At 61.9% G+C, this 57,671-nt stretch carries 48 protein-coding genes and 1 pseudogene (2 of these 49 only partly in view); 19 read left to right on the top strand and 30 right to left on the bottom strand.

Annotated features, from left to right (window positions below; genetic code table 11):
* Positions 1–14: the beginning of a 16S rRNA (uracil(1498)-N(3))-methyltransferase gene (locus J3456_RS00570; protein WP_349579117.1), read on the bottom strand. The gene continues 706 nt to the left of window position 1, outside the view; the window shows 14 of its 720 coding nt (coding positions 1–14); its start codon is at positions 12–14; its stop codon lies beyond the left edge, outside the window.
* 12 nt (positions 15–26) lie between these two features.
* On the opposite strand from J3456_RS00570, the gene ubiA reads away from it, so the two are divergent.
* From ubiA to J3456_RS00550, 4 genes are read left to right on the top strand one after another with little or no spacing between them, the layout of a single operon-like run.
* Positions 27–1,001 (top strand): 4-hydroxybenzoate octaprenyltransferase, encoded by a 975-nt coding sequence (ubiA, locus tag J3456_RS00565; protein ID WP_349578453.1) that lies wholly within the window; start codon positions 27–29, stop codon positions 999–1,001.
* Between the two features lie 59 nt (positions 1,002–1,060).
* Entirely contained in the window at positions 1,061–2,986 is a 1,926-nt protein-coding gene (locus tag J3456_RS00560; protein ID WP_349578452.1) for an OmpA family protein, read from the top strand.
* Positions 2,973–3,296, top strand: a complete 324-nt coding sequence (locus J3456_RS00555; protein ID WP_007118939.1) for a hypothetical protein — start codon at positions 2,973–2,975, stop codon at positions 3,294–3,296. The genes J3456_RS00560 and J3456_RS00555 overlap by 14 nt, the downstream gene beginning before the upstream one ends.
* Before the next feature lie 24 nt (positions 3,297–3,320).
* Positions 3,321–3,716: a VOC family protein gene (locus tag J3456_RS00550; protein WP_349578451.1), complete on the top strand. Its 396-nt coding sequence runs from the start codon at positions 3,321–3,323 to the stop codon at positions 3,714–3,716.
* A 9-nt stretch (positions 3,717–3,725) separates the two neighbouring features.
* Here J3456_RS00550 and J3456_RS00545 read toward each other — a convergent pair whose 3' ends face one another.
* The 10 genes from J3456_RS00545 to J3456_RS00500 form a co-directional block, all read right to left on the bottom strand.
* The gene (locus J3456_RS00545) at positions 3,726–4,169 is read right to left on the bottom strand and encodes a molybdenum cofactor biosynthesis protein MoaE (RefSeq protein WP_349578449.1); all 444 of its coding nucleotides are present in this window, start codon (positions 4,167–4,169) and stop codon (positions 3,726–3,728) included.
* Between the two features lie 3 nt (positions 4,170–4,172).
* Positions 4,173–4,418, bottom strand: coding sequence for a molybdopterin converting factor subunit 1 (gene moaD / locus J3456_RS00540; RefSeq protein WP_349578448.1), 246 nt, complete (start codon positions 4,416–4,418; stop codon positions 4,173–4,175).
* The gene (pgsA, locus tag J3456_RS00535) at positions 4,418–5,083 is read right to left on the bottom strand and encodes a CDP-diacylglycerol--glycerol-3-phosphate 3-phosphatidyltransferase (protein ID WP_349578447.1); all 666 of its coding nucleotides are present in this window, start codon (positions 5,081–5,083) and stop codon (positions 4,418–4,420) included. The genes moaD and pgsA overlap by 1 nt, the downstream gene beginning before the upstream one ends.
* A 78-nt stretch (positions 5,084–5,161) precedes the next feature.
* The gene (gene uvrC / locus J3456_RS00530; protein WP_349578446.1) at positions 5,162–7,030 is read right to left on the bottom strand and encodes an excinuclease ABC subunit UvrC; all 1,869 of its coding nucleotides are present in this window, start codon (positions 7,028–7,030) and stop codon (positions 5,162–5,164) included.
* A gap of 285 nt (positions 7,031–7,315) precedes the next feature.
* The gene (locus J3456_RS00525) at positions 7,316–8,095 is read right to left on the bottom strand and encodes an SDR family oxidoreductase (RefSeq protein WP_349578445.1); all 780 of its coding nucleotides are present in this window, start codon (positions 8,093–8,095) and stop codon (positions 7,316–7,318) included.
* 12 nt (positions 8,096–8,107) lie between these two features.
* Complete coding sequence (locus J3456_RS00520) at positions 8,108–9,067, bottom strand: calcium/sodium antiporter (RefSeq protein WP_349578444.1); 960 nt, start codon at positions 9,065–9,067, stop codon at positions 8,108–8,110.
* A gap of 167 nt (positions 9,068–9,234) precedes the next feature.
* Positions 9,235–10,032 (bottom strand): S49 family peptidase, encoded by a 798-nt coding sequence (locus J3456_RS00515; protein WP_349578443.1) that lies wholly within the window; start codon positions 10,030–10,032, stop codon positions 9,235–9,237.
* 60 nt (positions 10,033–10,092) lie between these two features.
* Complete coding sequence (locus tag J3456_RS00510) at positions 10,093–10,854, bottom strand: ABC transporter permease (protein ID WP_342852236.1); 762 nt, start codon at positions 10,852–10,854, stop codon at positions 10,093–10,095.
* A complete protein-coding gene (locus J3456_RS00505) occupies positions 10,851–11,780 on the bottom strand; it encodes an ABC transporter ATP-binding protein (RefSeq protein ID WP_349578442.1) in 930 nt (309 codons plus the stop codon). Before J3456_RS00505 ends, J3456_RS00510 begins: the two co-directional genes overlap by 4 nt.
* Positions 11,781–11,843: 63 nt before the next feature.
* Complete coding sequence (locus J3456_RS00500) at positions 11,844–12,365, bottom strand: SRPBCC family protein (protein ID WP_349578441.1); 522 nt, start codon at positions 12,363–12,365, stop codon at positions 11,844–11,846.
* Between the two features lie 103 nt (positions 12,366–12,468).
* Between J3456_RS00500 and J3456_RS00495 the strand changes: the two genes are divergently transcribed.
* A complete protein-coding gene (locus tag J3456_RS00495; protein WP_349578440.1) occupies positions 12,469–13,449 on the top strand; it encodes a DMT family transporter in 981 nt (326 codons plus the stop codon).
* Here J3456_RS00495 and J3456_RS00490 read toward each other — a convergent pair.
* The 6 genes from J3456_RS00490 to J3456_RS00465 all read right to left on the bottom strand — a co-directional run bounded on the left by J3456_RS00490 (position 13,446) and on the right by J3456_RS00465 (position 19,155).
* Positions 13,446–14,411, bottom strand: coding sequence for an NADPH:quinone oxidoreductase family protein (locus J3456_RS00490; RefSeq protein ID WP_349578439.1), 966 nt, complete (start codon positions 14,409–14,411; stop codon positions 13,446–13,448). The genes J3456_RS00495 and J3456_RS00490 overlap by 4 nt on opposite strands.
* Before the next feature lie 83 nt (positions 14,412–14,494).
* Positions 14,495–14,605: a DUF2474 family protein gene (locus tag J3456_RS00485; RefSeq protein WP_007118924.1), complete on the bottom strand. Its 111-nt coding sequence runs from the start codon at positions 14,603–14,605 to the stop codon at positions 14,495–14,497.
* Positions 14,605–15,612 (bottom strand): cytochrome d ubiquinol oxidase subunit II, encoded by a 1,008-nt coding sequence (cydB, locus tag J3456_RS00480; RefSeq protein ID WP_349578438.1) that lies wholly within the window; start codon positions 15,610–15,612, stop codon positions 14,605–14,607. The genes J3456_RS00485 and cydB overlap by 1 nt, the downstream gene beginning before the upstream one ends.
* A gap of 1 nt (position 15,613) precedes the next feature.
* A complete protein-coding gene (locus J3456_RS00475) occupies positions 15,614–17,047 on the bottom strand; it encodes a cytochrome ubiquinol oxidase subunit I (RefSeq protein WP_349578437.1) in 1,434 nt (477 codons plus the stop codon).
* A gap of 90 nt (positions 17,048–17,137) precedes the next feature.
* Positions 17,138–18,487 (bottom strand): HAMP domain-containing sensor histidine kinase, encoded by a 1,350-nt coding sequence (locus J3456_RS00470; RefSeq protein WP_259984269.1) that lies wholly within the window; start codon positions 18,485–18,487, stop codon positions 17,138–17,140.
* Complete coding sequence (locus J3456_RS00465; RefSeq protein ID WP_269346974.1) at positions 18,484–19,155, bottom strand: response regulator; 672 nt, start codon at positions 19,153–19,155, stop codon at positions 18,484–18,486. The genes J3456_RS00470 and J3456_RS00465 overlap by 4 nt, the downstream gene beginning before the upstream one ends.
* Before the next feature lie 162 nt (positions 19,156–19,317).
* Here J3456_RS00465 and J3456_RS00460 point away from each other — a divergent pair, with 162 nt between their 5' ends.
* Positions 19,318–20,439, top strand: coding sequence for a Do family serine endopeptidase (locus tag J3456_RS00460; RefSeq protein WP_349578436.1), 1,122 nt, complete (start codon positions 19,318–19,320; stop codon positions 20,437–20,439).
* A 103-nt stretch (positions 20,440–20,542) separates the two neighbouring features.
* On the opposite strand, the gene J3456_RS00455 is transcribed toward J3456_RS00460, so the two are convergent.
* Together J3456_RS00455 and J3456_RS00450 are read right to left on the bottom strand one after the other, a co-directional pair.
* Complete coding sequence (locus tag J3456_RS00455) at positions 20,543–21,181, bottom strand: response regulator transcription factor (protein WP_349578435.1); 639 nt, start codon at positions 21,179–21,181, stop codon at positions 20,543–20,545.
* Position 21,182: 1 nt separating this feature from the next.
* A complete protein-coding gene (locus J3456_RS00450; RefSeq protein ID WP_349578434.1) occupies positions 21,183–23,699 on the bottom strand; it encodes a PAS domain-containing protein in 2,517 nt (838 codons plus the stop codon).
* Between the two features lie 365 nt (positions 23,700–24,064).
* Between J3456_RS00450 and J3456_RS00445 the strand changes: the two genes are divergently transcribed.
* Entirely contained in the window at positions 24,065–24,214 is a 150-nt protein-coding gene (locus J3456_RS00445) for a hypothetical protein (RefSeq protein ID WP_259946170.1), read from the top strand.
* A 10-nt stretch (positions 24,215–24,224) separates the two neighbouring features.
* Here J3456_RS00445 and J3456_RS00440 read toward each other — a convergent pair whose 3' ends face one another.
* Positions 24,225–24,830, bottom strand: coding sequence for a LuxR C-terminal-related transcriptional regulator (locus J3456_RS00440; protein ID WP_259946172.1), 606 nt, complete (start codon positions 24,828–24,830; stop codon positions 24,225–24,227).
* 245 nt (positions 24,831–25,075) lie between these two features.
* Between J3456_RS00440 and J3456_RS00435 the strand changes: the two genes are divergently transcribed.
* Together J3456_RS00435 and J3456_RS00430 are read left to right on the top strand one after the other, a co-directional pair.
* Complete coding sequence (locus J3456_RS00435) at positions 25,076–25,939, top strand: alpha/beta fold hydrolase (RefSeq protein ID WP_349578433.1); 864 nt, start codon at positions 25,076–25,078, stop codon at positions 25,937–25,939.
* A gap of 162 nt (positions 25,940–26,101) precedes the next feature.
* Entirely contained in the window at positions 26,102–28,174 is a 2,073-nt protein-coding gene (locus J3456_RS00430) for a sensor histidine kinase (RefSeq protein ID WP_349578432.1), read from the top strand.
* Between the two features lie 60 nt (positions 28,175–28,234).
* Here the strand turns inward: J3456_RS00430 and J3456_RS00425 are convergent, their stop codons facing one another.
* A complete protein-coding gene (locus tag J3456_RS00425; protein WP_349578431.1) occupies positions 28,235–29,089 on the bottom strand; it encodes a fumarylacetoacetate hydrolase family protein in 855 nt (284 codons plus the stop codon).
* A 293-nt stretch (positions 29,090–29,382) separates the two neighbouring features.
* Between J3456_RS00425 and J3456_RS00420 the strand changes: the two genes are divergently transcribed.
* Positions 29,383–30,972, top strand: coding sequence for a GAF domain-containing sensor histidine kinase (locus J3456_RS00420; protein ID WP_349578430.1), 1,590 nt, complete (start codon positions 29,383–29,385; stop codon positions 30,970–30,972).
* Between the two features lie 477 nt (positions 30,973–31,449).
* On the opposite strand, the gene J3456_RS00415 is transcribed toward J3456_RS00420, so the two are convergent.
* The gene (locus J3456_RS00415; protein WP_349578429.1) at positions 31,450–32,337 is read right to left on the bottom strand and encodes a LysR substrate-binding domain-containing protein; all 888 of its coding nucleotides are present in this window, start codon (positions 32,335–32,337) and stop codon (positions 31,450–31,452) included.
* 118 nt (positions 32,338–32,455) lie between these two features.
* Between J3456_RS00415 and J3456_RS00410 the strand changes: the two genes are divergently transcribed.
* The 3 genes from J3456_RS00410 (at position 32,456) to htpX (ending at position 34,496) form a co-directional block, all read left to right on the top strand.
* Positions 32,456–33,160: an SDR family oxidoreductase gene (locus J3456_RS00410; protein ID WP_349578428.1), complete on the top strand. Its 705-nt coding sequence runs from the start codon at positions 32,456–32,458 to the stop codon at positions 33,158–33,160.
* Complete coding sequence (locus J3456_RS00405; RefSeq protein ID WP_349578427.1) at positions 33,150–33,398, top strand: DUF6552 family protein; 249 nt, start codon at positions 33,150–33,152, stop codon at positions 33,396–33,398. The genes J3456_RS00410 and J3456_RS00405 overlap by 11 nt, the downstream gene beginning before the upstream one ends.
* Positions 33,399–33,572: 174 nt before the next feature.
* On the top strand, positions 33,573–34,496 hold the full coding sequence (gene htpX / locus J3456_RS00400; RefSeq protein WP_349578426.1) for a zinc metalloprotease HtpX: 924 nt from the start codon (positions 33,573–33,575) through the stop codon (positions 34,494–34,496).
* A gap of 7 nt (positions 34,497–34,503) precedes the next feature.
* Here the strand turns inward: htpX and J3456_RS00395 are convergent, their stop codons facing one another.
* From J3456_RS00395 to J3456_RS00360, 8 genes are all read right to left on the bottom strand, one after another.
* On the bottom strand, positions 34,504–35,547 hold the full coding sequence (locus J3456_RS00395) for a siderophore-interacting protein (RefSeq protein ID WP_349578425.1): 1,044 nt from the start codon (positions 35,545–35,547) through the stop codon (positions 34,504–34,506).
* A 60-nt stretch (positions 35,548–35,607) separates the two neighbouring features.
* Positions 35,608–37,704 (bottom strand): TonB-dependent siderophore receptor, encoded by a 2,097-nt coding sequence (locus J3456_RS00390; RefSeq protein WP_349578424.1) that lies wholly within the window; start codon positions 37,702–37,704, stop codon positions 35,608–35,610.
* A gap of 97 nt (positions 37,705–37,801) precedes the next feature.
* On the bottom strand, positions 37,802–38,626 hold the full coding sequence (locus tag J3456_RS00385; protein ID WP_349578423.1) for an ABC transporter ATP-binding protein: 825 nt from the start codon (positions 38,624–38,626) through the stop codon (positions 37,802–37,804).
* Positions 38,623–39,654 (bottom strand): FecCD family ABC transporter permease, encoded by a 1,032-nt coding sequence (locus J3456_RS00380; RefSeq protein ID WP_349578422.1) that lies wholly within the window; start codon positions 39,652–39,654, stop codon positions 38,623–38,625. Before J3456_RS00380 ends, J3456_RS00385 begins: the two co-directional genes overlap by 4 nt.
* Positions 39,651–40,652, bottom strand: a complete 1,002-nt coding sequence (locus J3456_RS00375) for a FecCD family ABC transporter permease (protein WP_349578421.1) — start codon at positions 40,650–40,652, stop codon at positions 39,651–39,653. Before J3456_RS00375 ends, J3456_RS00380 begins: the two co-directional genes overlap by 4 nt.
* Positions 40,652–41,620: an iron-siderophore ABC transporter substrate-binding protein gene (locus J3456_RS00370; RefSeq protein ID WP_349578420.1), complete on the bottom strand. Its 969-nt coding sequence runs from the start codon at positions 41,618–41,620 to the stop codon at positions 40,652–40,654. The genes J3456_RS00375 and J3456_RS00370 overlap by 1 nt, the downstream gene beginning before the upstream one ends.
* 534 nt (positions 41,621–42,154) lie before the next feature.
* A complete protein-coding gene (locus J3456_RS00365; RefSeq protein WP_349579116.1) occupies positions 42,155–44,692 on the bottom strand; it encodes a hybrid sensor histidine kinase/response regulator in 2,538 nt (845 codons plus the stop codon).
* A gap of 78 nt (positions 44,693–44,770) precedes the next feature.
* Positions 44,771–45,253, bottom strand: a complete 483-nt coding sequence (locus J3456_RS00360; RefSeq protein WP_349578419.1) for a putative pterin-binding protein — start codon at positions 45,251–45,253, stop codon at positions 44,771–44,773.
* Positions 45,254–45,504: 251 nt separating this feature from the next.
* On the opposite strand from J3456_RS00360, the gene J3456_RS00355 reads away from it, so the two are divergent.
* From J3456_RS00355 to J3456_RS19395, 6 genes and pseudogenes are all read left to right on the top strand, one after another.
* Positions 45,505–46,125 (top strand): response regulator transcription factor, encoded by a 621-nt coding sequence (locus J3456_RS00355; protein ID WP_349578418.1) that lies wholly within the window; start codon positions 45,505–45,507, stop codon positions 46,123–46,125.
* Between the two features lie 418 nt (positions 46,126–46,543).
* A complete protein-coding gene (locus J3456_RS00350; protein ID WP_349578417.1) occupies positions 46,544–47,056 on the top strand; it encodes a hypothetical protein in 513 nt (170 codons plus the stop codon).
* Between the two features lie 58 nt (positions 47,057–47,114).
* Positions 47,115–49,748, top strand: coding sequence for a beta strand repeat-containing protein (locus J3456_RS00345; RefSeq protein ID WP_349578416.1), 2,634 nt, complete (start codon positions 47,115–47,117; stop codon positions 49,746–49,748).
* Between the two features lie 118 nt (positions 49,749–49,866).
* A complete protein-coding gene (locus J3456_RS00340) occupies positions 49,867–55,608 on the top strand; it encodes a hypothetical protein (protein ID WP_349578415.1) in 5,742 nt (1,913 codons plus the stop codon).
* A gap of 225 nt (positions 55,609–55,833) precedes the next feature.
* Positions 55,834–56,556, top strand: coding sequence for a hypothetical protein (locus J3456_RS00335; protein ID WP_349578414.1), 723 nt, complete (start codon positions 55,834–55,836; stop codon positions 56,554–56,556).
* Between the two features lie 799 nt (positions 56,557–57,355).
* Positions 57,356–57,671, top strand: a pseudogene (locus J3456_RS19395) (2-hydroxychromene-2-carboxylate isomerase) (its annotated part continues 215 nt past the right edge of the window); the annotation flags it as partial.

The following is a 57,671-nucleotide window of genomic DNA, read 5'->3' as shown; positions in this document are numbered from 1 at the left end:
ATTTTCGCATTCATGGGGCCAGATATATGCACAACCAGCCGCCTTCGCCAGATGCTACGCCCGAAGCGCCAGTTGCCGATGCTGTGACCGACAATTGGGTTGACCGTTACGCCCCTGCCGGACTGCGCCCCTACCTGCGGCTGAGCCGCGCGGATCGGCCCATTGGCACATGGCTGTTGCTGCTGCCCTGCTGGTGGGGGCTGAGCCTTGCGATCCTTTTCGATCAGGCACCCCGGTGGGAGGATCTGTGGATTTTCGCGGGCTGCGCCATCGGCGCCTTCCTGATGCGTGGGGCGGGCTGTACGTGGAACGACATCACCGACCGCAACATCGACGGCAAGGTCGCGCGCACCCGGTCGCGGCCGATCCCTTCGGGATCGGTCACGGTGAAACAGGCGTTGGCGTGGATGGTGGGGCAAATGCTGCTGGCGCTGCTGATCCTGCTTTCCTTTAACCAAGCGGCCATCGCCATGGGCGTGCTGGCGCTGCTGCCGGTGGCGGTCTATCCCTTCGCCAAGCGATTCACATGGTGGCCGCAGGTCTTTTTGGGGCTCGCCTTTAACTGGGGCGCGATGCTGGCTTGGACGGCGCATGCGGGCACGCTGCACGCGCCCGCCGTGGTGCTCTACCTCGCCGGAATCGCTTGGACACTGTTCTATGACACGATCTATGCCCATCAGGATGCCGAAGATGACGCGCTGATCGGGGTCAAATCCACCGCCCGGCTCTTTGGAGAGAATTCGGGCAAATGGCTGCGGCGTTTTCTCATGGCGACTGTCGGTTTGATGGGGATCGCCGTGATCTATGCCGGTCTGCCAGGTGCTTCGGTGCTGGCGCTGGCGATTGCGCTTGGCGGGCCTTGGGCCATGGGATGGCATATGGCGTGGCAATTGCGCGGGCTGGACACCAAAGACAACGCCAAGCTCTTGCAGCTCTTTCGCGCCAACCGCGATACCGGCATGATCCCGCTGTTGTTTTTCGCAGCAAGTCTTCTGGCCTGATTGCACCCCCGGCTGGACGCGCGTATCAAGTCTTGAGCTTAACAACCAGAAGGCCGCCCATGCGCCTCTCCGCCATTTTCATGATCGCCCTGACCTTTGCAGCCGCAGGGGTGGTCTCTCTCGTGGCGGCAAGCTTTTCGGTGCAGTTGATCGAGGATACTTCCGAAATCGGCGTGCGTGACGCGCTGGACGATCAGGGCATGACATGGGCCGAGGTGCAGGCCGATGGTCTGCAAGTCACTCTCGCCGGGATCGCCCCGACCGAGGCCGTGCGTTTCCGCGCCCTGTCGACCGCAGGCACCGTGGTCGACGCCGCCCGCGTGATCGACGAAATGGAGGTCGAGGCCCAATCCGGCATCGCCCCGCCGCGCTTCTCTGCCGAGGTGCTGCGCAATGATGCGGGCATTTCGATCATTGGCCTGATCCCCACCAGCACCGACCGTGACGCCGTGATCGACGCTTTTGGCGACATGGCGGGTGACGCCACGGTGACCGACCTGCTGGAATCCGCAGACTATCCGGCCCCCGAGGGCTGGGAAGACGCATTGAATTTTGCCGTGCGCGCCATGGCGGACCTGCCCCGCGCCAAAGCTTCCGTCGATGCGGGCCGCGTGACGATAACCGCCATCGCCGACAGCGCCGCCGCCAAGGCGCAGATGGAGCGTAAACTGCAGCGTGCGGCCCCGCCCAGCCTGCGGCTGCGGCTCGACATTGCAGCACCCCGCCCGGTGATCACCCCCTTTACCCTGCGCTTTGAGATCGACGCCGAAGGCGCGCGTTTCGATGCTTGCTCTGCCGATACCGAAGCCGCCGCCAACCGCATCGTGAAAGCGGGCATCGCCGCCGGCGCGCCAGAAAATGCCGATTGCACCATCGGTCTGGGTGTGCCCAGCCCGAACTGGGGCCGCGCTGTGGCGCTGGCCATCGAAGCGCTGAGCCGCGTGGGCCAAGGCGCCATTTCTTTCGCGGATGCTGACATCACCTTACTGGCCGCACCCGGCACCGAGTCCAACACCTTCGACCGCGTTGTGGGTGAGTTGGAAAACGCCCTGCCGGATGTTTTCGCCCTGACCGCGAAACTGCCAAAAGTCGAAGACCCCGAAGCAGGCCCGCCCGAATTCACCGCCACCCTCTCGCCCGAGGGGCAGGTGCAACTGCGCGGACGGCTCTCGACAGAGGGGCTGCGCGATCTGGCGGACAGCTATGCAAAATCGCATTTCGGATCGGCCAATGTCTATACCGCCGCACGTCTGGACGAGACCCTGCCCGACGATTGGGCCACCCGCGTCCTGACCGGGCTGGAGGCCATGGCCTCGCTCGCCAACGGCTCTGTCAACGTCACGCCCGACCGGCTTGAGGTGATGGGCAACACCGGCAACAAGGATGCGAACACCACCGTTGCCTCACTCTTGGCCGACAAGCTGGGCGAAGGTGCGGATTACAGCATCGACATCACCTATCAAGAAAAGCTCGACCCCATCGCGGGTCTGCCCACACCTGAAGAATGCGAAGCCGAGATTCGCGAAATCCTGAAAATCGGCAAGATTACTTTCGAGCCGGGCAGCGCCACGATCGACTCGGCCGCTCTGGGCACGATGGATGACATCGCCGAGGTGCTGAAACGCTGCGGTGACATCCCGCTGGAAATTCAGGGCTACACCGACAGCCAAGGCCGCGAATCTATGAACCTGTCGCTGTCGCAAAGCCGCGCGGAATCGGTTCTGAACGAATTGCGCGCCCGCCGGGTGCTGACATCGTCCTTCCTTGCCAAGGGCTACGGCGAAGAAAACCCCATCGCCGACAACAAGACCGAGGATGGCCGCGAAGCCAACCGCCGCATCGAATTCCGCCTGATCCAACCCGAGGCTGAGACGCCCGAAGACGAAACAGCGCTGGAATCTGCTGAAGAAACGGGCGATACCACGGCAGAAGAGATCGGGGAATCCGACGAAACCGAAGAAGGCAGCGGTGATGAGCAGAACTGAGTTTGTCCTGGCAACAGCCATCATTCTTTTCGTGGCCTTCTGCATGGGATGGTTCGCCAACTGGCTGCTGAACCGCTTCACCCGTGTGGCCGCCGATGATGTGGCCCAGCTTGACCGGATGAGCCAAGAGCTGCACGAGGCCGAGGAGACCCGCGATCAGGCGATCACCTATCTGCAACAGCGCGAAGCCGAACTGACCAACCAGCTTGCCCAGACTGAGGCAGAGCTGCGCGCCGCGATGGACGGCCTGCGCGACGCCCGCCACGAGGCCGAAGAGATGCGCGCCTATATCGAGCGTCAGAAAGCCTAACCACACGCCCTACCGGAGGCTCCCATGGCCAAACTCGCCCATTCCATGATCCGCGTCTTTAATGAGCCGGCATCGGTGAAATTCTACGAAGACGTTTTCGGGCTGAAGATTGCGGACCGTTTGGATTTCGACGGTTTCACCCTGATCTACCTGCGTGACGCCGCGGGCGATTTTGAGCTGGAACTGACGGTCAACAAGGACCGCGACACGCCCTATGATCTGGGCGACGGCTATGGCCATCTGGCCTTTGTGGTCGAAGATCTCGAAGCCGTCCGCCATACCGCGATCAAAGCCGGCGCCGCCCCACGTGACATCGTCGATTTTCGCCCTGCCGGAGAGACTGTCGCGAAGTTCTTCTTTGTGGCGGACCCCGACGGCTATCAGATCGAAGTCATCGAAAAAGGCGGACGCTTCGCCTGAAGCAGAGGCTCACCAGCGGTTTAACGCGGCCTCATCTTCGTCTTTCGCGGCAACCCACGCCTCACCCTCAGCCGTGATCTCGCGCTTCCAGAATGGCGCGCGGGATTTGAGGTAGTCCATAAGAAACTCCGCCGCCTCAAAGGCGCTACGGCGGTGCCGCGCGGCGCTGGCGACCATCATGATCTGCTCACCCGGCACCAGCCGTCCGTAGCGGTGGATTACCAGCGCATCCTGCAGATCGAACCGCGCAACGGCCTGCTGCGCAATCTCGCGCAGCGCCTTTTCGGTCATGCCGGGGTAATGTTCGATCTCCATCGCGCTCAGCGTGCCTGCATCGTTGTCGCGCACGACACCCGTGAAGGTCACAATCGCACCGCTGCCCCCCTCGCCCTTCGCGAAACGTGCAGTTTCCTCGGCCAGATCAAAGGGCGCTTCCTGAACCAAAACGCGCATGGGTCAGCCCCCGGTCATCGGTGGGAAAAAGGCCACTTCGCGCGCGCCTTGGAGCGACGCGTCGAAATCGGTCAACTCCTGATCCACGGCCACACGCAGTGCGGAGAGGTCTGAGAACGCCATCTCGTAACGCTCCTCTCGGCCACGTAATTCTTCGACCAGTTCAGCCACGGTCGCGGCGGTGCTTTCGACCCGCTCACGCGGCAGGCCGATCCGTTCGCGAACCCATGCAAAATAGAGGATATCCATTAGATCGGCTCCTTCAGATGTGGCAGCGCCTTGCGCAGGTAGTCAAAGCCGGTGATGGCGGTCAGCACCGCTGCGATCCACAGCAGGACCAGCCCCAATAGGCCCGCCCATTCCATCCCGGCAAGCTTCCAACCCAGCCCCAGAGTATCTTCGACCTCGCCATCAAGGATCGCTTCGATCATCTGCTGGTCCATGCCGAAAACGCTCATCCCAAGGTAATGCTCGAACACCCCTTGCGAGAACAGCACGGCGATGGCGATCATCTGCAGGGTCGTCTTCCACTTGGCCAGTTGGGTGACCTTCAAGGTGCCGGCAACGTCGCCCAGATATTCGCGCAGGCCCGAGACAAAGACTTCTCGAAACAGGATCAGCGTGGCGGGCAGCACCAGCCATGGCGACCAACTGGAGAAGGCCACGATTACCATCAGCGCGATCACGACCATCGCCTTATCGGCAATCGGGTCGAGCATGGCGCCCAGTTTCGTCTCTTGCCCCCAAGCGCGGGCAAGATAGCCGTCAAACCAATCCGTCACCGCCGCGCTTACGAAGAGCACCAAGGCGAACCAGTCGGCATAGGGCCGCGTAAAATAGAGAAACATGACCGCCACACCGGGGGCCGCGACCAGCCTGAGCAGGGTCAGGATATTGGGCAAATTCCATTTCATGACGTTATCCTATCGCGCGGCGTTGGCGGCTGAAAGGACGAAACCGCGCCAGCGGCCTGCCCTTCGGCGGGCACGTACCTAACCCTTCTCATGGAAGTAGCCATAGATCGTTTCTGCCAGCGCATCCGACACCCCTTCGACGGCCTTAAGATCGCTGAGGTTCGCGCGGCCCACCGCCTTGGCCGAGCCGAAATGCGCCAAAAGCGCCCGCTTGCGCGCGGCGCCAACGCCCGGCACATCGTCGAGCGGCGTGGCGCTGACCCCCTTGGCGCGTTTTGCCCGGTGAGTGCCGATGGCGAAACGGTGCGCCTCGTCACGCAGCCTCTGCACGAAATACAGCACCGGATCATTGTGCCGCAGCGCCATGACACGCTTGCCGACACGGTGGAACTCTTCCTTGCCCGCATCCCGATCAATGCCCTTGGCAACGCCGACCATCGGAATGTCCTGCACCCCATGCTGCGCCATAATCGAGGCCACGGCACTCACCTGCCCGGCCCCCCCGTCGATCAGCAACAGATCGGGCCAAAGCCCACGGCTGCGGTCCGGGTCTTCTTTGATCAGGCGCTTAAACCGGCGGTGCAGCACCTCTTTCATCATGCCAAAGTCATCACCGGGGGTCAGGTCATCGCCGCGGATGTTGAACTTGCGGTACTGGTTTTTCATCATCCCTTCGGGCCCTGCGACAATCATCGCGCCCACCGCATTGGTGCCTTGGATGTGCGAGTTGTCGTAAACCTCGATGCGATCGGGCGGTTTTGGCAGATCAAAGGCATCGGCCAGCCCCTGTAGCAGCTTGGTCTGGGTCGCCGTCTCGGCCATCTTGCGGGCGAGGCTTTCGCGTGCGTTGCGCAGGGCACCGTCGACCAGTTCGGCCTTCTCGCCCCGCTGCGGGACCAACAGTTCCACCTTGCGGCCAATCTTCCCGCTCAGCGCTTCGGCCATCAGATCGGGGTTTTCGATCTCATTGCTCAGGATCAGCTGCCGCGGCGGCTCACGGGTGTCGTAGAACTGGCCAATGAAGGCCTCCAGCACCTCGGCGGCATCCACATCGGCCCCGACGCGGGGGTAGTAATCCCGGTTGCCCCAGTTCTGGTTGGCACGGATGAAAAAGACCTGCACACAGGCCTGACCGCCCTCCATATGCAGCGCGATGATGTCGGCCTCGTTCACCCCCTGCGGGTTGATGCCTTGGGCCGTTTGCACCTGCGTCAGCGCCTTAATCCGGTCGCGCAGAGCGGCGGCGCGTTCAAACTCCATCGCTTCAGATGCCTCGGCCATATCCTGCGCCAGACGCCCCTGAATCTCGGTCGATTTGCCACTCAGAAAACGCTCCGCATCACGGACGGTTTGGCGGTATTCCTCGGCCGAGATCTTGCCGACGCAGGGGGCCGAGCAGCGCTTGATTTGGTGTTGCAGACAGGGCCGTGTGCGGCTGTCGAACATCGCATTGGAACAGTCCCGCAGGAGGAAGACCCGCTGCAACTGGTTGAGCGTCCTGTTCACCGCGCCCGCGCTGGCGAAGGGGCCATAATAGCTGCCCTTTTCCTTCTTCGCGCCGCGGTGTTTCTTGATCTGCGGATAGTCGTGATCGGCAGTGACAAGGATATTGGGAAAGCTTTTGTCGTCGCGCAGCAGCACGTTGAACTTGGGCTTGAGCTGCTTGATCAGGTTCTGCTCCAAGAGCAGCGCCTCGGTCTCTGTCTTGGTCGTCAGAAACATCATAGAAGCGGTATTGGCAATCATTCGCGAAATGCGGCCCGAATGCCCCGTGGGCCGCACATAGGACGACACCCGCGCGCGCAGGTTCCGCGCCTTGCCCACATAGAGCACGCGGCTCTCCGCATCGAGCATCCGGTAGACGCCCGGCGAGGAATCGAGCGACTTCAGATAGGCCTGAATCACTTGGCGGCCTTGCGGCGGAGGGCTGTCGTTGGGCGTGGTCATCTCAGGCGCTGATTCTCGTGCTTCGCTGCAATAGGACGGCAATGGGGGCAAGCTTTAACATGTCCACCAAACATGTGGATAACTCTGCCGATAACTTCTGGGCATCTTGGATTTCTCTTTGTTTTTAACATGGTTCGCTGATTTGCCTATTTTTTAGGCACGCCCGTAATATATTGATTTCGCTCATTCTTTTGTTTACCATGAAACAAGCCCCTGAAAACAAAAGGGTTTCGGTAACACTTTGGTTACATAGTTTAACGAGGTGCAAAACTTCCCGCATGACCGTCAGTTTCGGGGGCTTTTAGGGCTTGTATCCCACTGCAAATGTTCGCCGCCGTCGGTGCAGATAAGCTGCCCTGTGACGCTCGGCGAATCGATGAAATAGCCCAGTGCCGCCGTGATATCCTCAGGATTGGCCCCCCGGCCCAACACCGTGCCGCGGCGCTGCGCCGCAAAGTCTTCGGCATCTTGATGCGGGCCTTGTAACGTGGGGCCGGGACCGATGCCATTGACCCGGATCGCCGGGGCCAGCGCTTGCGCGGTGGTGCGCGTCATTGCCCAGAGGCCCATCTTGGCGATCGTATAGGTGGTGAATTCCGGCGTCAGGTTGCGCACCCGCTGGTCCAGCATATTGACGATCAAACCGCGCGCGCGTGGCTCGCCCCCGGCGTCGACCTTGGGCATCAGCCCCTGCCCCGCCATCGCCTGCGTCAACACGAAGGGCGCCCGCAGGTTGCTGCCCATATGGCGGTCCCAGCTTTCACGGCTGGCGCTCGCGATATCGTCCTGCTCGAATATCGAGGCGTTGTTCACAAGGCAGGTAATCGGCCCGCCAAGCGCCTCTGCCGCGCGGGGCAAGAGCGCCCCGGCTGCGGTGTCGTCCAAAAGGTCGGTTTGCAGGGCCACGGCGCGGCGGCCCATCGCAGCGATCTCAGCGGCGGTCGCCTCGGCCCCGGCGCGCGAGGTGGCGTAATGCACCGCCACGTCAAAGCCCCGCTGCCCGAGGTAGAGCGCCATGGCGCGGCCCAGACGTTGCCCGGCTCCGGTCACCAATGCCCGCCGCATCTGCCGCCCTCCTCAGATCAGGATGATTAACAAGTAAAGCCCGTAAAGCGCGCTCAGCGCCACACCCCAAAGCCGCGTGATGTCGCGCCCCAGATAGACGAAGGGGATCAGCAGCAGCGACGCGCCCAGCATCACCCACAGGTCGATCCGCAAGAAGGCTTCGTCGACCGAGATCGGGCCGACAAGGCTTGCGATGCCGATGATTGCCAGCAGGTTGAACATGTTCGAACCAATGACGTTCCCAAGCGCCACATCCGCCTGACGGCGCAGCGCGGCCATCACCGTGGTCGCCAGTTCCGGGAGCGACGTGCCCACTGCCACCAGCGTCAGGCCGATCACCGTGTCGCTGACACCGTAAGTCTGGGCGATGAGCGTCGCATTATCCACCAAAAGGCTCGCGCCCAAGGGCAGGCCGATCAGCCCGAGGATCAGGAACAGCGCAATCTGCCAGCCCGCCATGTCGGGGTCGGCGCCTTCGGGCTCTTCCTCCTCTTCAACCTCCCCGCTGCGGCAGGCGCGGCGGTGGTCCTTGGCATCGCTGAAGGCGTCGTAGAGCATATAGGCCAGACCGGAGAGCAGGATCAGCCCCGAGATCCAGTCGAACACACCGCGGAAGGCCAACGCGATAAAGAGCAGCGAGGCCGCGATCATCTGATTATAGGTCTTGCGCGTGCGGCATTCAGAGGTGTGCATCGTCGCCAACAGCGCGGGAATGCCCAGCACCATCAGGATGTTAGCCGTGTTCGACCCGACCACATTGCCAAGGGCCAGCCCCGGCACCCCGTCCAAGATCGCCTTGACCGAGATCAGCAGTTCCGGCGCCGAGGTGCCAAAGGCCACGATCGTCAGACTGACGATCAGCGCGGGCACCCCAAGGCGCAGCGACAGGTTCACCGCCCCTTTTACCAAAGCGTCCCCCGCGAACAGCAGGATTACGAGGCCAAGCCCCGACAGTAGCCACGGCATCAGCATCAACGCCCTCCCTTACAGGCGCATTCGCCCTTGCCAATACGGTAACGTCCGCAGTCACGGCATTTGGTCCGGGACAGGCGTTTGCCCCCCAGCCAATGCATTTTTCCAAACCAAGCCAGTAGGCCCATGGCCACCAGAAAGAGCAGAACGATCTTAAAAACCATGGGCTAGAGACCAAACCGCGCATAGGCCGCGCGTTCCTCTATGCCCTGAACCGCGTCCTGCACCATCTGCACGCCAAAGCGCGACAACAGCCCGCGTTTCACGCCGTAGCGGCGCAGTTTGACCTTGTCGCCGAAGCGCTCTTTCAGCAGGGGTTTCAGATGGCCGATACCGTCGATCAAGCCCAACTCGGCGGCGCGTTTCGCCAGCCAGATTTCCCCGGTAAAGAGGTCTTGCCCCTCGGGGAGCTTGCCCGCGCGGCGGCTCTTCACATGGTCGATAAAATTCTCGTGGATGTCTTCCAACAACGTTTTCAGCCGGGCGACATCCTCGGGGTTTTCAGGGCGGAACGGGTCGAGCATGGATTTGCTCTGCCCTGCCGTATAGACGCGCCGCTCAACCCCATGCTCGCGGATGAACTCATGCACCCCGAAGGAGGCCGAGATCACCCCGATAGAGCCCACGACCGAGCTTGGGTCGGCGTAAATCTCATCCGCCGCAGCCGCCAGCCAGTAGCCGCCTGAAGCGGCGACATCTTCGACAAAAGCGATGACGGGGATATTCTTTTCTTCAGACAGCCGCCGAATACGCGCGCCGATCAACGAGGATTGCACCGGGCTGCCACCGGGAGAGTTAATCTCCAGCGCGACGGCAGTAGGCTTGCCCTTGGCAAAGGCCTTTTCGATGACCGGGCCCATGGTGGCGTCGTTCAACACCGCGCGGCCCTGCGATCCGATCATGCCGGAAAGCCGGATTACCGAAACGCTGGGCGGGGATTTAAGGAAGGGGAGCCGAATTCTCATTCCTCCCATGTAGAACGCCCACCCGGTGCAAACAAGGCGGGCGCCCAAGTTTCGCGGCCCTCAGGCCCGCAGACGCCAGCCGGTGCGGAAAATCCACCAAATCACACCAAGGCAGAGCGCCGTGAACAGCGCGATTGCCGCAAGGCTGGTCAGGATCGGCACATCGGCAGAGCCGAAAAACGCCCAACGGAAGCCTGAGATCAGATAGACCACCGGGTTGAAATGCGAGATCACCTGCCAGACAGGCGGCAGCATCGAGATCGAGTAGAAAGACCCGCCAAGGAAGACCAGCGGTGTGACGATCAAGAGCGGCACCAGTTGCAACTGCTCAAAATTCCCCGCCCAGATTCCGATGATAAAGCCCATGAGCGCAAAGCTGATGCAGGTCAGCACCAGGAAAGCGACCATCGCGATGGGATGCTGGATGGTAATATCGACAAAGAAAAACGCCGTGATCAATATGATCGTGCCGATAAATAGCGCCTTCGTCGCCGCTGCCCCGACATAGCCGATGACGATCTCGAAAAAGTTGATCGGGGCCGAGAGCAGCTCGTAAACCGTGCCGATAAATTTCGGGAAATAGATGCCGAAAGAGGCGTTGGAGATCGACTGGGTGATGACGCTGAGCATGATCAGCCCCGGTACGATGAAGGCGCCATAGCTCACGCCCTCGACCTCTTCGATACGGCTGCCGATGGCCGCGCCGAAGACAACGAAGTAGAGCGAGGTTGATAGCACCGGCGAGATGATGCTTTGCGTGATGGTGCGAAAGAAACGCGCCATTTCAAAGGCGTAGATAGCCTTGATCGCGGTCCAATTCATGCCGCATCCTCCTTCAGCAGGTCGACGAAAATATCTTCAAGACTGCTTTGCCGCGTCGCCACATCGCGCAGCACCAGACCGCTCTCGGCAACTTTCGACAGCAGTTTGGTGATGCCCGTGCGCTCAGCGTTGGTGTCATAGGTGTAGATCAAGGACTGCCCGTCTGCCGACAATTCCACATCGGGCGATTGCAGCGCCAACGGTACTTCGGTGATCGGCTCAGAGAGCTGAACCTCAAGTTGCTTTTTGCCCATCCGCGCCATCAGCGCGTTCTTTTCTTCGATCAGCAGCAATTCACCCTTGGCGATCACACCGATGCGGTCCGCAATGGCCTCCGCCTCTTCGATGTAGTGTGTGGTGAGAATGATCGTCACGCCAGAGGCCTTCAGCCCGGCGACGATCTCCCACATGTCCTTGCGGAGTTCCACGTCGACACCGGCGGTAGGCTCGTCGAGGAAAAGCACCTGCGGGTCATGGGCCAACGCCTTAGCGATGAGCACGCGCCGCTTCATCCCACCCGAGAGTGCACGGATTTGGCTGTCTTTCTTGTCCCAGAGCGAAAGTTGCCGCAGGATTTTCTCCAGCACCGCCTCATCCGCCGGACGGCCAAACAACCCGCGCGAGAAGCGCACGGTGTTCAGCACCTTTTCAAACGGTTCAAGGTTAATTTCTTGGGGGACCAGCCCGATCATCGAGCGCGCGGCGCGGAAATCATCGTTAATGTCATGGCCACCCACAGTCACCTTGCCGCTGGTCGCGGTGGTGATGCCACAGATGGTCGAGATCAACGTCGTCTTGCCCGCCCCATTGGAGCCCAAAAGCGCGAGGATCTCGCCCTGTTCGATCTGTAGGTTGACCCCTTTAAGCGCCTCGAAACCGCCCGCGTAGGATTTGCGCAGGTTCTGAATATCCACGATTGTCGGCATGGTCGTCTCCGCTTTGGTAAGACGGGCAACCTAACGGGCTTTGGGCTGGGTGAACAGATGCGTTCAGGTCTTGGCGCGGCCGAACCAGCCCTTTTTGGCGGGGGCGTCTTCGCCGGGGGGTTCGGGCTCAGCGCCCTCTTCCGGCGTGCCTTCGAGCGAGGATTGCAGATTGTCGAAGAACTGATCCGCCATTTTCTTGGCAAAACCGTCGATGATCCGGCTGCCAAGCTGCGCCAGCTTGCCACCGACTTTGGCCTCGACATCGTAACTGAGCTCGGTCCCGCCGTCTTTTTCGGCCAGCCGCACTTCCGCGCCGCCTTTGGCGAAACCGGCTGCACCGCCCTTGCCCTCGCCCGTAATGGTCAGCGCTTCGTTCGGCACCAAATCGGAGAGCGTCACGTGCCCCTTAAAGGTCGCCTTCACCGGGCCGACCTTTTGCACCACCGTGGCGTCATAGCCCTCTTCGACCGAGCCTGTGACATCCTGCGCGCCGGGCACGCAGGTTTGCAGCATCTTCGGGTCCAGAAGGGCTGCATAGACCTCGACCGGAGTGGCGGCGATCTGGCGGGTGTCGGACATCTGCATTGCTGGCTCTCCCAATGGCGTTTCATGCCAGCCTAGCGGGTAATTCTGTGCAAACCAATGTCAAAGCGCTGGACCTTTCCCTCCGGGCTGGTAGGTCTTTGCCATGATAACTACCTCCCATAACCGCGCTGGTCTGGCGATCGGGCTGATCCTTCTCGGCGTGGCTGCGATCTCGGTCAACGACATGCTGATCAAACGCTTATCGGACGGCTATCCGCTGCATCAGATCGTTTTTACCCGTTCGGCCATCGGGATCGTGCTGGGGCTGGTCTTGGTCAAACTCGAAGGCGGGCTTCATCTACTCAAGACCCGCCAGCCGGGGCTGCACCTGCTGCGCGGGCTGCTCATCGTGATTTCAAATATGTCGTTCTTTTTGGCCATCGCCGCCCTGCCCTTGGCCGAAGCGACGGCGCTCTTCTTTGCCGCACCCCTGTTTATCACCCTCCTGTCGATCCCTATTCTGGGCGAAAAAGTCGGTCCTTTGCGTATGGGTGCGGTGGTTGTCGGCTTTGTTGGCGTGGTCATCATGCAGCGGCCTTGGGCCGGCGGGGACGCCTTGCAGGCGTCACGACTGGTGCTGTTCCTACCGGTTTTAGCGGCGCTGACCTATGCGTTGAACCAGTTGATGACGCGCAAACTGGGGGTAAGCACCAAGGCTTCGGTTCTGTCGGTCTATATTCAGGCAGTGTTTATCGTGGTTTCGCTTGGCTTTTTCGTGGTTGCTGGCGATGGCCGTTTTGTGGCGGGCGACAGCAGTGCATCGCTTGAGTTTTTGCTGCGGGCATGGGTTTGGCCTGCACAGGATGATTACCTCACCTTCCTCGGCATCGGCCTGAATGTGGCGCTGATCGGCTATTGCCTGAGCCAAGCCTACCGGCTGGGCGATGCGGCCACCGTAGCCCCGTTTGAATATATCGGCCTGCCGCTGGCGGTGTTCTGGGGTTTCGTGATTTTCGGTGACCTCCCGGTTTGGGAGGTCTGGGTCGGGATCGCGCTGATCCTTGCGTCAGGCCTTTTCGTTTACCTACGCGAGCGCCAAAAGGCGCTGCGCGTGACCCGTTTGCAGGGCGGACGGCGCGCCTAGCCCGCCACCTCGACCACGACTTTGCCCGTTGCCTTGCGGTCGCGCAGCAGGGCCAGCGCTTCGTTGGCCTGCTCCAGCGGCATGACGTTGCTGACGTGGGGCTTGAGCTTGCCGGCGACATACCATTCGATCAGCTCGGCGAAACTGTCGGTCAGCACCGAGGGTTTAATCTTGGCATAACCGCCCCAGTAAAAGCCCAACACGCTCAGGTTCTTAACCAGCAGGATATTCGCCGGGATCTGCGGCACCTCACCACTGGCAAAGCCCAAGGGGATCAACCGCGCTTCGGGATTGCAGGCGCGCATGGCGGCTTTGAATTGGTCGCCGCCCACCGGGTCATAGACCACATCGGCGCCGCCCAATTCCTTGACGATGGCGCGGATGTCGTCGGTTTCGGAATTGATCAGATGATCTGCGCCGGCCTCTTTGCAGACCGCCAGCTTGTCGGCTCCGCGCGCCACGGCGATGACCTCAGCGCCCATCATCTTGCCCAGCTCCACCGCCGTCAGCCCAATGCCGCCCGACGCGCCCAGCACCAGCAGCCGTTCGCCCGGTTGCAACCGCGCCTTATAGTCCAGCGCCACATGGCTGGTGCCGTAGGCAATCAGAAAGGCCGCCGCATCCACGGCGGTCATCTCTTCGGGGATCGGCACGCAGACTGCTGCTGGAATGGCGGCATATTCGGCCAACCCGTTAAACCCGGTATAGGCTGCCACGCGTTGGCCGACTTTCAGGTGATCAACCCCTTCGCCCAAGGCGGTGATCGTGCCCGCCATCTCCATCCCCAGCGTGAACGGCAGCGGCGGCTTTTCCTGATAGGTGCCCTTGATGATCAGCAAATCGCCAAAATTCAGCCCGCAGGTATCGACTTGGATCAGCACCTCGCCCTGCCCCGGCATTGGCATCTCAAGCTCCCGCAGGGTGAGCGGTTCGTCATAGGCGGTGACTTGCATGGCGCGCATCGGGTTGTCCTTTCGTGCTGCTTTGGCCGTGAAGAGGCCAGAAGCCGCAGCACTTGGCAAGACCCCACGCCCGCGCCGCTGCGTCAGCCGGGCATGATCACCAGTCGGATGCCATAGGCCACCACAGTCAGCAGCGCCACGCTGGCCAGCCAAAGCGCCACGAACCAGCCGCTGCGTTTTAGCCATTTCCCCATCAGTGATAGCCCTCTTCTGGGTCAATCTTGCCGCGGAACACCCAATAGGCATAGGCCGTGTAGCTGAGGATCAGCGGCAGCAGCACCAGCGTGCCGACCAGCGCGAACATCAGGCTTTCATCGGGGGCAGCGGCATCGGCAATGGTCAGGCTTGGCGGCACCATATGCGGGTAAAAGCTGATCCCGATGCCAATGAAGCCCAGCACGAAAAGCGCCTGCGCACAGAGGAACGGCTGAATGTCCGCCTTGCGTTGCAAGCCGCGCAGCATCCCAAAGGCCGCAAGCGCCACCAAAAGCGGCACCAAGGCGCTGAACAGCGCCGTGGGCCACGCGAACCACCGCTCGAAATAGACAGCATCGGTGAAAGGCGTCCAAAGGCTGACCATCCCCATGAAGACCAAAGTCGCCACCGCCAGCGGCCAAGCAAGGCTGCGCATGTGGGCCTGAATGCGGCCCTCAAGTTTCATGTTGAGCCATGTGGCCCCCAGCAGAGCATAGCCCACGGTCACCGCCACCCCGGTCAGGATCGAGAAAGGCGTAAGCCAATCCCACCAGCCGCCCGCATAGGCGCGGCCTTCGATCTCAATCCCCTGCACCAGCGCCCCAAGGGCGATGCCCTGACAGAAGGAGGCCACCAGCGAGCCGCCGAAAAACGCCATATCCCACAGGGGCTTCCACCGTTTGGTGCGCCAACGGTACTCAAACGCCACGCCGCGAAAGATTAGCCCGAGCAGCATCAGGATGATCGGCATGTAAAGCGCGGGCATGACAACCGCATAGGCCAGTGGGAAAACGGCGAACAGACCGCCGCCGCCCAGCACCAGCCACGTTTCGTTGCCGTCCCAGATGGGCGCGACCGAGTTCATCATCACGTTCCGCTCGCCCTCATCCTTGGTCATCGGAAAGAGCAGCCCAACCCCCAGATCGAACCCGTCGAGGATGACATAGATCAGCACGGCACCGGCGATGATCCCGGCCCAGATGAACGAAAGTTCCAGTCCAAACATCTCAGCTATCCTCGCCCTTATCTCTGACCGCTGCCTCTTCGCCCACGGCAAGGATCGGCCCGTCGCCGTCCTCTTCTCCGCTCTGCGCCGCGTCGCGTTCGTCTTCCAGCACATGACCCACAACTGGTTTGCGCATCATCGCCACGATATACCACGTGCCCGCGCCGAAGACGAAAAAGTACACCACGATGAAGGCGATCAGCGAGGTCGCCACGGCAGGTGCCTCAATCGGCGCAAGGCTTTCAGAGGTCCGCAGCAGCCCGTAGACCGTGAAGGGCTGCCGCCCGACCTCGGTTGTGATCCAGCCCGCCAGCACCGCGACAAAGCCGGTCGGCCCCATCAGCAGCGCCAGGCGGTGCAACAGCGGCGCGTCGTAGAGCCGCCCCCGCAGCCGCGCGAGTGCGGCCCAAAGACCCAGCCCCAGCATCGCAAAACCAAGCGCGATCATGATGCGGAAGGACCAGAAAACAATCGCCACGGGCGGCTCATCCTCATCCGGGATCGTATCGAGCCCCGGCAGCGGCGCGTTCAGATCGTGCTTGAGGATTAGTGAAGACAGCTTGGGGATCTCGATCGCGTAATCAATGCGCTTTTCTTCGGGGTTCGGGATGCCGAAAAGGATCAGCGGCGCCCCGTGATCGTGGCTGTCGTAATGCCCCTCCATCGCCATGACCTTGGCGGGCTGATGCTCCAGTGTGTTGAGGCCATGCATGTCACCCGCAAAGATCTGCAGCGGGGTCACCAGCAATAGCATCCACATCGCCATAGAGAACATCCGCCGCGCGGCCCGGTCGGCGTGATCACGCAACAGATGCAGCCCGCCGACCGCGCCCACAACCAGTGCCGTGGTCAGATAGGCCGCCAGCACCATATGCACCAAACGGTAGGGGAAGGACGGGTTGAACACGATCGCCCACCAGTCCTCGGGCACGAATTGCCCCACGTCGTTGATGCCAAAGCCCGCAGGGGTCTGCATCCAGCTGTTGACCGACAGGATCCATGTGGCAGAAGCGAGCGTGCCCAGTGCCACGAGTGCTGTGGCGAACATATGCAGCCCATCGCCGACCCGCTTACGGCCAAAGAGCATGATGCCAAGGAAACCGGCTTCAAGAAAGAAGGCCGAAAGCACCTCATAGGCCATGAGCGGCCCGACGACCGGCCCGGCCTTATCAGAAAAAACCGACCAGTTGGTGCCGATCTGGTAGGACATGACGATGCCCGAGACGACCCCCATGCCAAAGGCCACGGCAAAGATCTTCTTCCAATAGTTAAAGAGCTTCAGATAGGTCTCTTCGCGTTTCCACAGCCAAAGCGCGTTGAGCACGGCCAGAAAACTCGCCAACCCGATCGAGAAAGCCGGGAAGATGATATGGAACGAAACCGTGAATGCAAACTGCACCCGCGCTAGGATTTCGGCGGTGTAACCGTCGAGCATGTGAAGCCCTCGCGTGTTGTTTCCTGACCTATATAGGACCGGGGGGAGCGAGAGGCACAGGCTAAATTGCCGCAGCCGTTTGCATTTGTCCTAACTGTCGAATGTCACCACCACACGCAGCCCCGGCGCGTTGTCGATGAGTTCCAGCCTTGCCCGGTGCAGTTTCACGACCCCATCGACCAGCGCCAGCCCCAGCCCATGGCCCGGCGTGCCCCGGCTGCGATCAAGCCGGTAGAGCCGCTGCAACACTTTGTCGCGGTCCTGCGCCGGAATGCCGGGGCCGCCATCTGCGACACTGAGTGTGACCTGACCCGCCGCCTGTTCCAGCGAAATGTCCACCGCCTCGGCGTCGCCAGAATGGCGCAGGGCATTCTCGATCAGATTGGCGATCATCTGACCCAGCAATGCACGGTCGCCTGTGACATGGGCAGGCGTCTTTGGCAGGGTGCAGATCAGGCGCTTGCCCTGTTCGCCCGCCGCGGGCTCATAAAGCTCGACCATGGTTCGGCACAGCGCGGTCAGATCGACGGGGGTGAAATGGGCGCGGGCATCGCCCTGCTCCACCTGCGCGAGTTGTAGCAGAGATTGAAAGATCGCGGCGATGCCGTCCAATTCGGCACGTGCACGGGCCAGCGGTTCGGTTCTGTTTTCGCCCGTGGCCTCGGCCCTGTCGAGATCGTCCAGATGCACCGAGACACGTTGGATCGGGGTTTTCAGGTCATGGGCGATATCCAGCGACACCTGCCGCAGCGCTGCCACCGACGTTTCCTGCGCCCGGGCCATTTGGTTGACCGCCTCACCAATGCGCAGCAGGTCATCCGACCAGCGCGGCCCGGGCGATACCCTTGCCGCCAGATCGCCTGCGGTCAGCCGGTCCAGCGTGGCGCGGATCACCTCGACATGCCGTTTGGAACGTCGGGCAAGGATCAACCCGCCCGAAAGCGCGATCAACACCGTGGGCAACAGGCTCACCAGCAAGATATTCACGAAAACCTCGCGCAGGGCGGTGATCTCGGCCCGGCTGCGCGCGATGGTCAAAAGCCCGCCATAAAGCGTATCGGTGAGCGTGAGATAAACCCCGTCATACTGCGCCCGCGCCGCGCCGATTGAGACGATGTGATAACCTTCGTTATCCCGCGCGATGGCCCCGTTGCCATAGATACGACCATTAGGGCCGATGTAGCTTAGGATCAGCCTGTTGGGGTCTGTCTCGCGCGATTCCGCCTCGACCAGCCGCGCAAGGGCGGCGGCACCGGGGGCGGCGCGAAAGCCCGCCATGTCTTGCGCGAGATCTGCCCGGATCGCCTGTTCAAACGATCGCTGGGTGACGGCATAGCTGGCCGCAAGGCTAAGCAGGCTGACGATGGTAAAAAGCAGCACCAGCAAAAGCGCCAACCGCAGCGGCATGGAACGCCACAACCCTGCCAGCCGCGCCTTCATGTGTCGATCCTATAGCCCGCGCCGCGCACGGTCTGGATTAACTCGCTGTCAAAGGGTCGGTCGACCTTGGCCCGCAGGCGGCTGATGTGGGTCTCAACCACATTGGTCATCGGGTCAAAGGAGATGTCCCAGACCGCCTCAAGCAGCATGGTTCGCGTTTGCACCCGGCCTTTCCGGCGGAGCAGATGCTCTAGCAAAGCAAATTCACGCGGTAGCAGGTCAATCTCTTGGCCCGCGCGCGTGACCCGGCGGCTGATCAGGTCCATCGTCAGGTCGCCAGCGCGGAGGGTCGTTTCCTGCTCCAGCGCCTGCGGGCGACGCGCCAGCGCATTCACCCGCGCCGACAGTTCGCCAAAGGCAAAGGGCTTGACCAGATAATCATCCGCCCCGGCGTTCAGCCCGTCGATCCGATCCTCCACCGCGCCCATCGCCGTGAGCAGCAACACCGGCGTGGCATTGCCCGCCCCGCGCAGGGTTTTCAATAGCGTCAGCCCGTCTAACTCAGGCAGCATCCGATCAAGGATCAGCACGTCATATTGCCCGGTGGTGGCCTGCACCAAACCGTCGCGGCCATCGGCCACCACATCCACGGCATGCCCCTCTTCGCGCAGGCCCCGCGCGATATAGGTGCTGGTGGTGGTATCGTCTTCGACAACAAGCAGTTTCATCGGGGTCTCATCTAGGTTCAGCCAAGAGGTAAGGCAATTCCGCTGCCCGCGCATCCCGCCGCCTGCATTCTCACAGATTTGTATAGCGCCTGCGACGACGCTGTAAAACGCGCGCCCCAGATAGGGGTCCAGAAACACTGAATGCACAGCAAGGAGCATCTCATGAACCAGACCCTTTCCAAGGCCCCCCGCGCCGCCGCCCTTGCGCTGAGCGCCGCCGTCGCCGCGACCCCAATGCTAGCACTTGCGCCCACAGCCGCGCTGGCCGTCCCGGCTGGCGGCTATGCCGACTTGGTCGAGGCCGTCTCTCCCGCCGTGGTCTTCATTGAAGTGACCGCGAAACAGCAAAGCGCGCAGATCCAGCAGCAACTGCCCCCCGGCATGCCCGAAGAACTGCGCCGCCGGTTTGAACATATGCTGCCTGACCAACCCGGCGCCGAGGCGACCCCGCGCCAAGGTCTGGGGTCCGGTTTCATCATCTCCGAAGATGGTCAGATCGTGACAAACCACCACGTCGTCGCAGGCGCCGAGACGGTGACCGTGAAGCTCGCCGATGGCCGCAGCTTTGACGCCGAAGTCGTGGGCAGCGACGCGATGACCGACATCGCGCTGCTAAAGGTCGCCGCTGATGTGGACCTGCCCAAAGTGGACTTCGGCACCTCCAAGACCCTGCGGGTCGGCGATGAGGTCGTGGCCGTGGGCAACCCCTTTGGTCTTGGCGGCACCGTGACTTCGGGCATCATTTCGGCCCTGTCGCGTGACATTCAGGCCGGGCCGTTCGATGACTTCATCCAAACCGACGCGGCGATCAACCGCGGCAACTCCGGCGGGCCGCTGTTTAACAACGATGGCGAAGTTGTGGGTGTGAACACCGCGATCCTGTCGCCGGGTGGCGGCTCTGTCGGGATCGGTTTTTCGGTGCCTTCTGACCTCGTGCAGACCATCGTCGCCGATCTTGCCGATGACGGCTTGGTCGAGCGGGGCTGGCTGGGTGTGCAAATCCGGCAGATGACCCCCGAGGTCGCCAATGTGCTTGGCTATGACGAGCCGCGCGGCGCGGTGATCGAAGCGGTTTCCGAGGACAGTCCCGCCGCCAAAGCGGGCCTTAAGAAAGGTGATATCATCCTGTCCTTTGGCGACACAGAGGTGGACGATCTGCGCGACCTGACCCGCGCGGTGGCAACCACCACGCCTGAGACGGCGGCAGAGGTTGTCGTGCTGCGCAAAGGATCTGAGCAGACCCTCGACGTGACCGTGGGCACGCTGGAACCCAAGCCGGCGTGATCCATGCCTTCCCGGCGCCCCTCATGCCGCCGGGAAACCCCAGCCCTTAACCCTCGCCGGGGCTGGGCAGCCTGCCCCGGTGGTCCTGCACTGCCGGGGCTTTTTACGCGCGCTCGCTGTCTTCGGCTGAGGCGGGCGGCGCATTGTGGATATGAAAGCGCACCAGTTCCGCGACCGAATTCGCCTCAAGCTTGCGCATCACTCGCGCGCGGTGAACCTCAACCGTTTTGATGGAGATATCCATCTCACTGCCGATCTCGCGGTTCGAGAGCCCCGCCACCACCCGTTCAAAGACCCGATGCTCCTGCGGGGTGAGCCGGGCCAGTAGCTGCGCATTCTCAACCCCCGCCTCCTCGCTCTTGCGCCGCGCGGCATCGGCCTGAAGGGCGGTGTTGATGAGGTCGAGCATGTTTTGATTGTTGAAGGGCTTTTCGATGAAATCCACCGCGCCTGCCTTCATCGCCGTCACGGCGGTAGAGACATCGCCAAAGGCCGTCATCAAGATCAGCGGCACTTTGATCCCCCGCGCATTCAGCGCCTTTTGCAGTTCCAGCCCGCTCATCCCCGGCATCCGCACATCGCTGACGAGGCAACAGTTGCCACTGTCCTCATAGCTGTCGAGGAACGCGGCCGCCGACGCAAATGGAATCGCGCGCAGCCCGACAGACCCCAGCAACCACACCAGAGACTCCCGCACCGCGGCATCATCATCAACGATGTAAACGATCCCGTTTTCTGACATTTTATTTTTGCACCTCCAGCGGCAGGCGCACGCTCAGACAGGCCCCCTCAGCATCGGATTTCGTCACGGCGATTGTCCCCCCATGCGACAGAACGATCGTTTCACAAATCGCCAGCCCCACGCCGAGCCCCTTGTCCTTGGTCGAGCGGAAGGCGCTGAAGGCCGTCTGTGCAGGCATGTCCGGGGCAAAGCCGCGCCCCGCATCGGCCACGTCGATCACGATCTCCTCCGCCTCGCGCCGCGCAGAGACCGAGACTTCGGCATCAGGGCGGCCCGCCTCCCGGCAGGCATCAATACCGTTCTTGATCAGGTTGATCAAAAGCTGCTCAATCTCGATCCGGGCACAGGTCAACTCGACCTTCTCGCATTGATCGTCGATCTCCACGGCGACGCCGGTGGCCGAGCTTTCCGGCTGGATCAACAGTTGCACCGAGCGCAGGATATCGTCGAAGCGCACCGCATGACGGTCGGCATCGTCACTGTGCAGATAGTTCGACATGGACCGCAGGATGGCGCTGGCCCGTTCCGATTGGCTTTGCATGTTATTGAGCACGGCGATCATATCCTCTCTCTCAAGCTGGTCGTTCTTGGCCCGCAACACACAGCCTGCGGCAAAATTGTGAATAGCCGCTAAAGGCTGGTTCAATTCATGGGCGATGGCAGCGGTCATCTGGCCCAATGTCTCGCGCCGGTTGAGCAGTTGCAGCGCCGTTTCATGGCGGTGCAACCGCTCTTCGCGCTCGACCTTGTCGGTGATGTCGGATGCGATGGTCAAAAGTCCGCCTGCGGCCACGGGGTAATCCGTCACCTCCAACCAGCGCCCCTTGGAAGACCGCGCGCGAAAGAACTTGGCCGGGGTGTTGCGCCGGTCGCGCCGCTGCTCGCTCCAGCGGGCCTTGCCTTCGGCGGTCGCGGCCAGTGTGCCGGTCCGCGTGAAATGCGCGAGCAACTCATCAAAGTGCTTTCCGATGATGTCGCCGTCCATCCCGGCGTAGGTCGCGCGATATTCCTCGTTGCAATAGACTAGGCGGTCGTTGCTGCCGAAAAGCGCCACCATGGTCGAGATGGTCTCAAAGGCCAGTGCCAGCGCCTCCAGCGCGCTTTTGCGTTCGGTCTCGGCCATGGCGATTTCGGTCATGTCGAAACAGGTGCCGCGATAGCCCGCCAGTTGGGCGTGGCTGTCAAAAAAGGGTTTGCCCGACATGTCGATTTGCCGCGCCCGCCCATCCCCGAGGGGCAGAACCAACCGCAAGTCCCGGAACGGTGCCCGGGCGGCCAACCTTTGCTGAAGCTGGTCGAAATCGCCTTGGTTTTGCGCCAGATCGGCCTCGGCGAGGGTCTTGCCCAAAGCGAAAATCGGGGTTTCCGCATCGGTTTGACGGCCCCCGCCGGACAGGAAGGTGAACCGCCCATCAGCGTCCATCTCCCAGACCCAATCGGTCGCGCTTTCGGTGAAATCGCGAAAGCGGGTTTCGCTTTCCACCAGATCGGTGAGAACGTTTTGCTGATCCGTGACATCTTGGATCGCGGCCAAAAGATGCACCTGACGCCCCCGTTTCAAGCGGCGAATGCAGGTGCGGGCTTCGATCTGGCGACCGTTGGCGGCCAGAAACTTTACATTCTCGACCACGTCGCGGGGGCGGCTGCCAGCCATATGCAGGTTGCTGCGGATCGTGGCGCGGCTGCGCGGCTCGACAAAGCTTTGGCCCTGCTGCCACATCTCGCGTAGGCGCTGCGCATCGCGGCCCAAGAGCGCCTCCACCTCGGGAGAGACATCAACCAGCGCGCCCTCTTGATCCCATTCCAGATAGCCCACCCCCGCCACCTCAGCCGCGAGCGCGTGTTTCGCCGCGCTGACCTCTGCGTCATGCACCGCGTCCTGCGAGGCGGAGCGGTCCATTATCATCACCAGCACCCCCACCACCTGCCCCCGGTCGGACAGGGGCTGGTAGATCGCCGCCCCTTGAGAGCGGGCCAGAACCGGGCGCGAGAAATCAAAACGCCATGTGACCTGCCGCCCGGCCAGCGCTTTTTCGAGGTTGTCCGACACTTCCTCCAGCAGGTCCGGCGGGACAATCTGCGACAGGTGTTTGCCCACGATCTCGTCGGCGGGTTTTCCAAAGGAGGCGCTATAGGCATCATTGACGAAGGCATAGGTCATGTCCGGTGTCAGAAAGGCCGCCTGTACCGGAACATCGTTCAGTAAATCGGGCAGTTTTCTGCGGGTCTCATCGGAGTTGGCGCTGCCCTGCAGCTTGCGTCGGTTGCGCATCACGCGCCAAACCTGCGCCACCAGAACGGCAAATGAGGCGACCGCAAAGACCAGTTCGACCGGGTCGCTATAGGCCCCGCCGCGCGGCGCAGACGCCAGCACCACGGCGATGTACAGAGACAAAACCGCGATCGCGCCAGCCACGCCAAACCGGTTGACCGCGTCGCCAACCTGCTTTGCGATCATCACGCCGGACAAGACGATTCCGCACAGCGCAATCAATGTGAACGCCGCGACCAAACTCATGCGCACCTCTACTTTCCGTTGAAACCTCGGCTTTTTCCGCCGCTCTGTCTATTGGGGGAAACCCTGACAGGCGGTCATTAACCATGTCTTCGGATGCACATACGACCGCCTGAAATGATATCGTGAAAATATCTGCCCTAATTTCAGCACCTTGTTCGCCCCTGTAGGGGATAACCCTGATTTGGCTGGGGCTTTGCCCAATTGGCGTCGAAATTTGCCTTCGGTACTCTAGGCCCCACCACGGGATTGGCCGTGAGATTTAAGCTCAATATTCGGTTTAGCCAATGACAGATAGTGAAACCCCAGACTCGCCCCCCTCTGCGGGAACAACGAAACAGAGCAAGGCGCCAACCAAAGCCGACCTGATGGAGATCCGCAGTCTCTATGCTCAGGCCGATGCCATGGCCGAGGCTGCCGAGAAAACCCAAGAACCCGACGATGAGGATCAGTCCCACGCGGCGGCCCCACCCCCGACGCAGTCAAAACAGGCCGACCGGCAGAGTGATGCGGGCTGAGCGCCGCGCGTCACTTTGAGCTGTTGGACACCACATGATCGCTGTCGATGCCGCCCAGCGAATGAAACAGGCCAGAGGTATTGCTGACTCCGAATTTCTTGAGCAGTTTCGCGCGGTACACCTCAACCGTCCGGTGCGAAATATCGAGGTTGAGCGCAATCTGCTTGCTGGTCAGCCCCTCCGCCAGATGGCTCAGAATCTCGCGCTCGCGCCGGGTAAGCGGCAGGTAGGGCCGCTCGGCGGAGAGATCGGCAAAGCTCCAGACCGCGCGGTCGAGCGGGCGTTCCGGCGTGAAGGAATGGCCCCGCACACGACACCAAAACAGGCTGCCATCGCGCCGCGCCATGATGCGTTCGTCCCAATAGGTATTGGTCTTGCGCAGCTGGTCCACGCCCCGGTCGCGGATGTTTACGAACTCTTCATCCGAGGGGTAGAGTATGGCGAAAAGCTGGTCGCGCAGATCGGCGCGCGCATAGCCGAACATTGCCGCAAAGGCGTTGTTGCAATCGCGGATGCAGCGGTTCTCGGTCACCACCAGCCCGATGGGCGCATGCACAAAGGCAAGCTCTGCAAAGCGCCCCGTCTCGAAGCAATCATCGGTACGTATTTCCACCATCTTGCTCCGTTTATTTCTTTTTCGGATGCTGAAAACTTAAGCTAGTCGACGGGGGGAGACGGCGCAACATGGCGCTGGCCCGTTTAGGGAGGATACCATGAAGACACGCAGATGGAGCGCCGCCGTTCCATGACCACGCTGCCCCCAGTCGCACAGGTGCGGAGGCCGCCGCTGTCGCAATTCACCGACGGCGCGGATGGCAGATCCAACCGCGCGCTGAACCTGATACAGAAAGGCGCGCGCGGATGACCTCCCCCCGTTTCCACTTCATCCCCGTCAGGGACCATGAAATCCATGTCACCGAATGGGGCGATCCCAAAAGCCCTGCCTTGATGATGCTGCACGGTCTCGCCCGCACCGGGCGCGACTTTGACGAATTGGGCGCGACCTTGTCGCAGGATTTCCACGTGCTCTGCCCCGATATGATCGGGCGGGGCCGGTCAAGCTGGGCGGGCAGCCCTGAGGCGGAGTATTCGGTCGAACATTATGCGCGCATCGCGACAGGGGTGCTGGATCACTTCCAGATTGACCGCGCCGCGTGGTTTGGCACCTCTTTGGGCGGCATGATCGGGATGCACATGGCCTCGGGCTCCGAGACCGCGCGGGTCGGCGCCTTGGTCGTGAACGACATCAGCCCCGAACTTCCCGCAGCGGCGGTGAACCGGATCCTCTCCTATGTGGGCCGCCTGCCGGACTTTGGCAGCTTTGCCGAAGGGGAAGCGTGGCTGCGCCAGACCTATGCCCCCTTTGGCCCCGCCGCCGATGCCTATTGGCAGCGCATGGCGCGGTCTTCGCTGCGCCGCCGAGGGGATGGGCGGCTGACCCTGCATTATGATCCGCGCATCACCGTGCAGTTCACCGCCTCAGCCCATGAGCTTTCCACTTGGGACCGTTGGGACCGAACCACCACGCCCACGCATCTTTTGCGCGGCGCTCGCTCGGATCTGTTGCTGCCCGAGGCCGCAGAGCGCATGATCCAAAGCGGCCCGCGGCCCGGCATGTGTGAATTCCCCGATTGCGGCCACGCGCCCAATATGTCCAACCCCCAAGATATCGCCCTTTTGCACCGCGTTTTGGTTGAATTGCTGGGGCGATTGCCCCAAAAATAAAGGGCGTCACTTGCAAATTTGACGCTGTTGCCCAGCATTTGTCTGCATCCGGGTATTTTCCTTGCGTCAACAAAGACCCCTGCAGTCTAATGCCCTAAGGGCGTATCGGGCACTGAGAAGGCCGGAGCGCGGAGGACAGAGACCGATTTGGGCAAAGCCGGCATGGAAAAAATGAGAAATGCGCTGTCTCAGCGTGCGAAACGAATTATCGTTCTGGTCGTATTGTGCGGCGTTGTCTTGGGCTTTGGCCTCCGGATCGAGACCCTGTCTTATCAGACCTACATGCAGGATCTGGAGCTTGATACCACTTTAGAGCTGATCGAAGTCCGCGAACAAATCCGCGCGGACATCTTTGAGCAAATCCTGAAGCTGCGTGAGTTGGCCACGGTCATCAGCGAGAACCCCACGATCACCCAATCCGAATTCAGCGCCCGCGCGGCAGAGTTCATGGCCGAGAACCCGGATGTGATCAACCTTGCCGTGGCTCCCGACCTCGTTGTGACGATCGTCCATCCCTATGAGGCCAATCGCGGCGTGCTGGGGCTGGACTACCGCCAAAACGCGGCGCAACTGCCCAAGGTCGAAGAGGCCCTGCGGACCGGCGAGGGGCTGGTGACTGGCCCGGTTGATCTGGTGCAAGGCGGGCGGGGGCTGATCCTGCGGCATCCGATCTTTGATTCAACCAGCACCGCCCCCACCCCGAACGAACCCTGGGGCATCCTCTCCATGGTCGTGGATTACGACGCGCTCGTCACGCAGCTGCACATCCCCGAACTGACCGAAAAATACGATCTGGCCATCCGCGAGCTGACCCCCGAAGGAGAGATCGAACAGACGATCATCGGCGACCCCGAGTTGACTTTGATCGACCCCATCGAGCTCGATTTCAACTTTGCTTTCGGCGCTTGGCAATTGGCCGCCACCGTCAAAGGTGGTTGGCCAGAGCATCGCCCTGATTTCTGGCTGAACTGGATTTTGCGTCTGCAAGGTGCCCTTGGGGTTACCATTTTTGCGTGGTATATCATTGGCTTGTCCGAAAACCGCAAACTTGCCGAAGAACGGCTGCGCACGGGCGTCGAGGCTTTGGACCATGGCTTTGTCATGTATGACGCCAAGGGCACCTTGGTGCTTTGCAACGAAAAATACCGCGAAATCCACGACTATAGCGAGGTGGTAAAGCCCGGATCATCCTATGAAAAGATTGTCCGTGACAGCATCCGCCGTGGGATCGTGCCCGATGCCGTCGGCAAGGAAGAGGAATGGATACGCGTTTGGCTGGAAAAACGTGAGAACGGCGCATTTGAAACCGAACAGCGCATGCCCGATGGCCGCATCATCCGCACCTCGGACCGGCGGGTGGAGGATGGCAGCGTTGTGGGTTTGCGCATTGACGTGACCGATCTGAAAAAGGCGCTGCTGACCGCCGAAGACGCGAACAAGGCCAAGACCGATTTCATGGGCGTGCTGAGCCATGAGTTGCGCACGCCGCTGACGGTCATCTTGGGCCATGTCCGCCTTGCGCGGCATTTCGACCGTACCCCGGCAGCGCGCGACCTTTGCACCGCTATCGAGGCGGACCCCAAGACCCGTGAAACGCTGGCGCCGAAACTGTCCGCCACGATGGGCAAACTGGGCGATATCATGCAAACGGTAGAGCGTTCGGGCAATCACCTGCTGACCCTGATCAACGAGGTGCTCGACTTTGCCAAGATCGACGCAGGCAGCCTTTCGATCGCAATGGAACCCGTGCAGATCGACGATATCGTCACCCCGACCGCCGATCAGCTGCGCCCGATGGTCGAAGACAAGGGGCTGGAACTGAAGGTGAAATCGGCAACCGGCGTGATGCTGGCCGATGGCAAACGCATCCAGCAGGTGTTGATCAACCTGCTAAGCAACGCGACAAAATTCTCGGACCAAGGCACCATTTCGCTGACCTGCCGCATCCGCGGGGAAGTGGTTGAATTCCGCGTGACGGATTCGGGCATCGGCATCCCGGAGAACGAGTTGGAGCGCGTCTTCGAGCCCTTCCATCAGGTCGATTCCACCGCCACCCGCCGCTTTGGCGGCACCGGGCTGGGCCTTGCGATTTCACGCGATATCGCCACGGCCCATGGCGGCAGCCTTGTCGCCACCAGTATCATGGGCAAGGGCAGCAGCTTTTTGCTGACCCTGCCCCTGCGCCCCGCCATCGCTGTCGCCGCCGCCGAAGCGCGCGAGGCCGAGGTCGCCTAGACACCCGATCCTGTCACCCGCCATCGCCCTCGCCGGTGGCACCCGTGGCGGCTGGCCGCTTCAACGCACGGGCAGCCGCTCTACCACCTGCTCTTGCTCGCCCAACCCTTGGACGCTCAACCGAACCCGGTCGCCGGGGCTAAGGTAGCGTGGCGGTTTGAACCCCATGCCCACGCCCGGTGGGGTGCCCGTGCAGATCAGATCGCCGGGCTCTAGCTGGATGAATTCGGACATGTAGGAAACGATCGTCGCCACATCAAAAACCATCTTCTCGGTCGTGCCGTTTTGCAGCCGTTCGCCATTGATCTCGGCCCAGAGCGACAGTTTGCCGGGATCGCCCACCTCATCGCCCGTCACCAAAACCGGCCCCGTGGGGCAAAAGTTGGGAAAGCTCTTGCCTTTGACCCATTGCCCGCCCCGTTCGGCCTGCCAAGCGCGTTCCGACACGTCATTGACAACGCAATAGCCCAGGACATGGTTCAGCGCTTGATCACGGCTGACGTTCAACGCGGTATGGCCGATCACCACGCCCAACTCGACCTCCCAGTCAAGTTTGCTCATCTCTTTGGAATAAAGAAGCGGATCATTCGGCCCGCAATAGGTGCGGCTGGCCTTGGTGAACAGGATCGGCTCGGTCGGCACGTCCATCCCCGATTCCGCCGCATGGTCGGAATAGTTCAACCCCACGCCCCAGATGTTGCGCGGCTGGCTGACCGGTGCAGCGATCCGCTGATCTTTGGTCTCGAACAGCGGCAGGCTTTCCAGATCGACGCCATCCAATATCTTGCGCAATGTCGGAATGGTCTCGGGCGTGAAGTCCGGCACAAGGCTGCTGACATCCCGCGCCTGCCCTGCCGCATCCAGCACCACCGGCGTTTTTGCCCCGCCACGCGCCCCGTATCGCATCAATCGCATGGTCAACTCTCCTCTTTGGCGACCCTCGTTGGCGGTACCATAGCCATAGAAACGGCGATGGCCACCGCTTTGCAAAGGCTGGCGGTTTCTGCCCTTCTGAGGCAGGACTTGCCGCACTTGGCCGCCCTCTTCCGTCCGTCAGGCCACAATAATCTGCTTTACCGGGGTGAAAAGCCTCATTCCCGTCCCAATTTACCCGTTGCGGCATTGGCAGCGGAGCGTGAGGGGGATACCTTGAATGAAACATCTGCCTTATCGCCAAGTCAGGTGCAAAGACCACGACAGAGGCAATGATGAACGATTTTTACAACGCCTTGGCGGATTTCGATGATCCGCTGCGGCAACTCTATATGCTTGCTGTCGAGCCTGATCTTTCCGTCGAAGACAAGATCGCCAAGCTCTTGCAACTGGGCACAGAGGCACTTGATCTTGAGCTCGGTATCGTCTCTCGCGTGGATCATCCGGTTTACGAATGTGTCTATGTCCACGGCCCTGACTGGGCGCCTGCCCCCGGCAGCACCTTTGACATCAATGGCACCTATTGCCTGCACACGCTTGCCAATGCCGATGTGACCTCTTTCCACCACGCCGGTCAGCAAGAGATTTCGACCCATCCGTGTTATGAGAATTTCGGTTTGGAAAGCTATATCGGGGCGCCGCTGAAAACCGGTGACGCGCTGTTTGGGACGTTGAACTTTTCCGGCACCGCCCCGCGCCCGGCCCCGTTCAGCAAGGCGCAGACTGAATTCGTCCACTTCCTCTCCCGGTGGTTGAGCCGTGAGTTGTCCCTGCAATCCGAACGCCGTGCGCTGCGCGAACAGCGTGGGCTGCTCAAGGCAATGGTGGATGCCGTGCCCGAGGCCATTATCATGGCCGACCCCAACCGCCGCGTGGCGCTGGTGAATCCGGCGGTCGAAACCCTCTTCGGCTATGCCCCCGACGCGCTTTTGGGGCGGCAGACGGCCGTTCTCTACGAGACCCTCGGCAGCTATGAGCGCGTGGGCGAAGAGCTGTCAAATGCCAGCACGGCCAGCACGCAGGGCGCGTTTTCCGTCGCCTGCCGCCGCGCCGATGGCTCGACCTTCGAAGGCCAAGTCGCCACCGCCAAGGTCGAGACAGATCGCGGCGAACATCTGGGCTATCTTGGGGTGGTGCGCGATGTCAGCGAACAGCGCGAATTTGAGCGCGCCAAGGACCAGCTTATCGCCACGGTGAGCCACGAGATGAAAACACCGCTGACCGCGCTTACCGGGGCGCTGCGCTTGCTTGAGGTCAGCCCCGGCGACCTGCCGCCGCAAAAGCGCAAACTGCTGGAACTTGCGCTGCGCAACGCGCGGGCAATCGACCAGATGGTGGGGGATATTCTGGATGTAGAGACCCTGCGCAGACCGGATCAATCGGGCTTTTCTGAGCGCCCCTTGGCGCCATTGTTGGCCCAAGCCTCAGAGACCTTGGTCGCCTACGCCAAAGAGCGCGGTGTCGGTTTGGAAATGACCCCGTCCGAGGCCCCCGCCCCGCTTTTGCGGCTGCACGAGGGGCGGCTCATGCGGCTGTTGTCAAACCTGTTGTCCAACGCGATCAAAGCCTCTGACGAAGGGGGCACGGTCCAGCTTGGCCTTTCGGAGGATGGCACCGGGTTTTGGGTCAAGGACCACGGCAGCGGCTTGCCGCTGGAACTGCAGCCGGTCCTGTTCGACCGGTTTTCCCGCGGGTCCAGCTACCGCGTCGAAGAAGGGCATGGGCTGGGCATGAGCATCGTCAAAGCCATCGTGGATCAGCACCTCGGCGAAATCCGTTTTGAAACAGCCGAGGGTGAGGGCACGACCTTTTTCGTGGATTTCCCCACTCTCAAAGGGCGGCCCGATGCGGTGGCCTCCTCCTGACGGCACATCGCAGGATCCCCAGACGCTAGACCGGGAGAGCCCGGAGCGCGTGCCCCGTGCGGTCGGTCCCCGCGGGGGTGCTGACCACCGCCGCAAGGTGCGTCACCACATCGGAAGCATCGGTATGATCGGACAAAACCACCATAGGACCGCCCCGCGCTGGTCCGGATCGGTCGGGCTGGCAAGGCCAGCGCCACGCCCTCATCCCAATGGGCGATGATATTTTCCGCCTCTACCCAGTGACCGGATCGGCACAGTGTTAAACGTGAAACCAAAAGGTTTCGACAGACCGCTGAGCAGAAAGCACAACGAGGGAAAGCCGACTGCGGTGTGGGGGTGGCGAAACCAGTTGCCTGAAGATGGCCCTCACCCGCGCGGTCGCGCAATCCGAGCGCACATTGAAAACGGGGGAGAGAGAAAGCACTACATTTCGGCAGGAAAGGGCCGCTTCCTGCACCTGAAGGCCCGTGCGCCGGACTAACCCGCCTCGCGTTTTGCCACCGTGCAAAGCCAATCGCGCACGATGATCGCAGCACTTGAGCCCCCTTGGCGCGGGGAGAGCAGATAGAAGTCCTGCCCGCCCTCCATCACATAAGACACCGGGCACACCAACCGCCCCGCCTCAAGATCGCGCTGTATTAAAAAGCGGCTCGCCAGCGCCACCCCCTGCCCGGCGAGAGCGGCATCCAGACTGAGCGTTGTTTGGTTGAACCGCAGCCTCCGAGCTGGTTTTACGGTGCTGTCAAACGCCTCTTGTGCAAAGCGCGGCCAAAGATCATGCGTGTCGTGGAGCAGGGTCAGTCGCGCCAGACCCGCCGCATCCAATGGCGTGCCGTCAGCCGTCAAACTGGGCGAACAAACCGCCACAACCTTCTGCGCGAACAGCAGATCAGCCCGCAGACTGGCACCAAAAGGCGGACGCGCCTGACGCACGGCAAGGTCGATCCCATCCGCATGAAAGCTCGCCACCCGCTCCGTCGCCGTGATGCGCAGGTCTATGCCGGGATGGGCTTCGGTGAAGTCTGACAACCGAGGGATCAGCCATTTCGACGCAAAGGTCGGTGTCACGCTGACCGTCACCCGCGCGGGCGCGCTGCGCAGGGCATCCGTCGCCTCGCTCAACTGCTCAAACGCACGCGATACAGAGGCATGATAGGCCCGCCCTTCGTCGGTAAAGGCAAGGCCGCGCGGTTCGCGTAGAAACAGGCGCAGCCCCAAATGATCCTCCAGCCCGCGCACCTGCTGGGCGACCGCCCCTTGGGTGACGCCCAATTCATCCGCAGCGGCGCGGAAGTTCATATGACGCCCCGCCGCAGCAAAGGCGCGAAGTCCGTTCAGGGGCGGCAGAGGAAAGTCTGTGGGCACGATAGAATTCCTACAGTCATACGACAATGCATCTGGCTGGCCAGCACAGCGCACCACGCCTAATTAAAAGCCCATAACACCGCAGCGCAATCGCTGCACAGCATATGGAGTATATCCGATGACAACAGAAAAAGTAGCCCTGATCACCGCAGGCGGCAGCGGCATGGGCGCGGGGGCGGCCCGCAAACTGGCCGCTGATGGCTTTAAGGTCGGCGTGCTCTCCTCTTCCGGCAAGGGAGAGGCGCTTGGCACCGAATTGGGCGGCTTTGGCATCACCGGTTCGAACCAATCGCAAGAGGCGCTGGCCCAGTTGGTGGATGGCGCGATGGACCGCTGGGGCCGCGTTGATGTGCTGGTGAACTCCGCCGGACACGGGCCGAAAGGCGACATCCTAGAGATGACCGACGAAGACTGGCACGGCGGGCTGGATGTCTACCTGATGAACGTGATCCGCCCCACCCGTCTGGTGACACGGATCATGGCGGCGCAGGGCGGCGGCGCGATCATCAATATTTCGACATTTGCTACCTTTGAGCCGGACCCGCTGTTCCCCACCTCAGGCGTCTTCCGGGCCGGGCTCGCGGGTTTCACCAAGCTCTATGCCGATCAATACGCGGGCCAAAACATCCGCATGAACAACGTCCTCCCCGGCTTTATCGACAGCCTGCCCGAGACCGAAGACCGCCGCGCGCGCATCCCCATGGGGCGCTATGGCACCGAGGCTGAAGTCTCTTCGCTGATCGGCTGGCTCGCCTCCGAAGGCGGCTCCTATGTCACCGGGCAGAACTGGCGCATCGATGGCGGGCTGACCCGTGGCGTCTGAGGTGATCGCGCGCGCGGCCCCTGCGCAGCTGGCGTTCTGGGTCAAATGGGTGGCTTCGGTGATCCAGATCCTTGGCTATGCCGCCACCGGCTTTGGCTGGACGCCTTGGAACCTCTACCTCTTTGTGGTGGGGGTTCTGGGCTGGCTGATCGTCGGGGTGCTTTGGAACGATCGGGCGATAACGCTGGTCCACCTCGTTGCCATGGCCGCGATGCTGGCGGGCATGGCGAGCCAGTAGCGGGCCCCTTGTTCTCAGCGGGATGATCCACTCGCCGCGCAGGAACGGCCCGGCCTTCCGGCACATCGCATCCGGCGGGGGGACCGTGGCCCAAACTCTCCCGCTGGCACTGGCCTTGCACAGTGCGGAAGCTGCCCCATATTTCCTATCAAAGGACAACCGCGAGAGACCAAGATGGGCTATGTAAAGACAGCGATGCTGATGGCGGCGATGACCGCGCTTTTCATGGGGGTCGGCTACCTGATCGGCGGATCGAGCGGTGCGCTGATCGCGCTGGTGGTGGCGGCGGGGATGAACGCCTTCACCTGGTGGAACTCCGACCGCATGGTGCTCAAGATGCACAATGCGCAGCCCGTCTCGCCGGGGGACCGCGCGGGGCTCTACGCCATGACGGCAGAGCTTGCGGGGAATGCAGGCCTGCCCGAGCCCAAGGTCTATCTGATCGACACGCCCCAGCCCAACGCCTTCGCCACCGGGCGCAACCCGGCCAATGCCGCCGTGGCGGTCACGAAAGGGTTAATGCAAAGCCTCAGCCGCGAGGAACTGGCGGGCGTCATCGCGCACGAACTGGCCCATATCCGCAACCATGATACCGCGATCATGACCGTGACGGCCACCTTCGCGGGCGCAATTTCGATGCTGGCGAACTTCGCCCTGTTCTTTGGCGGCGCGCGCGAACGGATGGGGATGATCGGCACGCTGATGATGATGTTTCTTGCCCCCATGGCCGCAGCGCTGGTGCAGATGGCGATCAGCCGAACGCGAGAATATGCCGCCGACAAAGCAGGGGCCGAGATTTGTGGTCATCCGCTCTGGCTGGCCTCAGCGCTTGAGAAAATCGCGATGGGCGCCGCGCGGATCGACAATCACGCCGCCGAGCGGAACCCGGCCACGGCGCATATGTTCATCATCAACCCGCTGCACGCGCATAAACATGACAGTCTCTTTGCCACACACCCGGCCACGGAAAACCGCATCGCGGCCCTGCGTGCGATGACGCCCACGGCGGCTCCGGTGCGGACAGAGAGCGCCCGCCCCACCACCAGCAGCCGTATCCCCAAGGCCGGCAGACGTGGTGACACGGGGCCGTGGCGCTAAGCCGCGCTCAGCCCCGCCGCCAGTAAGCCGTGCAAATCTGGCGTGTCTTATCCATGCCGAGGGTGGTTTTGAAATGCCCGCGCAACTGCTGGGCGTTCTGGAACTCTCCGGCAAAGAAGGCATAGCCCAGACCGTCATCCGTCAGCGCCTGCGCATGGCCAAGCACCTCGACCTCGAACGCGGCGGGCGGCAGCGCATGGACGCGCAGCTTGGTCTTGGGCAGGTAGTCCCGATAGGACACGCCGCGCGGCAGGGCGGCCACCACATCGCCCACCGCATCCTCTGGCAGGCGCGCCAAAAGCTGCGCCACAGCGGGCAGCCCCGTGCCATCTGCGGCCAGAAAATAGGAAGATGCTTCGGGCAAGGCGCTGATGCCCACCGGCCCCATCGCCCCGATCCGTTGCCCGGCATGGGCGTTCTGCGCCCATTGCGAAATCAGTCCCGATCCATGGCGCACCACGTCGATATCGACCTCTTCGCGCGCGGCGCGGATGTTCTTGAGCGTGACATAGCGCGCGTGCAACTCATCCGCGCCCTTTGGCCAGACCGGCGCACCGTTGGCACCCATCACGGGCCACACCGGCACGCGGCTGGGATCCCGCGGCAGGATCAACCGCAGATGCAGCCCCTGCGCGGCGAGCTCGGCAATATCCGGGTAATGCAGGGTGACACGCTGCATCCCCTCGAACAGGATTTCACTGTTCAGCACGGTCAGCAGGCGAAAGTTCTGCGGCGTGGCACCGGCCTCTTGCGAGATGCCCTGCCAGCGGATCCGATCGGCCAGCGCGGGATCAAACTCTGCCACGTGATGCACCATGCCCTCTTTTGAGAACTGCATGGCGTTTTCGCCGGGCGCCTCAAGGCTGACTTCCAGCCCCCGCGGGCAAAGATCGAACGCCACCCGGTAGCCGTCTTGCTCAAACACATGACCGGTCGCCCCTTTGGCGCGAAACGCCATGCCGTGGTCATCAACAAGATGCGACAGGATCTGCGAGAGCATCTCCTGAGGCGCGTCCATCGGGATGGTGGTCTTGGCTTTGGCGATGGTCATCTGGGGCTCCTCCCGGTCAAAGAAAAGCGCGGCACACGAGGGTGGTGCCGCGCCTTAGGCTCACCAGCTATGGGCCAGCTTCACGGTGACTTCACGGCCGGGGCTGTAGAAGTCAGCGTAGAAACCGCCGTAGGAGGTGTGCTTTTCGTCGAACAGGTTGGTGACATTGGCCGACAGGGTGGTCTGCTCGGACAGGTCATAGCTTACGGCCGCATCCACCACGACAAAGCTGCCCGTCTCGCCTGTGGCGTTGCTGTCGCTGTAGTAATAGCCGCTGTTGAACCGCGCGCCCAACCCAACCGTCAGATCACCATGGCCAAGGTTTTCCCATGTGCGGCTGGCCCAGATCGAGGCGACATTTTCAGGCACCAGACCGGGACGGTTGCCGACGTTGCCGGAGGTGCCGTTCTCTTTGATCTCGGCATCCAGATAGCTGTAGGCGGCGGTGAGGGTATAGGCGCCCATCTCGGCCTTGGCTTCCAGATCGATACCGCGGACACCGATTTCGCCGATGGTTTCCGGCTGGTTGGTCGCCGGGTTGGTGCGGGTGATGTTGCTTTTCGACAGGTCATAGACCGAGGCCGTCAGCAGCGCATTGGTGCCCATGGGCTGCCATTTCGTGCCCAGCTCAAACTGCTCGCCCTCTTCCGGCTCGACGCCAAAGCCTGCGGGCACGACCGACTGCGCGTAGTTCCCAAAAACCGAAACGTTCGGCTTGATCTTATAGGTCAGACCCACGCGGCCTGTCGTCTCGCTGATGTCGTTGGTCTGCACCGTACCGGCAAGGTTGTTGGTTTCGGTCACGTCGATCCAGTCGTGACGCAGCCCGAAGGAGGCGATGAAACGTTCGTCCCAGTTCAGCTCTTGCTGGAGGTAGATCGCTTTGCCTTCCGTCTCTGTGTCGAGATCGGCGAACATCTGCACGCTGGTGGGACGGCCTGTGTAACTTGGGTTGTCGCGGTCAACCGACGGCGCCGCGCCATAAAAGCGCTGATCGGATTCGTCGGACCACGAGAATTCGACCCCCGCCGTGGTGGTGCTGGCCGCCCCGCCAAGGAAACCTTCATAGGTCAGATGCAGGTCGGAGATAATGTTCTCGCTCGTGCCGTCGCTGGCAAAGAACGCGCGATCTACCATGCTGTCATTCGGGGTATAGTCGCTGACATAGGCATAGCCAAAGTCATCTGCGCTGTCGCTGTAGCGCAGGGTGCCGCCAAAGCTCAGCCCGTTGCCAAAGTCATGCGCGCCCAGAACGGAAACGGTGGTCCGTTCGGTGCCGCGGTAGTTATAGTCCGGCTCGCCGTAGAACACGTCGCTGCGGTCAAAATCGCCGCCCGCCGGGAAACCACCGCTGCCGGGCACGGAATCGCGGTCGAGGTGATCGACGATCACGGTCAGCTCAGACGCATCGGTGGGTCGCCATGTCAGGCCACCCATCGCGAAGAGTTCATCGTTCTCGGAATAGGGATACTCAAGCTCGCCGTTGCGCAGCAGGCCGGTGAAACGGTAGCTGAGCGTGCCTTCTTCATCCAGCGTGTCGCCGAAATCTACGCCGGTTTCCAAGCTGCCGTAGGAATCCACCGAGGTGTAAACACTGCCAAAGCGCTCGTCGCGCGGGCGTTTGGTGACATAGTTGACCGAGCCGCCGGGGTCAGAAAGGCCAAAGGTCGAAGACGATGCGCCCCGGATGACTTCCACACGCTCAAAGGCAAAGGGCTCTTCGCGGATGGCCCCAAAGTTCGGGCCCAATGTCAGCCCATCGCGGTAGGTATAGGCTTCGAACCCGCGCAGAATGAAATAGTCGAACCGGTCGTCCGCCCCGTAGCTGTCGGTGCTGGCGCCGGCGGTGTAGTTCAACACCTGCTCCACGCTATCCGCGCCGCGCGCTTCGATCTCGCGGCTGGTGATGACAGAGACGCTGGCCGGGATATCAATGATCTCTCCCGACAATTTGCCGCCGCTGCTGAGTTCGCTGGCGACAACCGTTTCGGCATCCGCCGCGCCGGAGGTTTGCGCGCTGGTCTCTAGGATCACGTCGTCCAACTGGTAGGTTTCTTGCGCGGAGACTGCGCCGGGCACCAGCGCCGTACAGCACAAAAGCGCCGTCTTGAGAGAGCCGCGCCCTAGTTGAAGGGGAATGAATTTAGAAGAGGACATGGCGGTCTCCGTAATAACCTAGTGAATCAGTCGGGATTTACTTACCCCTATGATACGGAGGGCGCCAGAGTCAATCTGACTAATTTAGTAAGTTATTTTAAGCTGCGGCTTCTTTGCGTGATTGCCCGATTTTATGGCGCCCGATCGGCACCATGCTGGGGGTCTGAGAGACGGGGTCACTGACGATACGGCACGACAGGCCGAAGACGGTTTTCACCAGGCCCTCTGTCAGGACCTCAGCGGGCGGCCCCTCGGCGCGGATGCCGCCATCGCCCACGGCGATCAGGTGGTCGGCATAGCGCGCCGCGAGGTTGAGATCATGCAGCACCATGACGATCGTTGTGCCCTGTGCGGTGTTGAGATCGACAAGCAAGTCCAGCACCTCTACTTGATGCGCGACGTCCAAAAAGGTTGTTGGCTCATCCAGCAACAACAGGTCGGTCTCTTGCGCCAAGGCCATGGCGATCCACACCCGCTGGCGCTGACCGCCCGACAGGGTATCAAGATCGCGCTCGGCCAGTTCTTCGGTCCCGGTCGCGGCGAGCGCGCGGGCGACAGCGCGTTCATCCTCTGCCGACCAGCGCGAGAACAGCCCCTGATGCGGATGCCGCCCGCGCCCGACAAGGTCGGCCACGGCGATCCCCTCGGGCGCGATGGGCGATTGCGGCAACAACCCCATAACCTGCGCCAGCTTGCGCGATTTCATCTGATGCACCGACTGTCCATCGAGCAGGACCGCGCCGGATTTCGGTTGCAAAATCCGCGCCAGCGTCCGCAACAGGGTCGACTTCCCCGAGGCATTGCCGCCCACTATGGCGGTGATCTTGCCCGCAGGCAGGGTGAGAGAGACATCCTCCAAAATTACGCGCTTTTCATAGCCCGCGCCCAGATTGCGCGTTTCAAGACGGTGGTCGTGGGTCATAGCGTGCCCCCATTTCTATTGGCGCGGACGATGAGATACAAAAGGAAGGGCGCGCCGACTGCTCCGGTGACGACGCCGACAGGCAGGCGCGCGGGCAAGAGGAACTGCCCCACGAAATCGCCTGTGATGACCAGCACCGCGCCCACCAGTCCGGCCCCCAGAAGCAATCCGCGCGACCCCGGCAAGAGCCGCGCCGCAATGGGCCCCGCAAGGAAGGCGACAAAGGCAATCGGCCCGGTCGCAGCCGTCGCGATGGCCACTAGGCCCACGGCGGCCAGTGTCACCCGCAGCCGCGTGGCATCGGCCCGCACGCCAAGTGCTTCGGCGGTGTCATCGCCAAGGCGAAGCACCTCCAAATCGCGGGCGGTAACGGCCAGCAGCCCTCCGAACACCAACAGCGCCCCGGCCACGGGCAGCGCTTGGACAAGCTGCATGCCGTTGAGGCTGCCGGTCAGCCAGCGCATCGCCTCGGCCCGGTCCCATGCGGGCGCTTCGAGCAAGACATAGGCCGTTACACTGTCGAGCATGGCCGAGACGCCGATGCCAATCAGGATCAACCGCGCCCCCGCAGCACCGCGGCGCGAGGACAGCGCCCAGATCAGCGCCGCGACCCCAAGCCCCGCCGCCACCGCGACCAGCGACACCAACCACCCATCGAGGGCCAGAATAACGATGGCAAAGACCGCCGCCGCCCCCGCACTGGCGCTGATGCCGATGATGTCGGGGCTGGCCAGCGGATTGCGCAGCATGATCTGAAACGCCACCCCGCCCAAGCCAAAGCTCGCCCCGGCGAGCAGCCCCATAACCGCGCGCGGCAAACGTAACTCGGTCACCACGAAAGCGGCATTCGCCTCCGGCGCACCGGTCAGCGCGGACCACACATCGCCCGGCGGCACGCAGCCCCGTCCGCAGCTGAGCGTCAGCAGTACCAAGCCTAGCACAAGCGCCGCCAGAAACCCCAACACCTGAAGACGGCGCGCGGCCACGCGGCGGGTGCTGCGCGACGCGGCGAGGATCACATCGCTCATAGCCCCCGCATCCTGTGATTGCGCACCGTCCAGATAAAGAAGGGCGCGCCGACGAAGGCGGTGACGATGCCCACGTCCAACTCATTCGGGCGCGCGATGACCCGGCCCAGCACATCCGACAGCCCCAGCATGGAGGCCCCCGCCAAGGCCGAAAGCGGCAACACCAGCTTGTAATCAACGCCCGCGATCATCCGGCACAGATGCGGCACCACCAGCCCGACAAAGCCAATCGGCCCGCAAAGCGCCGTTGCCGTGCCGCAGAGGATCACAGCCCCCGCCGCCGCCATGACCCGGCCCAAGGCCACGCTCTGGCCAAGGCCGGTGGCAAGCTCTTCGCCCAAGGCCAAAGCATTGAGAACCCGGGCTGAAGCAAGGCTCAGCGCAAGCCCGACCAGCGCGAAGGGCATGGCGGGCAAGAGCGTCTCAAAGCTCGCGCCGCCGATGCCGCCCACCTGCCAAGATTGCACTGATCCCGCGATGTCATTGCGCGGCAGGACCACCGCGATGGTGAAGGCCGACACCGCCACAGAGGTCGCCGTGCCCGCAAGGGTCAGCTTCAGCGGCGTCGCCCCGCCCTGCCCGGCGGAGCCGATCAGATAGACGAAAACCGCCGTCACCCCCGCCCCGGCGATGCCGAGCCACAGAAAGCTCTGCGCGCCGCTGATGTCGAACCAAGCGATGCCCACCACGACGAAAAGCGCCGCGCCCGCATTGACGCCCAGAATACCCGGATCGGCCAGTGGGTTGCGGCTGATGCCCTGCATCACCGCCCCCGCCAGGCCAAGCGCGCCCCCCGCGAGAATGGCCAGCGCCGTGCGCGGCATCCGCACCGCGACCGCCGCAGCGCCGATGGTCTCAACCCGGCCGGTCATGCCCGCCCAGATCTCGGCCCAAGGCACTGAACGCGCGCCCACGGTCAGCGACAGGCCGGTCATCAGCAGCAGCAGGCCCAGCAAAAGCGCGAGACCGGCCAGCCGTTGGGGGCGCTGCACCTGCATTACTCGCCGCGCGTGGCGGCCGCGCTTAGCCGCGCGAGGTAATCGTCAAGCACATAGTCGATCGACAGCGGCGTCGGGTTCGCGGCGGTGCCCATCGGGTCATTCGCCAGCAACACGACCGAGCCACGGGCGACGGCGGGGAAACGCGCGATCAGCGGGTTCTTGGCCAGTTCGTCCAACCGCGCCTGATCGCCATAGGTGACCACGACATCCACGTCTTCGAACAGATCGATCCGCTCTGCGCTGACCCGGCCCGAGTATTTCCCGGCCTCGCTGGCCGCGCGCACCGCTTGGGGCGTCGCCATGCCGATGTCGGTCAGGAACTGCACCCGCTGGTCGGCGGCGGCGTAGAAACCGATGGTGCTGAGGTCGCGCGGATCGAGATGGGTGACGAACATCCCGGTCTTGCCGGCCAGTTCGGGATATTCTTCGCGGGCGGTGGCAATGCGCTCTTCGATTTCGGCGACCATCGCGTCACCTTCTTCGGCCATGCCAAGGCCCGCCGCGTTTTGGCGGATCATCTCGCGCCAGGTCGTCGTCCAGGCGGCTTCGGGATAGGCGATGACCGGCGCAATGCGGCTGAGCGTTTCATAATCCGCCTGCGACAGACCGGAATAGGCGGCAAGGATCACATCGGGTTGGGTGCTGGCCACGGCTTCGAAATCAATGCCATCGCCCTCGTCAAAGAGCGTGGGCACCTCTGCGCCCAATTCATCAAGCTTTTCGATCACCCAAGGCAACAGCCCATCGCCATCGTCGTCCCCCCATGAGGCGCGGGCAAAGCCGACGGGCACGATGCCGAGCGCCAAGGGCACCTCGTGATTGGCCCAGCCGACCGAGGCCACCCGTTCGGGCCGCTCTTCGATGGTGGTCTCGCCGAAAGCGTGTTCAACGGTGACGGGAAAGTCCTGCGCCGAGGCGGCAGTCGCGCCAAAGGCCAAGCAAATGAATGACAATGTTCTGAGCACTGCGGCCCCCTTAATCCGATTCTTTTAGTAAACTATTGTCTGTTATGCCCCAGCGGGCGCGGATGCAACAGGGCAGTTCATCGGATCGTGGGGTTGGGCCGCTCCAAAAGGAAGCTGCGCGCGGTCGGCCCAGATGCCGCTGCGACAAGCGTGATAAACGCACAGATAGGTGAAACAGCCCCGCTCGAACCGCCCGTATGCGCCCCCGGTCTTCCCCAAGGGGAGGGACAGGAAAACCAATGGGGCGCATCGCTGCAAGTCTATCTAGGAGCCGCTCCCTGGGGTAGGGGAACGGGCAGCAGCTCCCGAGAAGGCCCGCGCCGGGAAGCATATTCTCGGGCGAAACGGTCGAAATGAACCGGTTGCCAGCTTGAGACGCGGTCATTGGTCTGGTCAATGACGCCTTCGTGCAGACCCGTCTATCGGCGGGTATATTTAACTATAGGTCGCGCTTTGCAGCGCTGCATCTGAGCGGGGGTATAAACGGGCTAGTCTTAAGGATAGGTTGCCCCCGCCCTGGTCAGACACGCCCCGTTACAGCCCGACCTGCGCATTCATTGCCGCCAGCGTCGCGTCCCAAGTTTCGGGCAAAGCCTTTGACAGCCCGCGCGCTTCGTCGTCTTTGCCGGTCTTGCAGGCGGTCTCGATCTCTTTGAGCAGGCCATGCAGCCGGTCCGCCCCAAGCATGCCGCACATCCCGGCCATGGCATGGGCCTGCGCTTGCAAATCGGGCAAGCCATCGGCGGCCATCAGGACGGGCAGGTCATCCGCGCCCTTCTGGCCAAGTTTTTCTACCCGCTCGCGCAGTTTCTCCACGCCCAGCAAGTCGATCAGGTCCGCGATCTGTTGTTCGTTCAACAATGGCCGTTTCGCGGATTTGGCCTGCACCGATGTCTGCGCGCTGGCCAAACGCTCTGGCAGGGCCTGTTCCGGCATCACCTCACGGCCCGAAAGCTCGCGCAGCTTTGCGCGCAGCACTTTCATATCCAGCGGCTTTTGCAAAAAACCCGACATCCCGACCGCGCTGAACTCCGCGCGCTCTTTCGGCAAGGCGTGGGCGGTCACGGCGATGATCGGCGTCTCCCGATTGGGGCCCTCGCCGGAGAGAATCGCCTTGGTCGCCTGAATGCCATTCACCTCGGGCATGGAGATATCCATGAGGATCGCATCGAAGGGCGCGTCTTCGGCAAGCTCGATCGCCGCGCGTCCACCGGTGGCAAGGGTGACGTCATGGCCGATCTTCTCAAGCATTGCCATGATCAGTTCGCGGTTGATCTCATTGTCGTCCACCAGCAGCAGGTTGAGCCGCTTTGCCGGTAACGCCTCGACGCGCTTTTTCTGCGGGTCGGGGGCGGCGTCGCAGTCGATCTCTGCCAGGTCGGCAAGCTTTACCGGCAAGCGCAGCGTGAAACATGCCCCCTCGCCCACGGTCGAATCGCACGTAATCTCGCCGCCCAACCGTTTGACCAAACGACGCACGATCCCAAGCCCTAAACCGGTGCCCCCGGTGCGCCGCTCATAGCGGCTGTCGAGCGAGACGAAATCTTCGAAGATACGGTCGATATCCCCCGCTGGAATGCCGGGACCGTCATCCTCGACCTGAAGGTGGAACTCCTCCCCCTGCGTGCTGAATTTGGCGAACCACCCGCGCAGGGTCACATCGCCGCCCGGGCTAAACTTGATCGCGTTGCTCAGAAGGTTGACCAAAATCTGCTGGATCGCCCGCGGGTCCGTCACGATGGCCTTGTCGTCCAACTGCGTCAAATCGAGGTGCAGCCGCGTGCCCCCGGCCTCGGCCAGAGGGTCCATCGTGTTGATGATCCCCGCCATCAGCACTGTCATGTCACAGGTCTGACGCACCTGTTCATAGGTGCCCGCCTCGCTGCGCTCGATGGCCAGCACGTCGTTGATGTGGCCCAACAAAATCTCACCCGAGGTCATCCCCGCATCAAGATAGCGCTTTTGCTCATCGTCGAGCCGGTCATCTTGCAGCAGTTGCAAAGCTGAGATCACACCATTGAGCGGCGTGCGCATCTCGTGGCTCATCATGGCGAAGAACCGCGATTTTTCATGATAGGCTTGGAGAGCTTCGTCACGCGCGGCAATGATCTCGGCCTCGCGGAGCCGCTTTTCGGTGATGTCCCGTATATAAGCGATGAAAAGCGACCCCTGCCCCAATGGCGATTGCGACACGGACATTTCCACCGGGAAAATGCGCCCGGCTTGGTCGATCATCTCAAACTCGCGGCGCCCCTTATCGGCGACCTCCGTCTCTCCGGTCAGGCGGAATTTCTCAAGCCGCTCGCGGTGCACGCTGCGATCGGCGGGCGGGATCAACAGATTGATATAGTCCCTGCCCTTTGCGGCCTCATGGGTGATTCCGAATATCTCTTCGGCGGAGCCGTTGAAATCTTCGATCTCGCCTTGGTCGTTGATAACGACGATGGCGTCGAGCGATGCTTGAAGGGTGGTGGCAAGGCGCAGGTGGTTTTCTTTAACCAATTGCGAGGTGCGGTTCAACCGGCTGGCCTGCCGCGACAGGCGGTAGACCGCGCCGACCAAGGCAAGGGTGACGATCAACACGATCGCCGCCATCGCTTCGATCAGCCGCACGATTTCACGGCGTTCGTTCTGGGACATCTCGTTGGCGATGGCGATAGAGGTCAAGGCAATCTCACGCGGGACATCCTCTACGCTGCGCAGCATCGTATCGATATCATCCAGCGCTGTGGCCAGTTCGGCGTCAGTGCCGTCAATCGCCGGTAAGAACCCATCCAGCAGGAGGCGCAGTTCGCGAATCTTGGGTTTGGCCTTTGCGTTATTGCGCACCCGTTCGGCCAGCAAAACGCGGCTGTAGAAGATGTCGAACCGTTTGCGAAACTCATCCAGCGCCTCGGGCGTGGCGGATTTTGCCTGCGCCAATGCGCGGTCGGTCTTGAGGAACTCGATCTCAATCTGGGTAAAAACCCATTCGGCGTGGTCCTGTTGCGCACTGTCGAGCGCCTGAATCCGATCCCAGACGTTATAGGCAAGATAGGCGGCGATGCTCATCCCCACCACGAGGATAAGCATCAATACCTGTCGGCTTCTGGCGCGCGCGGGTCCGAATTTTCCTGCGTCGTTCATCCAAGCCCTCTGCGCCATTGTCGGTTACTCGACACTAATGCGATCAAGCTGCCAGATCGACCGGCTGTAGACCAGTTCAGTCTGGTAAGCGATGTCGCTGTCGTAAGGGTAGACGACCCAAAGTGGCCCCTTGTCCCGGCGCGACATTTCCTCGCCATTGGTGTGGTAGGCGATGATCGGGCCGCCTTCGACGGCGTCGGACATCGGGATTTCCACGGCATAGTCATTGATGGCCGTCGCGGTGATTGTGCCGTCTTCGACGTTCAACGTGTCGAAGAGATCCTTGAGAGAAACGCCTTCGAACTCCTGCGCGCCATCGGTCCAAATCGTTGTCGTTTCAAAGCTTGAGACCGGCATCGACTGCAGGTCAGACAGGGTGAAGTTATGGGTTTCCCCGGCCAGCGTCACGTGGAGCACAGCCTCTTCGTCTTGGGCGGCAACCGCCGAAGCAAGGCCCATGGTGAGCGCGGCTGCGGTGATGGTCTTGCTAAGATTCTGAAAAATCATGTCTCGTTTCCTTATCTGACGTTATGACCTGACCATACCCTGACCTAATGAGAGGCGCGAATGCGCAGAAGCGCATCCCCCCTATACCAAAGGATAGGTGCACCTGCCCCGGACCGCCCTGCCCTGCCATACCAAAGGATAGCAGCGCATGCCTTTGCGTCCTTTGTCCCACGGGCTTTCATCTTTCTTTTCAAACGGGCACATTCTACCCATTAGAGAACGCCGGCCATTTGGGCTTCAGGAGATCTATTATGTCTTTGCGTATTTTAATTGCCGATGATCACGACATGGTCCGAGAGACCATTGCCATGTTCCTTGATGCCGATGGGGCGACCGTCACCGAAGCGGCATGCGATCTGGCCGGTGCCTTGGACAAGATCAAGTCCGAGCCGCCCTACGATCTGGTTCTGCTCGATTATACGATGCCCGGCATGAAGGGGCTGCAGGGCCTGCAAACCGTGCTTGGTGTCAACGAGGGCCGCCCCGTCGGCCTGATCTCTGGCACCGCCACCCGGCTGATCGCCGAACAGGCGCTGGAAATGGGGGCAATCGGCTTTCTGCCCAAAACCCTGCCCGCCAAGTCACTGGTCAACGCGGTCCGCTTTATGGCCGCCGGAGAGACCTATGCCCCGGTCACCTTCATGTCGGGCAAAGACAACCCCGAAGAGACGGATTTCGAGAAAGCCTTGTCAGAGCGTGAGCGTCAAGTGCTGCGCGGATTAATGAGCGCGCAGTCGAATAAAGAGATCGCGCGCGACCTCGATCTGCAAGAAGTGACGATCAAACTGCACGTCAAAACACTTTGCCGAAAACTGGACGCAAAGAATCGTACGGATGCAGCGATCATTGCGCGCGACGCGGGCTTCGTTTGAGGCCCGTTTTCGCCGCCTAAAACGCCCTAGTCCGTACCCTGCGCCTCACCCGTAGCGCGCCCAACTTCCCCTCTGGCTTGTAAACCATAATCGCCCGCCCCGCGCGGGCGTTTTTGCGTTTATCCTATGGCGTTTTGCACCGAATCAAAGATTCGGAAACCGCATTTTTCCCTGCAAAATTAACCATCTGCCCGCCCCGTTCCCAGCGCCATTCCCGCGCCGAATGATAGGCCGCGGCACGACCCGATAGGGGCGCCTATCCTTTCGACTAACCGTCTGACCAGAGGCTCAGCGGGTTAACCCTTCGCTCAGATGATATCGGTATTCGATTCCCCGAAGATGAGAACAGGACAACGCAATGAGCGTGTCCGTTCATTGCAACTGCCGGCTCTTCACCGGCCAACAAGGGAACTACTAGATGCGTATCCATATCTCCCATTTATCCAAGACACTCATTGCGAGTACGGCCCTGTCCCTCGCGGGTTTCGCGGCTGCCGCCGACGCGCTGACGAGCGAATTCTCCTTCCGCGTGGTGGAAACCAATGCCGAGGGCGAAGAAGTCCTCGTTGAGCGTGAAACGATCCGCCCGGGCGAGGTGATCTCCTATGAGCTGCGTCACCAGAACATGACCGAAGGCGCGATGGAGGGGCTCGTCATCGCCGCCCCGGTTCCCGATGGCGTCTCTCTCGCACTTGGGGCCGAAGTGACCTCTGTCGCCGCGGTCTTTGAAGTTCAGGCCGAGATGGACCCAGAACAGGAAGGGCTGGAATGGTCGACCGTTCCTGCCACCCGCAAGGTCGTCGATGCCGATGGCAACATGACCGAAGAGCCCCTCCCCGAAGAAGCCGTGGCCGCCGTGCGCTGGACCCTCTCGGAACCGCTCGAAGCAGGCGCCTCCGCCTTCAACAGCTACCGCGTGCGCCTGAACTAAATCCGGCGCCTCTCTCTCCACTCTCTCTCCAACTACTATAGAACTAGGGAATATTAACGTGAAAAACCATACAACCTTCCTGCGCTCCGTGAGCGCCGTTGCTTTGACCGCCGTGATCGGCACTGTCGCTTTCGCGGCACCCGAAGCGGGTTCGGTCATCGGCAACCAAGCCGTTGCGACCTATACCAACGCGGCGGGCGACACGATCACGGTAACCTCCAACACCGTTGAGACGATCGTTCAGCAAGTTGCCGGCGTGACATTGACCTCCGACAACTCCGAGACGATCGCCCCCGGCGGCAAGGCCTTCCTGCCGCACATCATCACCAACGATGGTAACGGCCCGGATGCCTTCGCTCTTACCGCGGTGGAAACCGACACCGGCACGCTTGATACGTCGCAACTGGTCTTCTACCCCGACGCCAATATGGACGGCGTGGCAGATAGCGCCACACCGCTGACCGAGACTCCGACCCTTGCCCCGGGTGAGCAGTTCGGCATCGTGATCGAAGCCTCCGTCGCTTCCACCGCGAACGGCTCTGACACGATCACCGTGACAGCGGCATCTACCCTCGACGGCACGGTGCTGAGCACCAACACGGACACGCTGACGATCTCCAACGGCGCGATTGTCGAATTGGTCAAATCGATGACGGCGGACCCCTCGGGCGGCGCCAATCCCAACATCATCGACGCGGGCGACGAAGTGACCATCACGCTGACCTACTCCAGCACCGGACTCGCTGCCGCCAACAACTACTCTGTGCAGGACGTGCTCGATGGCCGCCTGACCTACGTTCCCGGCTCGGCCCGCTGGTCTGACTCTGCTACACCGCTGGACGATGACAACGGCTCCACCGTCGTGGACACCACAAACGGCTCCGGCGAGACGATCGCTTGGGACTATGATGACGGCCAAAACGTCAACTTCCTGATCTCCTCTGTCGGCTCTGGCCGCTCGGGCGAGGTGACCTTCCGTGCCGTGATCGCGGATACCGCCAATGCGGGCGTCATCACCAACGTGGCGACCCAAGACGTTGACGGCACGGCCTTCCCGCCGTCGAACACCGCCTCTGTCACCGTGGATAACCAATATGCGGTGGCGATTGCCGATACGGCGATCAACTCCAACGGCACTGCCAATGCGGCAATTGCCTCGGGCACCGATGATGACGCCGCGAACAACGATGTCGTCACGGAAACCGGCGATGTCTACCAAGGCGGCGTGATCCGTCAGGAATTCGTGCTGACCAACCTTTCCAACAGCCCGGACAGCCTGCAGCTCGACGTGGCCAATGTGGACTTCCCGAACGGGACCACCTTCCGCTTTGTCGGTGCTGATGGTGTCACACCGGTGGTAAGCTCTGTTGGTCCGCTGGCCATCGGCGATAGCGCCAAGGTGACGTTGATCGCCACATTGCCAACAGACGTCACACCAACCGCGACCACCAACTACACCGCGACAATTACCACCACGTCGGACAACTCGGGCGTCACTGACGTATCGACCGCCGAATTCTCGGGCGCGGTGCTGGCAGCTTCGGTTGACCTTGAAAACGCTGTAGTCGGTTCCGAAGGTGATGGCGCGGCCCCGACAAACGGTGGCAACCCGTGGGTCACCCAGTCGACAGACCCCGGCGCACGGGTCGTCTTTGACATGCTGGTCGAAAACAACGGCCCGACCTCGGACAGTTTCAACCTGTCGCTGGATCAGGCCCTGCCCGCAGGCTGGACGGTTGAGTTCCAACTGCCAGACGGGTCGATTGTGTCGAACACAGGCACCATCCCGGCTGGTGATTCGCAGGCCATCCGTGCGGTGATCACCCCGGCCGATGACGCCCTGCCCGGCGATACCTTGGTCGACATCGCGGTCGTATCTTCCGTCTCGGGACAGGGTGACCGTATCGTCAACCAAGTCACGGTCAACGAAATCTACGACGTGAAGATCATCGACAACCAAAGCGCGCAGGCTTCGCCGGGTGGTATCGTGGACATCCTTCACACCATCTCGAACGAAGGGAACGTGGCCATCACCGAGGCGTCGATTACAGAATCCGGTCTGACCAACTTCTCTGGCGCGATCTTCTGGGATCAGGACGGCAATGGCGTGATCGATCCATCCGAGCCGGTGATCGACAACTTCAATGACCTGACCGACGGCGTTTCGCCGGGTGTCAACGGACTTGCTCCGGGCGACAGCATCTCGCTGATCTACCGTGTGCAGACGCCATCGACAGCCACCCAAGGTGTCTCCGAAGTCGGCACGATCTCGATCAACAACACGTTGAACGGCACCGGGACCGATATCGACCAGACCAACAACGCCGTCGAAGACCGCGTGGTCATCATCTCGGGCGATGTCACACTGAGCAAGTATCAGTATATCGACGCGGGCTGCGATGGCACCGTGGGCACCTTCACCAAGACCCGTCTTGATGTCGAGCCCGGCCAGTGCATCCGTTACATGGTCGAAGCCGAGAACACAGGCGCCTCTGCGGCGGACAACGTGATCATCTCGGACGCCGCACCGGCCTATACCGCGGTCACGAACTGTGGCGGTGCCTGCCCAGAGAGCCTGTTCCCAGGCACCAGCACGGCCACCGTTACCTCGACCAACGTATCGAGCACACATGGCACGATCCTTCCCGGCGGCTTTGCCCGGGTAGAGTTCACCGTGCGGGTCGACAACTAATCGACCTCCCCGGCGCCCCCGGCTGAGCGTTGCTCGCCCGGGGGCGCCCCCTTCTACCCCCGTTTCCGTCTCCCCAATTATTTCACGCCCTTTCCAGGGATCGCACAGGAGCAAGCTGATGCGCAGTTTCCTTATGTCTAAAGCCCGCCCGGCTCTGGCCCTGATCAGCGCCTCCGCGATGAGCCTAAGCCTTCTGCCTCACACCGTCGCCGCCGCCCCGGCCCCCGCCGGGTCTTTCATTCGCAACGTGGCAGAAGTCAGCTATTTCAATACCTCCCTCGGCATCATGGAACGTGTCTTCTCAAACCCGGTTCGGGCCGAAGTCGCCGCAGTTCCCGGGCTGGAAGTGACCGGCTACTCCGACCTTCTGCTAACCCGCGGTGCCTTTGGCCGCTACCATTTCGACGTGATCAACACCGGCAACGTACCGCTTTCCACATCGCTCAGCATTGGCGAACAGGGCAGCGCCGGGATGATGTCCCGCCAATCGCTTTTCCCTGACCTGAACGGCAATGGCCTGATCGATGTCGAAGATCGGGCGGTCGACATGTCTGCGCCCATCATGCTCGCGGCGGGAGAGCGGCTGCAACTGATCTATGAGTTCCGTATCTCTGCAGAGACACCTATAAGCACCCAGTTCGCCAGCATGTTGACGGCCTCTGCCGTGACCGAAGATGGCCAAAGCCTGAGCGAAGAAGCGGTGGGGGTCTCGCGCGTCGAAGAAGGCGGGCTCGAAGTCTCCAAAGAGCAGGTCGTCTCGGAAAACGACGATGGCGCGCTCATCACCTACACCCTCCGGCTGCGCAACGACTCTGAGCGGGACGCCTTTGGCTATCCGCAGATCGACGGCCAGCCCATCGTGATCGACGGCACACCCCGGACCGGTGTTTTGCTGCGCGACGAGATCCCGCTGAATACCGTGTTCAACACGGTGCAGAATTCGGGGACCATGACCGCCCTCGTCCATATGCGCGGCGCCCCCGCGCACCAATATGTCAGCGTGGTCCCCGCGGGGCTTTCCCACGATGTGGATGCAGTGGCATTCTTTCATGAGGGCGACTACGCCATCGGCCATGCCACCGATCCCAGCTTTTCGGTGCGCGTGCCTGCCGCATTGGGCAAGGTCGAAGTGCACAACACCGCCTCCGCCTTTTACAACAACCAAGAGAGCACGCTGCTGCTGGTCTCCAACACCGTGGTCTACGACCGCGAGTCGGAGACAGCTGGCACATTGGTGTTCGAGCACCCCGAAACCGGCGCAGATCAGCCCTATGGCACACCGGGCAGCGACACCCGTCTGCGCCTCATCTCGGGCACCTGTAATGTCAGCACCGAGGTGGACAGCACAGCGGTGACGATCCGCAGCATGCTGACCGGCGACGTGGAAACGATCATCGCGATTGAGACCGGCGCGAATACCGGCATCTTCCTCACCCCTGCCCTGCCGTTGGCGCAGATGTCGCCCGCCGTTGCCGGGGATCAGGTCATGGCCACAGACTTTGGCGACAGCTTCATCGCCACGGCGACCTGTGACAGTGAGGTGCTTGAAGACGATCTGATGATCAACCCCGGCAACTTCCTGTTCAACTCCGTCTCCAACGCCCCGGTGGCCGACGTGTCTGTCGCCCTCGTCGATGCGCGTACGGGCAATGAAATGGCCCGCACGCAGACCGACCAGCGTGGGTTCTTCACCTTCTCTGAAATGCCCGAAGGCGACTATCGCTATGCCGTGATGGATGCGCCCGCTTGGGTCTTCCCCTCCGCCCGGCTGGACTATGCCGGGATGGGTCGCAAGGTGATGGATGCAGGTTGGGGCAAGGCCTTCAACCACGCAGGCGGCGCGCTTTTTGTCTCCGATATCCCGGTGGATCCGAATTACGGCACGCCGCTGGCCTTGGACAAAGCTGCGGACCTCGACAGCGTGGGCCATGGTGAATTCGTCACCTATACGCTCAGCTTCACCAACAACATGCACCAGGCCCTGATCGGTGGCGAAATACTCGACCGCCCGGCCTATGGTGTGAACTTCGTGCCCGGCACGGTCACCCTTAACGGTGAGCCGCTGGACGATCCGCAAGAGATCGGCAACGGCGATCTGCGCTTTGACGTGGGCATGCTTGAGCCGCTGACAAGCCATGAGCTGTCCTATGTGATGCAATTCTCTGCCGCAGCACGCGAAGGCCGGATTGAGAACACCGCGATCCTGTCGGGTCGCCAAGCAGGCACCGGGGCGCTGCAACAGTCGCAGACAGCCCGCGCCATGGTACGGCTCGACAATTCGGGCGGCGTCTTTGCCCGGCAGGGCACCGTTCTCGGCGCTGTGTTCATGGATTGCAACGGCAACGGTCTGCGCGATCGCGCCGAGGATGAGCCGGGCATTCCCGGCGTGCGCATCGTGACCCAAGAAGGGCTCTTCGTGGTGACCGATATCAATGGCGCCTATTCGCTCAACGGGATGCGCCCGGTGACCCACGCTTTCCTCGTGCAGCCAGAAACCCTTCCCGCTGGGAGTGCGGTGCAAGTGACCCGCACCAACGATCTGCGCCGCGGTGGATCGCGCGTGGTACCGCTGAAAAAGGGCGAACTTAGAACCGAGAACTTTGCCGTGGCCCAATGCACCCCCGAAGCGCTCAAGGAAGTCAGCAAACGTCGTGACCATTTCGCCGGAAAACATCAGACCCCGGGCGTGAATGCGACCGATTTGCCGATCGACGGCCAGCGCAGCAGCACCCGGTCGGCGCGCGGCGAGGCTGGCATCGCCACCACCACCCAGCTGACCCCCGGCATGGTCGCCGCACAGAACGAAGAGGCCGGGGTCGACGCCTCCTCTGTGGCTCAGGCCGCCCGCGCCTCGGCGCAGCGCCAAACGCTCGACAGCATGATCCCGAACCTTGATAGCGCCCCCGGCTTTGTCGACTTTGCTGAAGACACCGCCGTCACCCGCGCCACCCAGAACATCCGGATCAAGGGCAAGGCTGACTTGACGCTGACGCTTTTGGTGAATGGCCGCGAGCTTGGCGGCGACCGGGTAGGAGAGCGCACCAGTCTGGAAAAGAACAACGTGCAGGCGCTGGAATATGTGGCGGTGAAACTGGCCTCCGGCGAGAACGTGCTGACGCTGGTGGGCCGTGACGGCTTTGGCATCGAACGGGTCCGCAAGGAACTGCGCCTTACCGCGCCCGGCAAACCCGCTCGGATCGAGATCCTCTTGCCGGAAACCGCCGCGGCCAATCCCGCTTCTGTGGTGCCGGTGGTGGTGCGCGTGCTCGACGCCCGGGGCCGCCCGGTGCCTGCGTCCGGCACGGTGACCCTTTCGGCCCGCCGGTCGCTTTGGGATGTGACCGACATCCGCAGCAGCGCGCCCGGCGTACAGGCCTATCTCGACAATGGTGAGGCGTCCTTTAACCTGATCCCACCGCAGGCCTCCGGCCCCGATCTGATCACCGTACGGTCGTCTTTTGGCGAGGCTGAAGCGCGGCTGACCTTCACCCCGGATCTGAACGAACGTGTTCTTATCGGTGTGATCGAAGGCACGGTATCGCTGAGCGGGGACGCGGGCAACGTCATCGAAGAAGATCGCATCAGCGCTTTCGAAGACACGACAACAGGCATCCGCGGTGAGCTTTACCTCAAAGGGGTGATCCGTGGCGACGCCCTGCTGACCCTGCGCTACAGCTCGGACCGTGACACCGAAGACAGCCTGTTCCGCGATATCCGAGGAGAGGAATACTACCCTGTCTATGGCGACAATTCCGAACGCGGTGCCGATGCGCAATCCTCATCCAACCTTTTCGTGAAGGTGGAGAAGGGCCGCTCTTACGTGCTCTACGGCGATATCGCCATCGAGCCTGAAGCCAGCGCGCTGAAACTGGGTGGCCTGCAACGTGTCGCAACCGGCGCCAAAGGTCACTGGGAGAACGACCGCGTATCGGTCACCGTCTTTGCGGCCCGCACCGCGCAGGAGCAGCAGGAACAAGAAATTCGCGGGCGCGGTGTTTCTGGCCCCTATGACCTTGACCTGACCGGCTATGTGCAGGGGTCCGAGCGTGTGGAAATCCTTGTTCGGGACGAAGATGGCGGCGATATCCTGTCGGCCACGCCCCTACTGCGCGGCACCGACTACTTGCTCGACTTCTTCCGCAACACGATCACCTTCGACACGCCGGTGCGCCAGTTCGACCTTGACGGCAACCCCGTGTCGATCCGCGTGACCTATGAGGTCGAAGCCGAGGGCGCCGAGGCCTATTGGCTCTACGGGGGCGAGGTGAACTATGCCCTGTCCGAGCGGACCTCCATCGGCGCCCGTGCGGTGCATGCCGACGCCCCCCTTGGCAACACGGCCCGCCAGCGGATGCACTCTGCCTATATCCAGCACGAAGATCGCCAAGGCGGCCTGTGGGAGGCCGAAGTCGCGCGCTCAGAAAACGCCATGGGCGAGAACGACACCGCCGCGCGCCTGTCCTATGAGCTGAAGACCGAGACCCGCCATTTCGCTTTCGAGGCGATCCACACCGGGCGCGATTTCTACGCTCAGGGCGGGCTGGCCCGCCCGGGCACCAGCCAAGTCCGTCTGGGCTATGGCGAAGAGATCGATCAGCGCAGCGACATCGCCTTTGGCGCCGAATACACCCGTGACCGGGTCAACGACAGCGCTCGGCTGACCGTGGATGCGATCTATTCGCGGCATCTGAGCAAGACCCTGCGCGGCGAGATTGGCCTTGAATACAGCCGCGACCGCACCGCCAGCGGAAGCGAAAGCGACACGGCCCTGATCCTCGGTGCGCATTGGACCCCGGCGGCCCGCCCCGGCACCGTGATCGAAGCCCAGCTGCGCGCGCCGCTTGGTGGCGATGCCCCCACTGAACTGACCCTCGGCCTCTATGACGAGCCCAAGAACGGCTGGCGCGTCTATAATGAAATCGAGCTTCAATTCGGCAGTGACGCGTTGGTCACCCGCGCCGCCTATGGTTTCACCTACACGCTGAACGAATGGGTCACTGGCCGGACCGAGATGACCAAAGCCGGCGGCACAAGTGACACCACTATGGTGCAGGGTCTGTCGGTCGATTGGGACATCAACGAAAGCACCAATCTGCGCGCCGACCTTGAGCATTCGCGCAACCTTGAGACCGATGACGGTGAACTGACATCATTTGCAATCGGCACAAGCTGGCAATCGGCGGATGGCGATTGGGTCGGCGATGCCGAACTGGAGACCACATGGGAAGAATCCGGCAAAACCCACTACGCCAGCATCGGCATCGCGGGCAATGTCACCCCTGACCTGACCGTTCTGGCGCGCAGCCGTGCCGCGCTTGACCGGCGCGATAGCGAAGACTCCCGCCGTATGCGCACCCGCATCGGGGCGGCCTATCGCCCCAAGGACAACGCCCGCCTCGATGTTCTGGCGTGGTACGAACACCGTCTGGAAGAGAAACACGCCAGCACGGAAACGCACCTATGGTCGATCGATGCGAATTACGAGATCGACGCCGACCTGCGGATCAACGGCAAATATGCCGGCCAGTACCAAAAGATCGGCACCCATGCCGGCGCGGCGGCCAATACCACCACGCAACTGGTCCAGGGCGGGCTGAACTACGAATTCGGGGATGACCGTTTTCAACTCGGCCTCAACGCCACGCATCTGTGGGACAGCGAGGGCAACTCTTCCAATGGGATCGGCGCCGAATTCGGCTTCACCCCACGCGAAGGTGTCCTGCTGGCACTGGGCTACAACAAGGCCCGTGGCCGGGTGGCAGGGCAAAGCGGCCTCTATGACGAAGGGTTCTATTTCCGGTTCAACCTACTGTTGGACAACTCACTCTGGACCCAGTTCGACCAGTTCCTCGGAAGCTGACCGGGAGACTCAGCCCCGAGGAAGAGCCACGTTCCAAGCGCATCTGGAACGTGGCTCATTCCTCTTTCAGAGCGCTGCTGCGCTCCAAAGTTGAGCTGGCCTATTCTGAGTGCCGGACCGACTATCCTTTCGAGACGCTAACTAGCTGTCCGCATTAATGAAATATCGATTTTATGGGCGCATGATCAGGGCCAACGCAACATCCAACCCAGATGGGAAACCCAGATGAAAAAGCTCGCTGCCAGCACTGCCTTTTGCCTGATCGCCGCCACCCTTTCCGGTGCGGCAAATGCAAATGATTTCGCCCGTTTCGACAGCAGAAAGATCGCCGTCACCGGCTTGAATTTCGCTCTGTCGCCCTCCGTTTCGGAGGACCGCATTTACCTGAACCGCAGCATGATCAAGACGACCGCCAAACGCGCACCTCGCAAGCTTGCCATTCCCACGCGCGGGGGGCCATCCGCCGCTGTGCGCCATGTCATCGCGTCGGCTGAGGCCGGGGGCAAAGGCTATGACGCAGTGCAACACGGGGCACGGGTCAAGCCGCCGAAACGCCCCACAAGCATGACCATCGGCGAAATCTACCGCTGGATCGCGGCCACCCCCGGCCAGCCCCATGCCATCGGGCGCTACCAGTTCATCCCCAACACATTGAAAACGCTCGTCGCCGAAGCGGGGCTGAGCAAAAGTGACGTCTTTACCCCACAGGTCCAAGACCTATTGGCCGATCTTTTGCTCGAAGATGCGGGCTTTACCCCCTTTATGAAGGGCGAGATCAGCCGCCATCGCTTTATGGAGAACCTCGCCCGCATCTGGGCCGGGCTGCCCACGTCAACGGGCCGGTCCTATTATCACGGCCATGCGGGCAACCGGGCCGTCATCACGTGGAATGAGTTCGACAGCCATATGAAAAGCATTTTTGAAAATATGGCACGCGGCACCTCCTAACCACGCGCCCCCTCTCTCTTCTCTCTCCGTCTCCCTCCAGGCCAAAGCGTGCGCATTTTCGCCGCTTTGGCCACTTTTTTGGCTGCGGCGCTGCATCTCCGCGCAGGATTTCCGGCCCAACGTCGCGCAGGATCACAATCTTTTCCAAGCGTACGGAGAATTTGCCATTTGGATAAACACGCGGCTCTATCGAAAGACATTGCTCCCCCGGCCAGCACCGCATTGAAACGCGCCGTGACATGACGTGGCTCATGGATATCAATGCCATAGCCTGTGCGGTGCAGGACAATTGCAGCGTTAGCCTGCCTGCGTGATCACATCGCTGCTGCCCCAGCCGGCCGTCGCTACGATGGCCGTCCTGCGCCAGAAGGTCTGATGCCGAAACAACAGTTGAACCGATAAGGCCATCCGCTGGCATGCGCCGGCGCTTTTCATTGCGGCCTCGGCCAAAGACCGCCGCCTCCGGCAGGAGGGCGGAACCCAGCGCGCATAGGCGTCGTTAACCCTTTGAACATGCCCTAGGAGGAATGGCTCATGTGGACGTACGAATTTCTAATTCTAATTGTGGCCGCGGTGGCCTTGGCACTCGTGGCCAAGCAACGCCCCCAGCCCCGGCAGGCCCGCGCGATTGCGCCCCGCCCTCGGGCAAACTCCACACCCAATCGTCGGTATTGAGCGGCTTTCGCTGATTAAGGTGCTCTGCTTTTAGCGCTTTCGCGGTTCCACCCTCACCTTTCGGCCCCCGTCCTTGCCTGCACATCGGTTTCCGTCATGATGCGCGCAACAGAGGGAGCCGACGTTGGACACGATTGAATATTTCTATTCCGCCCATTCCGCTTACGCCTATCTTGGGCATCGCAAACTGCTGGAGATTTGCGCCGCCCGTGGTGCGGAGCTCATCCACCGTCCCTTTGATCTCTATCCGGTGAACGCAGCTGGTCGGGTGTCCCATTTTCGTGGCTTTACCTCCCATTATATCGACTATTTCTTTGGCAGAGAGATTACCCGTTGGGCGCAGTATCGCGGGCTGGACATCCTCAACCACCGCCCCACGCATCACGACAATGCGCTCAACCTTTCAAACGGTTACCTGATCGCCGCCGCGCGGGCTGGCC

The sequence above is a fragment of the Sulfitobacter sp. NFXS29 genome (assembly GCF_040148765.1).
Lineage (GTDB): Bacteria > Pseudomonadota > Alphaproteobacteria > Rhodobacterales > Rhodobacteraceae > Sulfitobacter.
The sequence above is the reverse complement of the archived record's forward strand: the minus strand, read 5'-3'. Positions and strand labels throughout refer to the sequence as shown.

Coding starts and splice junctions, on each gene's coding strand:
- J3456_RS00550 (WP_349578451.1), top strand. CDS start 3,321: ATGGCCAAACTCGCCCATTCCATGATCCGCGTCTTTAATGAGCCGGCA.
- J3456_RS00365 (WP_349579116.1), bottom strand. CDS start 44,692: ATGCTTATCCTCGTGGTGGGGATGAGCATCGCCGCCTATCTTGCCTAT.
- uvrC (WP_349578446.1), bottom strand. CDS start 7,030: ATGACCACGCCCAACGACAGCCCTCCGCCGCAAGGCCGCCAAGTGATT.
- J3456_RS00445 (WP_259946170.1), top strand. CDS start 24,065: ATGGAGATCCGCAGTCTCTATGCTCAGGCCGATGCCATGGCCGAGGCT.
- J3456_RS00380 (WP_349578422.1), bottom strand. CDS start 39,654: ATGAGCGATGTGATCCTCGCCGCGTCGCGCAGCACCCGCCGCGTGGCC.
- J3456_RS00490 (WP_349578439.1), bottom strand. CDS start 14,411: ATGCGCGCCATGCAAGTCACCGCCTATGACGAACCGCTCACCCTGCGG.
- J3456_RS00360 (WP_349578419.1), bottom strand. CDS start 45,253: ATGATTTTTCAGAATCTTAGCAAGACCATCACCGCAGCCGCGCTCACC.
- J3456_RS00500 (WP_349578441.1), bottom strand. CDS start 12,365: ATGCAGATGTCCGACACCCGCCAGATCGCCGCCACTCCGGTCGAGGTC.
- J3456_RS00525 (WP_349578445.1), bottom strand. CDS start 8,095: ATGCGGCGGGCATTGGTGACCGGAGCCGGGCAACGTCTGGGCCGCGCC.
- J3456_RS00460 (WP_349578436.1), top strand. CDS start 19,318: ATGAACCAGACCCTTTCCAAGGCCCCCCGCGCCGCCGCCCTTGCGCTG.
- J3456_RS00335 (WP_349578414.1), top strand. CDS start 55,834: ATGAAAAAGCTCGCTGCCAGCACTGCCTTTTGCCTGATCGCCGCCACC.
- J3456_RS00515 (WP_349578443.1), bottom strand. CDS start 10,032: ATGAGAATTCGGCTCCCCTTCCTTAAATCCCCGCCCAGCGTTTCGGTA.
- htpX (WP_349578426.1), top strand. CDS start 33,573: ATGGGCTATGTAAAGACAGCGATGCTGATGGCGGCGATGACCGCGCTT.
- J3456_RS00425 (WP_349578431.1), bottom strand. CDS start 29,089: ATGCGATTGATGCGATACGGGGCGCGTGGCGGGGCAAAAACGCCGGTG.
- J3456_RS00505 (WP_349578442.1), bottom strand. CDS start 11,780: ATGCCGACAATCGTGGATATTCAGAACCTGCGCAAATCCTACGCGGGC.
- J3456_RS00340 (WP_349578415.1), top strand. CDS start 49,867: ATGCGCAGTTTCCTTATGTCTAAAGCCCGCCCGGCTCTGGCCCTGATC.
- pgsA (WP_349578447.1), bottom strand. CDS start 5,083: ATGAAATGGAATTTGCCCAATATCCTGACCCTGCTCAGGCTGGTCGCG.
- moaD (WP_349578448.1), bottom strand. CDS start 4,418: ATGGATATCCTCTATTTTGCATGGGTTCGCGAACGGATCGGCCTGCCG.
- J3456_RS00560 (WP_349578452.1), top strand. CDS start 1,061: ATGCGCCTCTCCGCCATTTTCATGATCGCCCTGACCTTTGCAGCCGCA.
- J3456_RS00435 (WP_349578433.1), top strand. CDS start 25,076: ATGACCTCCCCCCGTTTCCACTTCATCCCCGTCAGGGACCATGAAATC.
- J3456_RS00355 (WP_349578418.1), top strand. CDS start 45,505: ATGTCTTTGCGTATTTTAATTGCCGATGATCACGACATGGTCCGAGAG.
- J3456_RS00510 (WP_342852236.1), bottom strand. CDS start 10,854: ATGAATTGGACCGCGATCAAGGCTATCTACGCCTTTGAAATGGCGCGT.
- J3456_RS00390 (WP_349578424.1), bottom strand. CDS start 37,704: ATGTCCTCTTCTAAATTCATTCCCCTTCAACTAGGGCGCGGCTCTCTC.
- J3456_RS00350 (WP_349578417.1), top strand. CDS start 46,544: ATGCGTATCCATATCTCCCATTTATCCAAGACACTCATTGCGAGTACG.
- J3456_RS00545 (WP_349578449.1), bottom strand. CDS start 4,169: ATGCGCGTTTTGGTTCAGGAAGCGCCCTTTGATCTGGCCGAGGAAACT.
- J3456_RS00475 (WP_349578437.1), bottom strand. CDS start 17,047: ATGCTCGACGGTTACACCGCCGAAATCCTAGCGCGGGTGCAGTTTGCA.
- J3456_RS00440 (WP_259946172.1), bottom strand. CDS start 24,830: ATGGTGGAAATACGTACCGATGATTGCTTCGAGACGGGGCGCTTTGCA.
- cydB (WP_349578438.1), bottom strand. CDS start 15,612: ATGTTTGGACTGGAACTTTCGTTCATCTGGGCCGGGATCATCGCCGGT.
- J3456_RS00420 (WP_349578430.1), top strand. CDS start 29,383: ATGAACGATTTTTACAACGCCTTGGCGGATTTCGATGATCCGCTGCGG.
- J3456_RS00470 (WP_259984269.1), bottom strand. CDS start 18,487: ATGAAGGCGCGGCTGGCAGGGTTGTGGCGTTCCATGCCGCTGCGGTTG.
- ubiA (WP_349578453.1), top strand. CDS start 27: ATGCACAACCAGCCGCCTTCGCCAGATGCTACGCCCGAAGCGCCAGTT.
- J3456_RS00465 (WP_269346974.1), bottom strand. CDS start 19,155: ATGAAACTGCTTGTTGTCGAAGACGATACCACCACCAGCACCTATATC.
- J3456_RS00450 (WP_349578434.1), bottom strand. CDS start 23,699: ATGAGTTTGGTCGCGGCGTTCACATTGATTGCGCTGTGCGGAATCGTC.
- J3456_RS00455 (WP_349578435.1), bottom strand. CDS start 21,181: ATGTCAGAAAACGGGATCGTTTACATCGTTGATGATGATGCCGCGGTG.
- J3456_RS00430 (WP_349578432.1), top strand. CDS start 26,102: ATGGAAAAAATGAGAAATGCGCTGTCTCAGCGTGCGAAACGAATTATC.
- J3456_RS00485 (WP_007118924.1), bottom strand. CDS start 14,605: ATGGGGAAATGGCTAAAACGCAGCGGCTGGTTCGTGGCGCTTTGGCTG.
- J3456_RS00520 (WP_349578444.1), bottom strand. CDS start 9,067: ATGCTGATGCCGTGGCTACTGTCGGGGCTTGGCCTCGTAATCCTGCTG.
- J3456_RS00375 (WP_349578421.1), bottom strand. CDS start 40,652: ATGCAGGTGCAGCGCCCCCAACGGCTGGCCGGTCTCGCGCTTTTGCTG.
- J3456_RS00495 (WP_349578440.1), top strand. CDS start 12,469: ATGATAACTACCTCCCATAACCGCGCTGGTCTGGCGATCGGGCTGATC.
- J3456_RS00410 (WP_349578428.1), top strand. CDS start 32,456: ATGACAACAGAAAAAGTAGCCCTGATCACCGCAGGCGGCAGCGGCATG.
- J3456_RS00385 (WP_349578423.1), bottom strand. CDS start 38,626: ATGACCCACGACCACCGTCTTGAAACGCGCAATCTGGGCGCGGGCTAT.
- J3456_RS00555 (WP_007118939.1), top strand. CDS start 2,973: ATGAGCAGAACTGAGTTTGTCCTGGCAACAGCCATCATTCTTTTCGTG.
- J3456_RS00395 (WP_349578425.1), bottom strand. CDS start 35,547: ATGACCATCGCCAAAGCCAAGACCACCATCCCGATGGACGCGCCTCAG.